Genomic DNA, 55,427 nt, shown 5'->3' with positions numbered 1-55,427 from the left:
ACTGGATCACCGTGCGCCCTGGCATCGCCGCGTTTTCCACCGGTACCATCTCGCTCAGCGGGGCATCGGAGATCACGAAGCCGCCGACATGTTGCGACAGGTGCCGCGGCATGCCGAGCAGCTCTCCGGTGAGCTTCAGCACGCGGCGAATGAGCGGGCTGTCCGGATCGAAGCCCTGTTCGCGCAACCGTTCGTCAGCCTTGCTGTCGCCCCAGCCGCGCGCAAACACGTCGCTGAGCCGGCCGACCTGGTCCGGCGGCAGGCCCAGCGCCCAGGCCACGTCGCGCACAGCGCTGCGGCCGCGGTAGCAGATCACGGTGGCGGCCAGCGCGGCGCGCTCGCGGCCGTACTTGCGGTAGACGTACTGGATGACTTCCTCGCGCCGCTCGTGCTCGAAATCGACGTCGATGTCGGGCGGCTCGTCGCGGTCCTCGCTGATGAAGCGCGCCACCAGCAGGTGGTTGACCTCCGGGTCCACCTCGGTCACGCCCAGCGCGAAACACACCGCGGAATTGGCCGCCGAGCCGCGGCCCTGGCAGAGGATGCCCTGGCCACGCGCGAAGCGGACGATGTCGTGCACGGTAAGGAAGAAGGCCTCGTACTGCTTCGACGCGATCAGCGCCAGTTCTTCCTTCACCAGCCGGCGCACCTTGTCGCTGGCACCCTGCGGCCAGCGCCAGCGCAGGCCCTCCTCCGCCAGCTGGCGCAGCCAGCTCGTCGGCGTGTGGCCTGGTGGCACCAGTTCCGTCGGGTAACGATAGGCAAGTTCGTCCAGCTGGAAGGTGCAGCGTTCGGCGATGCGCACGCTTTCCTGCAACAGGGCTTCGGGATAGATCCCGGCCAGCACGTCGCATCGGCGCAGGTGCCGTTCGCCATTGCGGAAGATCAGCGCCCCGGCCTCGGCGACCGGCACGCGATGGCGGATCGCGGTGAGCGTGTGCTGCAGGGCCAAGCGCCGGCGCACGTGCATGTGCACGTCGCCGCTGGCCACCAGCGGAAGGCCCACGGCACGGCCAAGCGCCTGCAGTTCGCGCAGGCGCGCGGCATCGTCGGGGCCGCGGTGCAGTTCCACCGCCAGCCATGCGCGATCGCCGAACGTCTCGCGCAACCAGCGGCCGTGGGCGATGTCCGGTTGCGGCGCCGGCATCCACAAGGCCAGCGTGCCCGGCAACCCGCCATGCAGGTCCGCGCAGGCAAGCCGGTACCTGCCCTTTTCCGAGGCCCGGCGCCCGCGCGTAATCAGCCGGCAGAGCCCGGCATAGCCCTGCCGATTCCCGCAGAGCAGCACCAGCTTCGGGCCATCCGCGAGCTGGAACTCGGCGCCCACGATCAACTTCAGGCCGGTTTCGTTCGAGGCCTGGTACGCGCGCACGATGCCGGCGAGCGAACACTCGTCGGTGATTGCCAGGGCGCGGTAGCCGCAGGCCCTGGCGCGCTCGAACAGCTCGGCCGCGCTCGAGGCGCCGCGGCCGAAGGAGAAATCGGACAGGCAATGCAGTTCGGCGTAGTCGTTCATGCGAACCAGCCCTGCAACATCCAGCCGTCCTGCTCGCCGGGCGGGCAAAATGCCCACGCCCGCTGGCCGAGCGAGGTCTCGACCACGTAATAGTCGCGGCAGGCTTCGGCACCATCCCACCAGCCGGTTTCCAGCCGCTCGGGGCCGGCGAGGATGCGTGGCGGCGGGCCACGCAGGGGAACCGGATGCGCCAGCAGCCAGGTGGGTCGCGGCGACGGCTCGTCGTGGCCGTGGTCGCCTTCGGCCACGGCCTGGGCGCGTTCGGGGCGCGGGTCGGTGGTGCCGCCCAGCCGGTAGACCGCCCGCTCGCCCAGCCGTGCGCGCAGGCGCTCGCACAGTTGCCCGAGCGGCAGCGCATTCGCCGGCCGCTCGTCGAACAGGTCACGCCCGGCGGGCACGAACGCCGGCAGCTCGCGCGCGAGCAGGCGCAGCGCCAGCACCGGCGCGGGAAGCACGACGTGTTCCAGCCGGCCCCGTGCGAACTCGAACAGCAGCGCGCCATCACGCTCCGGCGCCAGCAGCCCCACCGGCACATCGGTACAGCGCCCTTCGCGATGTTCCAGGCGCAGCAGGAAACGCTGCACGCCTCCATCGCGGCCGGCGAGATAGGCGGCCAGGTCATCGACCATGCGCCGCAGCGGAAAGACCAGCGCGGACCGGTTCTCCACCTCATGCAGCAATTCGATGCGCAGGTCGAAGACGTCCGGCGGGCGATACGACTCCAGGCCGGGCGGGCGCTCGCCGGTCAGGCGTTCCAGCGCCGCCGGCAGCTCCGCGCCGAAGCGCCGGCGCAGGCCATCCCGCGGTAACGCCAGCAACTGGCCCAGGCGGCGAATACCCATGCCCGGCAGCGCGGCGATGGCCGCCGCTGGCAGGCCGCTAGCGGCCAGGGGCACTCCCTGCAGGGCGCGGCGCAGCGCGTCGGCGCCCTGCACCGCCTGGCCATCGGCCACCGTGGCCAGCACCTGCGCGGCATGGGGCGTCGGCGCCGCGGCCAGCCGATGGCGGAACCCCAGTGCGGTGAAATCCGCCCGCAGCATCGCCTCCAGCCGTGGCCACGGCCCGAACAGGCCCATGCTGCGGCTGACCTCCAGCACGATCGCATGCGGCAGCAGGCTGACCTCGGAGCTGTAGCGATAGGCCACGGCAGCCAGGAACCGGTGCCAGCGGTCCGCCGATTCGCGCTCGTACGCCATCGCCTCGAACTGGGACAGCAGCGCCTGGGCGGCGCTCAGTCGCTGCCCGACATGCAGGCCTGCGGCATGGGCAGGTTCATTGGCCGCAACGATCGTGCGGGCGTTGGCCGGCCCGTCGACGAGCACCAACGGACCCGTCACGGGATGGCGTCGCAGGATCCCGTCCATGGCCAGATGCGGCAGGTTGATGCAGGCCCAGAGCATGTCCGGCCACCATCAACCGGCAAGACGCGCCAGCGAAACGGGCCGGGTGGGCACGGCCCCGCCGCGGCATTTGCGCACCCATAACTGCGGCCGCGGCAAGGCTTCCAGTTCCAGCCGCAGCGCGGCCGGTGATGCGTTGGAAAGATGGGAGCGGTCGCGGAACACGAAGGCGAGCGCCTGCCCGCTGGTCGCCGCCACCTGCAGCCGGCGCAAGGCGCGATCGTCGGCCCGCCGCGGCCACGCCAGCACCGCGGCACAGCTTCCCGAGCGCAGGCATTGCTCGGTGGCCCAGAGCACGTCCTTTTCGACGGCATCGATGATGTCCACCCGGCGCATGTCGACGCCCTGCTGCCGCCAGCCGGCGACGCATGGCGCATATGGCGGCGATACGATCACCACGTTGCGCCGGCTTCGGGTCAATCGCGCCAGCGTGGGCAGCACCAGGCGGAGTTCGCCCACGCCATCGACGGGCAGCAGGATCTCCGACAGCGACGCATCGGGCCAGCCGCCTTCAGGCAGCAGGGCATCGAGTGCGCGCCACCCGGTGGGCTGGTTACCGGCCGGAACCCCGGCAGCGTGCCCCCGCCAAACCTGACGCGCATCGAGCAAGGCGGAAAGGGGAACCACGGCGTTCATCAACTGCCCCGCAGCAAGCCGGCGAACAGGCCTTCGATCGCGAAATCCTCGGTGGGATCCACGTCGATCGGACGAAAGCCCGGACTGTTGGGCAGCAGGCGCACCATGTCGCCTTTCCAGTACAGCCGCTTGATCGTGAAACGGTCCCCGCCCACGCGCGCGGCCACCACTTGGCCGTGGCGGGCCACCGGCGTGGCGTGCACCGCCACCAGGTCGCCGTCGAAAATGCCCTCCCCGCGCATCGAATCGCCGACCACTTTCACCAGGTAGTCCGGGCGCAGTCGGAACAGCGCGCGCGAAACACGCAGGCGGCGATCGACCCGCGCCTCCGAAAACAGCGGTTCGCCGGCCGCGATGCGACCGATCAGCGGCAGCTCCAGCGTGTCCGCATCCATCGGATCGGGCTCGCGCACCAGCCGGATACCGCGGGCGCGATGGGGTTCGAGGGTCAGCCGGCCTTTCGCTTCAAGGGAACGCACGTGCTTGAGCACCGCGCTGACGCTGTCGATGCCCAATGCCTCGCCAATTTCCTCGAGAGTGGGCGACTGTCCATCGCGCTCGATCCGCGCACGGATGAAGGCAAGAACGTTCGACTGGCGCTGGGTGATCTGGATGGTCATGGTCCGTATAGTTTCACCTAAACAGGTGAAAATCGAGAGTAAAAGAAAAACCACGCCGTAGCACCCCGATGGATCAACGGCTTGGCGAAGCAATCGCATCCAGTTTCGAAGGTGAGGCGGACTCCAGCGTCACCCGTCGCCATCTCAAGGAATGAGAGGGCGGCCCGCTGCCCTGCCCGCCCCTCGCGCATATGCGCATGCGACAGCCAACCTGCGGCACGCACCTGTTCCGCGAAGCCCGGGATCGCAGGAGAATCAGACGTGCCCTCTTCTTCCGGCGTTTCCCCCGGCTGCCTTGATAAGCGTGCAGGAACAGCCATCTTCCACCTGTATCCGAATCACGACAGGAGGCTCCGCATGCCCCGTTACACCAGGAACCCCGAGGTGTTGTCGCGGCTCAGCACCGAACAGTACCGGGTCACCCAGCAGAGCGGCACGGAGCGTCCCGGCACCGGCGAATACCTGCACAACCAGGAACCAGGCATCTACGTCGATGTCGTGTCGGGCGAGCCGCTGTTCGCCTCGACCGACAAGTTCGAATCGGGCTGCGGCTGGCCCAGCTTCACCCGGCCGATCGAGCCGGCCCACGTCCACGAACGGCGCGACGCCTCGCACGGCATGATCCGCACCGAAGTGCGCTCGGTGCACGGCGACAGCCACCTCGGCCACGTCTTCTCCGACGGCCCGGCCGATCGCGGCGGCTTGCGCTACTGCATCAACTCGGCCTCGCTGCGCTTCGTCCACCGCGACGACATGGCGGCCGAAGGCTATGGCGACTACCTGGACCAGGTAGAGGACGTGCGATGAGTACCGAACGCGCCATCCTGGCCGGCGGCTGTTTCTGGGGCATGCAGGACCTGATCCGCCGCCAGGACGGCGTCGTCTCGACCCGGGTCGGCTACAGCGGCGGCGACGTGCCGAATGCAACTTATCGCAACCATGGCAGCCACGCCGAGGCGATCGAGATCGTGTTCGATCCAGCGCGTATCGGCTATCGCGCGCTGCTGGAATTCTTCTTCCAGATCCACGACCCGTCCACGCCGAACCGGCAGGGCAACGACCGCGGCAGTTCCTATCGCTCGGCGATCTTCTACACGTCCGAGGAGCAGAGGCGGATCGCCGAGGACACCATTGCCGACGTCGACGCCTCGGGCCTGTGGCCCGGCAAGGTGGTGACGGAAGTGGCGCCGGCTGGCGATTTCTGGGAAGCCGAGCCGGAGCACCAGGACTACCTGGAACGCTATCCCGACGGCTACACCTGCCACTTCATCCGGCCGGGCTGGAAACTGCCCCGCCGCCAGAAGGCCGGCTGACCGGGGCATCAGCGCCCGAAGATGATTTCCTTGCCTTCGTGGTCGCGATCCCAGCCGCGCAACTGGTCGCGGATGTGGGCGATGCGCTGGCGGCCGAGCGCATTGCGCTCCTCGTCCAGCACCTGGCCGTCCAGCAGTTCGGCCAACCGTTGCGCCGTGGGCAGCATGGCATCCCACGCGTCCAGCGCAGGCAGCGGTGCCGGCAGAGTCATGAAGAAGCTCACCCCGGGCGTGCGCAAGGCATCCAGCCGTGCCAAGTCGAAATTGCCGGGCTTGAGCATGTTGGCGACACTGAAGATCGGCCCCAGCTCGCGCTTGCCGTCGACCAGGCGGTGGTAGATGCCCATGTCGCCGAATTCCAGGCCGGCTTTCTCGGCAGCGACGACGAGGTCCGGCCCGTGGAAACGCCCGCCGTCGCGGGCCACCACGAACAAGGTGACGATGCGCTCCACCGGCAGCTGGGGTGGGCGGCGGCCAAGGTCGGAGCGCGGCGGTATTCCGGAGGCTGGCGTGGCCACGGACGCCGTCGCCGGCGCGGGAGCTTCCTCTGCGGCGGGCGAGAGGTCCGCCGCGACTACCGGCTCGCCGGAACTGGGTGCGCGCAGAGCATCGATGATCGAGGCGACATGGTCGGCCAGCTTGGGTTGCTGCCTGGGCCTGCCCCTCGGTGCCGCGGCGGGTAGCGGAGCCTTGGCGCGCTCGCCGGACAGGGTGGCGCCCAGCCGTTCGAGTTCCTCGCGCAGCCCCACCTCGAGTTCGCCCTGCTGTGGCCGCGCATCGCCGATGAACGGTTCACCCGCAACCGGCTCGCTGCCCGGTTCGCCCAGGGTAGGTTCGCGGCGCTCGCCAGCGTGCGGGTCCATCACTGTCCTGCGCCTGCCCTGTTCCTTCTTCGGCTGACCGAACAGCCAGATCAGCGCCAGCACGATCACCCCGACGATCAGCATCGGGACGCCGACGGCAGGGTTCCAGGCAAAGGCAATCGTCATCATCGGTTCCTTCAGGCAGCTCCCGCCAGTTTAGCCGCTTCGGCCAGGTCCACCTGCACCAGCCGCGACACGCCGGGCTCGCGCATGGTCACGCCGCACAGCTGGGTGGCCGCTTCCATCGTCGCCTTGTTGTGGCTGATGAAGATGAACTGCACCTTCTCGCTCATCTCGCGCACCATGCTGGAGAAGCGTCCCACGTTCGCCTCGTCCAGCGGCGCGTCCACCTCGTCGAGCAGGCAGAACGGCGCCGGATTGAGGCTGAAGATCGCGAACACCAGCGACACCGCGGTCAGCGCCTTCTCGCCGCCGGACAGCAGGGTGATGTTGGATACGCGCTTGCCCGGCGGCCGCGCCATGATCGACACGCCGGTATTGAGCAGGTCGTCGCCGGTCAGTTCCAGGTAGGCATGGCCGCCGCCGAACAGGCGCGGGAACAGTTCCTGCACGCCGGCGTTGACCTTGTCGAAGGTTTCCTTGAAGCGCTGGCGGGTCTCGCGGTCGATCTTCTTGATCGCGCCTTCCAGCGTCTCCATCGCACTGACCAGATCGGCCAGCTGGTTGTCCAGGTAGGTCTTGCGCTCGCTCTGCTCGGCATGTTCCTGGATCGCGGCGAGGTTCACCGGCTCCAGCCGCGCAATCTTCTGGCCGATGTCGCCGAGCTGCGCGCGCCACTGGCTGGCGTCGATGTCCTCGGCCAGTTCGGCCAGCAGGGTTTCCAGCGCCAGGCCGGACGCGCCGATCGCCTCGGCCAGCTGCTCGGCGCGCAGCTGCAGCGCCTGCGCGGCGAGGCGCTTCTCGGACAGGCCCTCGCGCAGGCTGGCCAGGCCCTGCTCCGCCAGATGCCGCTGCTGCTCCAGCTTGCGGAATTCGACGTCGCAGTCTTCCAGCGCGCGGCGCGCCTCGACCAGTTGCTTGTCGACCAGCAGGCGCTGGTCCAGGTAAGCCTGCCGTTCGGCTTCGAGTTCGGCGATCGGATCGGAGCCGGCGGCGAGCTGTTCGGTGATCTCGTTGCGACGCGCCTCGATCTGGCGCAACTGGGCGTCCATGCGGCCCAGCGCCTGCTCCAGCGAGCTCAGCGAGGATCGCTTCGACTCCAGCGCCAGCGCCAGCGCATGCGACTGCTCGGCGGCCTCGCGTGCGTTCATGCGCGCTTCTTCGCGCGCTTCGAGCAGCGCGCGGCGTTCGTTTTCCAGTTCGCGACGCTGGTCTTCCAGGTCGCCCATCAGGCCAACCGATTCGTCCAGCCGCGCACGCGCCTCGCGGGTCTGGCTCTGCAATTCGTCGAGCTGGCCCGCCAAGTCGTTCAGCTCGCCATTGACCTTTTCGGCGCGGGCGCGGGCGGTTTCCAGCTTGCCGCGGTGACCCTGCAACTGGCCGGCCAGTTCCGACTGGCGGCGATGCGCGTTGTACAGCTCGCGCTGCGCGTCGTCGCGGGCGCGCTCGGCCTCGAACTTGCTGATGCGCAGCGCGTCGAGGCGCTCGCCAGATGCTTCCAGTTGCGCTTCCAGCGCGGCGACCTGTTCGGCCAGCAGGCGCAACTCGCGCTCACGCGCCAGCACGCCGACCTGACTGCCCTGCGCACGGCGCACGCGCGCCCAGCCCGGGCCCAGCCATTCGCCGCTACGCGTGATTACCGACTGGTACGGCGCCAGCGCGGACAACGAGGCCACCTGCCGGTGCGCGTCGTCCAGCGACTCGGCGGTGAGTACGTGGCCGAGGATGGTCAGTGCCGCCGCCGGACCGCGCACGTGCGCGGCCAGCGTGCCGGCGGTATGGGCGCCACCGTCGGCGGCGTCGAGCAGCGCCACGTCGGCGCTCTCCAGCGCCGCGAATTCGGCGGCCAGCGCGTGCGAGCCGTCCACCAGCACGCTGTCGAGGAAACCACTCAAGGCGGTTTCGACGGCGGTTTCCCAGCCGTTTTCGACTTGCAGCGATTCGCCGAGGCGGCGTGACTTGTTCAATCCGAGGCGGGCCAGCCAGCCGCTGGCGGCGTTTTCTTCCTGGCCCAGTGCGGCGTGCTGCAGCGCCTCCAGCGAGGCCTGCCGACCGCGCGCGGCCTGCAGCTGCTGGCGCGCCTCGTTCAGCGCCGACTGCACCTGGCGCTCTTCCTCCAGCACCTTCTCGTGACTGGACTTGTGCTGGTCGAGCAGACCGCCCAGCGTCTCGACGCGCTCGCGCTGGGTTTCGTGTTCCTCGACCAGTTGCTGGCCGGCGGCGTCCAGCGCGGCCACGTCGGTGGCCTTCTGCTCCGCTTCCAGCGCCTCACGCCGACGCGACAGGTCGATCGCCTGGCGATCGAGATAGTTGAGCTTGGTGCGTTCCACCTCGGCCGCGCGGTTGGATTCGCCGGCGTTGCGGGTGTGGCTGTCCCAGCGCTGCTGCCAGTCGGCCAGCTTCGCCTCGGTGCTGCGCTGAACTTCGATGGTGTCGTCCTGCAACTGCTGCAGGGCCTCGAGTTTCGGCTCGCCTTCGGCCAGCGCCAGGCGCAGCACCTCGACCTGCTCGCGGTCGGTGGCGATGTGCGCGGCCAGCTCGGCGTGCTCGCGCTCGGCATCGCCGTGGGCGCGCTGCAGGCGATCGGCGGTTTCCTTGTTGTAGCGAACCTGCTGCTCGACCCGGGCAATCTCGGCGCCGACCTTGTACACCTCGGCCTGTACCGCGTTCAGGTGTTCGCTGGCGTCGGTGTGGCGCTCGCGCACGCTTTCCAGTTGCGCCTCGATCTGGCGCTGGCCGGCCAGCTGCTTCTCGATCTCGATCTCGGCGGCGGAGAGCACTTCGCCTTCGCCGTCGTGCTGGCTCTTCAGGCCGCGGTATTCCAGCGCGCGCAACTCGGCTTCCTTGCGCGTCTGCTCTTCCTTCAAGGCCTTCCAGCGTTCGGCCGCACGGGCCTGGCGGTTCAGGTGTTCGAGCTGCTTGTCCACCTCGTCGCGCACGTCGCGCACGCGGTCGAGGTTTTCGCGGGTGGCCTTGATGCGGCTCTCGGTTTCCTTGCGGCGTTCCTTGTACTTGGAGATGCCGGCGGCCTCTTCCAGGTGCGTGCGCAGTTCTTCCGGGTGCGCCTCGATGATCTGGCTGATCATGCCCTGCTCGATGATCGAGTAGCTGCGCGGGCCGAGGCCGGTGCCGAGGAACAGGTCGGTGATGTCGCGTCGGCGGCAGCGCGCGCCGTTGAGGAAATAGGCGGACTGGCCGTCGCGGGTAACCTGGCGCTTCACCGAGATCTCGGCGTACTGGCCGTACTCGCCCTGGATCGAGCCGTCGGCGTTGTCGAAGATCAGCTCGACCGTGGCCTGCCCCACCGGCTTGCGCGTGTTGGAGCCGGAGAAGATCACGTCGGTCAGCGAATCGCCGCGCAGGCGGCTGGCCGCACTCTCGCCCATCACCCAGCGGATCGCGTCGATGATGTTGGATTTGCCGCAACCGTTCGGGCCGACCACGCCGATCATGTTGCTCGGCAGGTGCAGGGTGGTCGGGTCCACGAAGGACTTGAAACCGGCGAGTTTGATCGTGGTCAGGCGCATGCGGTCATCAATGGGTCATCGGTAGTGCCCGCACAGTCCGGGCGACAAGTCACTGTGCCAAACGCGGGACGGCGCTGCAATGCGTTTCCGCATGAAGTAATAGCTGAAGGATTCAATATAACTTATTGTTTGAAAGCTATTTGTTTTTTGCGTCGATTGACAGTGCGTGGATTCCGTTATCCATCAGCCCGTCCAGCGCCGCATAAACCAGGCGATGGCGGCGGATCGGCAACAGCCCGGCGAACGCGGGGCTGACGATGCGCACGTGGAAATGGCCCCTGCCCTCGCCGGCATGCCCGGCATGCAGGTGGCCTTCGTCGACGATTTCCAGCTCGGTCGGCGCCAGGGCCTGGGTCAGGCGCTGGCGGATTTGTTCGATCATCGCCTCGCTCACACCGGCAAGGCCTTGCGGAACGGCTTGATCTGCACCTCGGCATAGACGCCAGCCGCCACATAGGGGTCGGCATCGGCCCAGGCGCGGGCCTCGGCCAGCGACGGGAACTCGGCCAGGATCAGGCTGCCGCTGAAGCCGGCCGGGCCCGGATCTTCGGACTCGATCGCCGGGAACGCGCCGGCCACGAACAGCCGCCCCTCGTCCAGCAGCGCCTGCAAGCGCGCGATATGCGCCGGACGCACGCCCTTGCGCTTCTCCAGCGAGTCGGCAACGTCCGTTCCGAGGATGGCAAACCACATGATGCAGGCTCCGGGCTTCGGCGAAACCGCAAGTTTAACCCACGCCGCCGCTCAGGCGTTCCGCGCGGCCGCAGCCAGCTGCGCCGTGTCGACGCGCACGAAGACCGAATCGCCCAGCGCGGTCATCACCTCGCCGGCGTAAACCTCGCACAGCACGCGGGTCTTGCGCCCGACCTCGCCCTCGACGCGTGCCTTCAGCGTCAACGGCACGTCCATCGGCGTGGGTTTGAGGAACCTGATGCCGAGACTGCCGGTGACGCAGTCGATGCGCGGCTTGCTGTCCGGCGCGCGATGCTCGGCACGGTAGTGGTAGGCCATCGCGGTCCAATTGGAATGGCAGTCCACCAGCATCGCGATCAGGCCACCGTAGACCAGCCCCGGCCACCCGTGGAAATCGGCGCCCGGCAGATGGGTGCTCACCACGTGCACGCCGTCCTCGTGCCAGTGGCTCTTGATGTGCAGGCCATGCGGATGGGCGCTGCCGCACAGCCGTAGCAAACGCCGTCGGGTGCGGCCAGGTCCTGCAGCGCGGGCGTGTCGACACTCACGCCTCCGGCCGCATGTACGGAAACAGCAGCACGTCGCGGATCGAGGACGAGCCGGTCAGCAGCATCACCAGCCGGTCGATGCCGATGCCGAGCCCGCCAGTGGGCGGCAGGCCCACTTCCAGTGCGCGGATGTAGTCGGCGTCGAAATGCATCGCCTCGTCGTCGCCGGCGTCCTTGGCGTCGACCTGGGCCTGGAAGCGCGCGGCCTGGTCCTCCGGGTCATTCAACTCGGAGAAACCATTGGCGATCTCCTTGCCGCCGACGAACAGCTCGAAGCGGTCGGTGATGCCCTTGTCGGTGTCGCTCTCGCGCGCCAGCGGCGACACCTCCACCGGATGGTCGGTGATGAAGGTGGGCTGGATCAGGGTGTGTTCGACGGTCTTCTCGAAGATTTCCAGCAACAGCTTGCCCCAGCCGTAGTTGTCCTTGACTTGCACGCCGAGCCGCTTGGCGTGCGCGGCCATCGCCGCGCGGTCGCGCAGTTCCTCGCGCTTGATGCCGGGGTTGTGCTCCAGCACAGCATCCTCCATGCGCCAGCGGCGGAAGGTCGGGCCGACGTCGATCGCGGCGCCGTCCCACTCCAGCTGCGTGGTGCCCAGCACGGCCTGAGCGGTATCGCGGATCACCGCTTCGGTGAGGTCCATGATCTCGTGATAGGTGGCGTAGGCCTGGTACAGCTCCAGCATGGTGAATTCGGGGTTGTGCCGGGTCGACACGCCCTCGTTGCGGAAGTTGCGGTTGATCTCGTAGACGCGGTCGAAGCCGCCGACCACCAGGCGCTTGAGATAAAGCTCCGGCGCCACGCGCAGGTACAGGTCCAGATCCAGCGCGTTGTGATGGGTGACGAACGGCTTGGCCGTGGCACCGCCGGGAATCACGTGCATCATCGGCGTCTCCACTTCCATGAAGCGGCGCGACGGCGCTTCCAGCCACTGGCGCATGAAGCCGATGATCTTCGAGCGCAGCATGAAGGTGCGCCGCGCCTCCTCGGTGACGATCAGGTCGACGTAACGCTGGCGATAGCGCTGCTCCACGTCGGCCAGACCATGGAACTTGTCCGGCAGCGGGCGCAGGCTCTTGGTCAGCAGGCGCAGCCGGTCGACCCGGACGGAAAGCTCGCCGGTCTTGGTGCGCATCAGCACGCCTTCGGCGCCCACGATGTCACCCACGTCCCAGCCCTTGAACGCCTCGTAGGCCTCGCCCAACGTGCCCTGGTGGATGAACAGCTGGATGCGCCCGCTGAAATCCTGCAGCTGCACGAAGCTGACCTTGCCCTGCACGCGCTTGAGCACGATGCGCCCGGCCATCTTCACCCGGCGCACCGCAGCCTCGACCGCCTCGGCCGTGTGCACGTCCTTGTCGGCGAACTCGGCCTGCAAATCACCGGCGAAGCTGTCGACCTTGAAGTCGTTCGGGAACGCAATGCCGTGCCCGCGCAGCGCCTTCAGTTTCTCGCGACGCTCGGCAACGAGTCGATTGACGTCCGGCTTGTTCTCGTCGACGGGCTGGGTATCGGTCGCTTCGCTCATGGATGGTTCCGTGGCTGCCGGCGTGCGCCGGGCAGCGAATGTCTCGTGGATGTGCCAGTGATGGGTCAGGGAAAAAGCGGCGTGCCCGCAGGTACTCAACCGTCCTTGCCGAACACCTGCTTCACCGCGTGCTTGGTGGCGTCCCAGCCCTCGCGTGCGCCATGACCGACGGCGATGCCGGCCTTCTTCGCGCCGTGGCCGATGCCGGTGCCGGCCTCCTTCGCGCCATGCCCGATCTTCTTGGCGACATGCTTGGTGGCGTGGCCGACATCCCGGGCGCCATCGGCGACGCCGTGGCCGACCGCCTTGGCATCCTGCTTGATGCCCTGGCCGGCACTGCCTTGCTGCGACTGCGCTGCCGCGCCGAACGCCGCCAGCGCGGCAAAGGTGATCAGGATCGCGCAGATCTTCTGGCTGTTCATGCGGGCACCTCGTCAGTGGGCGGAGCGGAAGGAATCAGGCGTTACGCATCGGCGCGCTTGGCACCGGCTTCGAGGCCGGATTTCAGGCTCGCCTCGATGAACTCGTCGAGGTCGCCGTCCAGCACCTTCTGGGTGTCCGAACGCTCGATGCCGGTGCGCAGATCCTTGATGCGGCTCTGGTCGAGCACGTAGTTGCGGATCTGGCTGCCCCAGCCGATGTCGGACTTGGTCGCTTCCAGCGCATCCTTCTCGGCATTGCGCTTCTGGATCTCCAGTTCGTACAGCTTGGCGGCCAGCATCTTCATCGCGGTGTCGCGGTTCTGGTGCTGGCTGCGGCCGGTCTGGCAGGCCACCACGGTGTTGGTCGGGATATGCGTGATGCGCACCGCCGACTCGGTCTTGTTGACGTGCTGGCCGCCGGCACCGGACGAACGGTAGACGTCGGTCCGCAGGTCGGCCGGGTTGATCTCGATGTCGATGTCGTCGTCGACTTCCGGCGAGACGAATACCGAAGTGAAGCTGGTATGCCGGCGGTTGTCCGAATCGAACGGGCTCTTGCGCACCAGCCGGTGCACGCCGATCTCGGTCTTCAGCCAGCCGTAGGCGTAATCGCCTTCCACGCGGAACGTGGCGGACTTGATGCCGGCCACGTCGCCGCCGCTGACCTCCATCAACTCGGTCTTCCAGCCGCGCGATTCGCACCAGCGCAGGTACATGCGCAGCAGCATCTCGGCCCAGTCCTGCGCCTCGGTGCCGCCGGCGCCGGCCTGGATGTCGACGAACGCGTTCATCGCGTCCATCTTGCCGGAGAACATGCGCTGGAACTCCAGCTTGCCGACCTGTGCCTCGAGCTTGGCCAGGTCGTCGGTCACCGATCGCGCAGTGTCGTCGTCGCCGTCGGCGATCGCCATCTCCAGCAGGTCGCCGGCGTCATTCAGCCCGGCAGTCAGCGTGTCGATGCCGTGGACGATGGTGTGCAGGCGGGCACGCTCGCGGCCCAGTTCCTGCGCGCGTGCCGGGTCGTCCCACACGGTGGGGCTTTCCAGTTCACGGGTTACTTCTTCCAGACGCTCGCTTTTCGCAGCGTAGTCAAAGATACCCCCTAAGCGACTCGACCCGGCCACGAAGGTCGGCGATCTGCGCATGGATGGGATTGGTCTCGATCATGTCGGTATCAGGGTTGGATGCAAGCGCTCTAGGATAACAGACGCCCCCGTGCGGACGCACCGCCGCGCCAGCAGCGACACGACTGATCATGGTGTCGTGGTTCAGGCCAGCGCCTGCTGATGCACGCCCTTGACCGCCCGCCCCGACGGATCGGCTGCATTCGCGAACGCCGGATCCCACGCCAGCGCCGCCGGCGAGGAACAGGCGATCGACTTGCCGCCGGGCACGGTCGCGGCGCAGGCCTCGCCGGGGAAGTGCTGCTCGAAGATGCGCCGGTAGAAGTACGCCTCCTTGGTCGCCGGCGTGTTGAACGGGTAGCGCGCCGCCGCCGCGGCGAACTCGCGATCGCTGATCGCCTGCTCCACGTGCGCCTTCAACCCGTCGATCCAGCCGTAGCCCACGCCATCGCTGAACTGCTCCTTTTGCCGCCACAGGATCGCATCCGGCAGCGCGCCGTCGAACGCCTCGCGCAGCACCGCCTTCTCGATGCGTCCCTGCCCCGCCATCTTGTACTTCGCATCGAGGCTCATCGCCACGTCGATGAACTCCAGGTCGAGGAACGGCACGCGTGCCTCCACGCCCCACGCCATCATCGCCTTGTTCGCGCGCAGGCAGTCGTAGCTGTGCAGCGCGTCGAGCTTGCGCACGGTCTCCTCGTGGAAAGCCTCGGCCGACGGCGCCTTGTGGAAGTACAGGTAGCCGCCGAAGATCTCGTCCGAGCCCTCGCCGGACAGCACCATCTTCACGCCCATCGCCTTGATCCGCCGCGCCAGCAGGTACATCGGCGTGGCGGCGCGGATGGTGGTGACGTCGTAGGTCTCGATGTGGCGAATCACCTCGGGCAAGGCATCCAGGCCTTCCCAGAACGTGTAGACGAAGCCGTGGTGCACGGTGCCCAGCGCGTCGGCGGCGACCTGTGCCGCGGCCAGGTCGGGCGAGCCGTCCAGTCCGATCGCGAACGAATGCAGGCGCGGCCACCAGGCCTCGCTGCGGTCGTCGTCCTCAACCCGCTCGCGCGCGAACTGCGCGGCACAGGCGGCGACCAGCGACGAGTCCAAGCCGCCGGAAAGCAGTACCCCATACGGCACGTCGGTCATCAGCTGGCGATGTACGGCCTGCTCGAACGCCTTGCGCAAGGCCGGAGCAGACACGTCATGGCCACGCGTGGCGGCATAGTCGCGCCATGGCCTGGCGTAGTAGCCACGCAGCCCGCCGCTGGCGCTGTCGTAGACGTGGCCGGGCGGGAACGGCGCCACGTCGGCGCACACGCCGACCAGCGCCTTCATCTCCGACGCCACGCACAGGCGGCCTTGCGCATCGTGGCCCCAGTACAACGGGCACACGCCGATCGGGTCGCGCGCGATCAGGTAGCGCTGCGCTTCGCCGTCCCACAGCGCGAACGCGAAGATGCCGTTGAGCCTGCCCACGAAATCGCTGCCCTGCTCGCGATACAGCGCGTTGATCACCTCGCAGTCCGAGCCGGTGGTGAAGTCGTAGCTGCTGGCCGCGCGCAGTTCGCGGTGGTTGTAGATCTCGCCGTTCACCGCCAGTGCCAGCGCGCCGTCGCGCGAACGCAGCGGCTGCGCGCCGCTGGCCGGGTCGACGATGGCCAGTCGCTCGTGCACCAGGATCACCCCGGCGTCGACGAACACCCCGCTCCAATCCGGCCCGCGATGGCGCTGGCGCTGCGACAGTTCCAGCGCCTGCCGGCGCAGCGCCGCCAGGTCGTCGCCCGGCTGCAGGTCGAACATTCCGAAAATCGAGCACATGGTGGGGGTTCCTCGGTTACTGGTGGTGGGTACCGCTCTTCTTGAAAGTCGGCCATGGATGGCCGGATTTTGCTCTTGCGCGGATGGAGCCGCGCACAAATCAAGCACCGGAAACGACGAAGGCCCGCATCAAGCGGGCCTTCGTCGCGTTTGTTTCGTGGAGACTTGCAGCTACGCGCGGGCCCGCCAACGGTTGGCGTTATTGTTCGCGCGATTATTGTTGTTGCCGGCCAGCGCGAAGCCCCGCGCGGAAGGCGCGGTGAGGTTCAGACGGCTGGCGGCGGCGGGGTGCATGGGCCAACTTGAGCAGATCCGCCGGCGCTTGGCAAGCGCGGGTACGGTCAAGTCGCCGTAGGAGCCCGCCCGCGGGCGATGCTTTTGGGCTTGGGCTCAAGATTCGGGATTCGGGATTCGGGATTCGCAAAAAGCCAGAGCATCGCCCGCGGGCGGGCTCCCACCACAGAGCGAGATCAGGGAGCCGTGATCCAGCGGGTGGCTTCCTCGATGTCCGCACCGTGGAACAGGCGGAATTGCGCCGGGATGGCAAAGCTGAACGCCATCGCGGTACCGCGCAGCCAGACCACGTCGGTGACCAGTGCGACGCGGTCCCAGCCGCTGAAATGGCGCAGGCTCAGCTTGGCGTCATCCCACATCGCGCCCGGGTCGAAGCCGGTGAAGTCATCGGCGGTGACATACAGCAGGCGCAGCTTGCGATTGAGCGCGAACGCCGCCTCGACGTCCGGCACGACGATGTTCTCGTAATCTTCCGCCGTCACCTGGCCATGGGCGCGAAAACCCAGCGTACCGGGCGGCAGTCCTTCGATCAGTGCGATCACGGGCGTTCTCCATGAGCGGGGCGAACGCCAGTCTGGAACGGGCCGCGTGAAAAACGCGCAAGCGGCATCAGGCCGGTTCGATGTGCCGCAGCAGCAGTCGTGGCGTCTCGCGCCCCTGCCAGTCGTTGATGGTCAGCTCGTAGACCGCGCGCAGCCGCGATGGCGGCGGCTGGCCGTGATACGCGTTGAACATCACCGCATCATGCAGGGCGCCGTCGCGCGGGTCGCGCAATTGCAGGCGCAGGTGACTCTCGCCCATCAGCTTCCAGCCGGCGCAATCGAACAGGTTGTCGAACAGCGGTTCGGGGAAGGCCTGGCCCCACGGCCCCGCGGCGCGCAGCTGTCGGGCCAGCCCCAGCGTGGCGGCGCCGGGCGGCAGCTCGCCGTCGGTGTAGAGCACCGCCTGCAGGCGCTCGGGCTCGATCAGCTCGCGCGCGATCGCATCGAAGGCGGCGGCGAAGCGCGGGTAGTCGGCGCTCCTGAGGCTCAGCCCCGCGGCCATCGCGTGGCCGCCGAAGCGTTCGATCAAGCCGGGCTGGCGCGCGTCGATCGCGGCCAGCGCGTCGCGGATGTGGAAACCAGGGATCGAGCGCGCCGAGCCACGCAGGTTTTCGGTGTCGTCCTCACCGGCTGGCGCGAAGGCGATTACCGGGCGGTGCAAGCGCTCCTTCAGCTTGGAGGCGACCAGCCCAACCACGCCGGCATGCCACGACGGCTCGAACAGCGCCACGCCGACGGCGTCGACATGACCCAGGCCAGCCACCATCACCTCGGCCTCGGCCACCATCGAGGCCTGCAGCTCACGCCGCTCGCGGTTGATCGCGTCGAGCTGCTCGGCATGGCGGCGCGCCTGCGCCACGTCGTCGGTGAGCAGGCATTCCACGCCCAGGCGCATGTCTTCCAGCCGCCCCGCCGCGTTCAACCGCGGCCCCACAGCAAACGCCAGGTCGGTGGAACACAGCGTGGCCAGGCTGCGCTTGCCGGCCTCGACCAGCGCGGCGATACCGGCGCAACCGCGGCCGCTGCGCATGCGCTGCAGGCCGGCCTCGACCAGCACGCGGTTGTTGAAATCCAGCGGCACCAGGTCGGCCACGGTGCCCAGCGCCACCAGGTCGAGCAAGCCGGAAAGGTCGGGTTCCGCGCCGGCGAAGACGCCGCGTTCGCGCATCCTCCCACGCAGCGCCAGCAGGAGATAGAACACCACGCCGACACCGGCCAGAGCCTTGCTCGGAAAGCCGTCGCCGGGCAGGTTCGGATTGACCATCGCGTCGCAGGCGGGCAACTGCTCGCCAGGCAGGTGGTGGTCGGTGACGATCACCCGGATGCCGCGCGCCTTGGCTGCGGCCACACCGGCGACGCTGGCCACACCGTTGTCGACGGTGACGATCAGCTGCGGCGTCGGCTGCAGCGAGGCGACGAAGGCGGGACTCAGACCGTAGCCGTGCGCAAAGCGATTGGGGATCGCGTAATCCACGCGCCTGGCACCGAGCAGGCGCAGGCCGCGCACCGCCACCGCAGCGCCGGTGGCGCCGTCGCAGTCGTAATCGCCGGCGATCAGGATGGTCCAGTCGTCGCGGATCGCCTCGACCAGCAGATCGACGGCCGGCGCCATGCCGCCCAGCAATTGTGGTGACAGCATCCGCGCCAGCCGGTGTTCGACCTGGCCGGGCTCCAGTACGCCGCGCGCGGCGTAGATCTGCTGCAGCACCGGGTGCACCGCATCCGCCCAGCCATGCGGCGCGCCCCTGCCCTCGCGTCGGCGCAGCTGCAGTACGCTCAACGCCCCGCCCCACGCCAGAGGCGCCAGCGGTGGCGAGGCTTGTGCAGCCAGCGTTCGCCGCTGGCGAAATGCAGCACGACGGACTGGCGTTCGAGCAGCGGCAGCAGTGCCGGCCACCAGCGCGAGGCGATTTCCTGCGCCGGCAGGTCCTGCAGGTCGATCAGCCAGCCGGTCCCGCCGCCGGCGATCGTCTCGGCTGCGCGCGACTGCTGGGCAATGCCGGCACGGGCGGCCAACGCGCGCAACAGCAGATCGTCGCTGACCACCCCCGCCAGTTCGCTGGTCGACGGTGACGGCAGATGTCCACCACCCCACAGCCACAGGCTGTTGACCGGCGACTGCCCGTGCGCCTGCCGCCGGGCATTCAGCGGATGCTGGTGCAACAGCACCTGGATGTCGTTGAGCAGGACGCGCCAACGGCGCCCTTGCGCGCCCTGTGGCAGGTGCTGCGCCAGGTCCTCGCCCAGCGCCTGCTCAGGCGCGGCGAAATCCGGCAGCGGCAGGTCGGGCGGCAGGCGCAGATGCCAATGGTCCGGCGTGGAAATGTCCAGCTGCATGCCCGCTTCCTCGAACACGGGTCGCAGTAGCGCGGCCAGCACCTGCGCCTCGTCCATGCCCAGGCCCATGCGGCCGCAGGCGAGCAGGCGCACGCCGTTCATGTCCGGCTGTACCCAGGCCGGATCGGCCGACAGCCAGGCATCGCCGCCCGCGTCGCCGGCAAGGAATTCGCGAGTGATTGCCGCGGCGGGCAGGCCTGCGTCGACGCCCGCGAAATGCTCGCCGAGGCCGCCCAGGTAGCCAATGCCGCCGTCCGCCAGGCGATCGGCACGGGGCAGCCATGTGCGCAGCGGATGGCCCGGCTCGACGTGGGCGAGTGCGGGCAGCCACAGTTGCAACGATCGCTCCGGCAGGGACATTTCTCAGGCCTCCAGTTGTTCGACCAGCGCCAGCCACTCGGTTTCCAGCGCCTCCTTCTCATGGCGCAGCTCGGTCTGGCGCTGGCCGAGGCGCATCATTTCGCTGGTCGGGCCGTTGTAGGTGGCGGGATCGGCCAGCCCGGCCTCCAGCGCCGCCAGTTCGGTGTCGATGCCGGCAGTACGCGTCTCGATCTTCTTCACCCGCTGGCGCGCGGCCTTCTCGTTCTCGCGCTGGGCGGCGGCCTGGCGGCGACGCTGCTCGGGCGAAACTTCCGCCATCTTGGCCACCACCGGCTTGGCCGTCTTCTTGCTTGCGGTGCTGCGCGTCTTCAGCCAGCGCGCGTAGTCGTCCAGGTCGCCGTCGAACGGCGCCACCTCGCCGTCGGCGACGCGCCAGAAGCTGTCGCAGACCATGCCGAGCAGATGGCGATCGTGCGAGACCAGCACCAGCGCGCCGTCGAAGTCGGCCAGCGCATCGGCCAGCGCCTCGCGCATGTCCAGGTCGAGGTGGTTGGTCGGCTCGTCGAGCAGCAGCAGGTTCGGCTTGTCCCAGGCGATCAGTGCCAGCGCCAGACGTGCGCGCTCGCCGCCGGAGAAACCGTCCACCGACTCGAACGCGCGGTCGCCAGCGAAATCCCAGGTGCCGAGAAAGTCGCGCATCACCTGGGTTGCCACGCCCGGCGCCTTGTCCAGCAGATGGTCGAGCGGGCTCGACCCTTCGCGCAGGCTTTCTACCGTGTGCTGGGCGAAGTAGCCGATCTTCAGGTCCTTGTGCACCTTGCGCTCGCCGCCGAACGGTTCCAGCTCGCCGACCAGGGTTTTCACCAGGGTGGACTTGCCGGCACCGTTGGGGCCAAGCAGGCCGATCCGCTCGCCCGCCTCAATAGAGAATCGCACGTCCGACAGGACGACGTTGACCGCCTCTCCCCTCCGGGGAGAGGCATGAGGTGAAGGGCTGGGACTTGCGCTGGGGTCCATCGAGGCGCGCTCCGACCCATCTTCACCTCGGCCGTGTCCCCTCACCCCAACCCTCTCCCCGGCGGGGAGAGGGAGCAATTCGTAGCCGGCGGTGATGTCCTCCAGCTGCAGCATCGAATCGGGCAGCCGCCCCGGCGCCGCAAACTGGAAGCTGAAGGGCCGCTCGGCGCGCACCGCTTCGGTGCCGGCCAGCTTTTCCAGCCGCTTCATGCGCGACTGCGCCTGCTTGGCCTTGGTCGCCTTGGCCTTGAAACGGTCGATGAAGGACTGCAGGTGCGCGCGCTCGGCCTGCTCGCGCTCGTGCGAGATCTGCTGCTGGCGCAACTGCTCGGCACGCAGGCGCTCGAACGCGCTGTAGTTGCCGGTGTAGAGCTTGGCCTTGCCGTCGTTGAGGTGCAGCGTGTGGGTGATCACGCCGTCGAGGAATTCGCGGTCGTGCGAGATGATCAGCAAGGTGCCCTGGTAGCGGCGCAACCATTCCTCCAGCCACAGCACGGCGTCGAGGTCGAGGTGGTTGGTCGGCTCATCCAGCAGCAGCAGGTCGGACGGGCACATCAGCGCACGCGCCAGGTTCAGCCGTCCGCGCCAGCCGCCGGAAAATTCCTGCACCGCGCGCTCGTGCGTTTCCGGGGAAAAGCCCAGGCCGTGCAGCAGGCGGCCGGCGCGGGCGCGGCCGTCGTAGCCGTTCAGTTCCTCGATGCGGTGATGCGCCTTCGCCATCGCCTCCATGTCGCCGCGCTCGCCGGCCTCGGCCTCGTCGCGGATCGCGGCGGCCAGCTCCTCGTCGCCACCCAGCACGTAGTCGATCGCCGCATCCGGCAAGGCCGGGGTTTCCTGCGCTACCGAAGCGAGGCGCAGCTTGCCCGACATCTCCAGCTCGCCGACATCGCCCTCCAGCGTGCCCTGCAGTGCGGCGAACAGGCTGGATTTGCCGCAGCCGTTGCGGCCGATCACGCCCAGCCGCCAGCCGCCCTGGATCACTAGGTCGATGTCGGAGAGCAGCAGCCGGCTGCCGCGGCGCAGGGCGAAATGTCGGAAGGAAATCATCAAAAACCTGGATCGGGACCGGGCAGGCGGTCGCCTGCAGCCGCCCATGATAGCGGTGATGGCGCTATTCTCGACGCGTCGACCGGTGTCGCCGCGCGCAGGCGAATGCCGAACCCATCGCAATCGGCGGCCACCGGCATGGCGCCGTACTGGCGCTTCTGCTACAACGACGCCGCATACAGCCTTGTCTGGAGAGGGGAGCCATGGTCAAGTTCACGAGCAGTTTGCCGATCGTCATCATGCTGGCCGCTGCCGTCGGTCTGGCCGTATCGCAGCCAGCCAGCGCGGCGCAGTCGCGCGAACACGGCAACAGCCTGCTGATCCACCGCGTGCAGCAGGAAAAGGACATGAACCTGCCCCGCCGCGGGCTGAGCATGGCGCAGGTCGAGAAGACCTGGGGTGCGCCGCAGCGCAAGCTCTCGCCGCGCGGCGGCGACAGCAAGAAGCACCCGCAGATCAACCGCTGGGAATACGCGAACTTCATCGTATATTTCGAGCACAGCCACGTGATCCACGCGGTGCTCAACACGCCGGCCGGCAACAACACCAACCCGGCAGACGTCAACTGAACTGATTGGCCGAACGACGCGGCCCGTGGCGACACGGGCCGCGTTTTCATGTGCGCGGTTCCCGCGTCGTACAATGCGCGGCCCTTCCCCGCGCGAGACAGCCAGCATGACCGACCACTCCCTGCGCCTGCCGGCGGAATGGGAACCGCAGGCCGCGGTGCTGATCGCCTGGCCGCACGCCGGCACCGACTGGGCCGAACGGCTGGCCGCGGTGGAAACCACCTATGTAGCGCTGGCCGCCGCGGTGACCCGCTTCCAGCCGCTGATCGTGGTGGCCGCGGATGCCGCGCTGCGCGCCCATGTGCAGGCGCAGCTGCGCGGCGCCGGCGTGGACCTGTCGAGAGTCCGCTTCGTCGAGCTGCCCTACGACGACACCTGGCTGCGCGATTCCGGCCCGATCACCCTCGTCGACGGTGGTGGCGGCGGCTTCCAGCTCACCGACTTCCGCTTCACCGGCTGGGGCGGCAAGTTCGGTGCCGAGCAGGACGACGCCCTGGTCGCCGGGCTGGCGCAGGCCGGCGTGTTCGGCCAGGCCGCGCACAAGCGCATCGACTGGGCGCTGGAGGGCGGCGGCATCGAGAGCGACGGCGACGGCAGCATCCTCACCACCTGGCGCTGCCTGGTGCAGCGCCACCCCGAACAGTCGCGCGAGGAAATGAGCGCGATCCTGCGCGGCAGCCTGCACGCCGATCGCGTGCTGTGGCTGGATCACGGCTACCTCGAAGGCGACGACACCGACGCCCACATCGACACCCTCGCGCGCTTCGCGCCGGGCGACCGCATCGTGTTCCAGGCCTGCGACGACACGGCCGATCACCACCACGACGAACTCCAGCGCATGGGCGAGGAACTGGCCGCGCTGCGCACCACGGACGGTCGTCCGTACCGGCTGCATCCGCTGCCGTGGGCACAGCCCATCCTCGACGAAGGCCGCCGGCTCGCCGCCTCCTACGCGAACTATCTGATCGTCAACGGCGCCGTGCTGGTACCGGCCTACGGCGACAGCGCCGACGCCGAGGCTGCGCGCATCGTCGGCGAGGCGCACCCCGGCCGGGTCGTGGTGCAAGTGCCGTGCCGCCCCCTGATCTGGCAGAACGGCAGCCTGCACTGCATCACCATGCAGCTGCCCGCCGGGATCGCCTGAGCCGCATCGGCTAAACTGTGCGGTCTGTTCCGCCTGGCGATGTGCCGAGGATTGACCCGATGATGCGCAAGAGTCTCAAGGTCGCGCTGCTGCAGGAAACCGACCGCGGCAGCCGCGACGCCAACCTCGATACGATCGAAGCCGGCCTGCGTGAAGCCGCCGCGGCCGGCGCCGAACTGGTGCTGCTGCAGGAACTGCACAACGGCCCGTACTTCTGCCAGCACGAGTCGGTGGACCTGTTCGATCTCGCCGAAAGCATTCCCGGCCCGTCCACCGAGCGCATCGGCCGACTGGCCGAGGCGCTCGGGCTGGTGGTGGTCGCCTCGCTGTTCGAGCGCCGCGCCGCCGGGCTGTACCACAACACCGCGGTGGTGTTCGACCGCTCGGCGGCGATCGCCGGCGTCTACCGCAAGATGCACATCCCGGACGATCCGGCGTTCTACGAAAAGTTCTACTTCACCCCGGGCGACCTCGGCTTCGAGCCGATCGACACCTCGGTCGGCCGCCTCGGCGTGCTGGTGTGCTGGGACCAGTGGTACCCGGAAGCGGCGCGCCTGATGGCGCTGGCCGGCGCCGAACTGCTGCTCTACCCCACCGCGATCGGCTGGGAGCCGAACGACGCGCAGGCCGAGAAGGACCGCCAGCGCGACGCCTGGATCATCGTGCAGCGCGGCCACGCCGTGGCCAACGGCCTGCCGCTGCTGTCGTGCAACCGCACCGGCTTCGAGGCCGACCCGTCGGGTACCGGTGCAGGCATCCAGTTCTGGGGTTCCAGCTTCGTCGCCGGGCCGCAGGGCGAGTTGCTGGCCCAGGCCGGCACCGGTGCGCGCGAACTGCTGCTGGCCGAGGTCGACCTGGCGCGCAGCGAACAGGTGCGGCGGATCTGGCCGTTCCTGCGCGACCGCCGCATCGACGCCTACGCCGACCTGCTCAGGCGCTTTCGGGATTAATGCGATCATCCCTGATCGCGAAGATCACACGGGCGGCCATCCCTGGCCGCACTCTTCACTTGCTTCGCGCGGGATGCGTCCCCATGCATGGATCTCTACCCACCATCGGCCTGCTGAACGCATGAGCGCCCCCGAAACCGAAGTCACCGCGCTGCCCGCCGCCCTGCACGGCCAGCCGATCGAGCGCGTGCAGCGCGACGGCGTGGAATACGTGGTGCTGGGCACGGCGCACGTCTCGCGCAGCAGCATGGAGGCGGTCGAGGCCTTGCTGGATCACGAGCACTTCGACGCGGTGGCGGTGGAGCTGTGCGACAGCCGCGCGCAGAGCATGCGCGACCCGGAAGCGTTCAAGCAGATGGACCTGTTCAAGGTGATCCGCCAGGGCAAGGCCGGCATGGTCGCCGCCAGCCTGGTGCTGTCCACGTTCCAGAAGCGCCTGGCCGACCAGTCCGGCATCCAGCCCGGCGCCGAGATGAAGGCCGCGATGGACGGCGCCGAGCGGCGCGGATTGCCACTGTGGCTGATCGACCGCGAAGTCGGCACCACGCTCAAGCGCGCCTGGCGCAGCGTGGGTTTCTGGCAGCGCTTCGGCCTGCTCGGCGGCCTGCTGGCCAGCGTGTTCGAGCGCGAGGAGATCGAACAGGGCGAGATCGAGAAACTGAAGCAGGGCGACCTGCTGGAAAGCGCGTTCAGCGAGTTCGCCAGCAGCTCGAAGCCGCTCTACGACAGCTTGATCGGCGAGCGCGACGCGTTCATGGCCGCGCGCCTGCGCGAGGAAGCCGCACGCCCGACCACCTCGGATCACCGCCGCGTGCTGGTGGTGATCGGTGCCGGCCATCTCAAGGGCCTCTGCAACCTGCTGCGCGAGCAGCAGGACGACCCCGCCGCCAAGGTCGCCGAGCTTGCCGTCTTGCCGTCCAAGGCGCGCTGGCCGAAGTGGGTGGCCGCCGGGCTGGTGCTGCTGGTGTTTGCCGCGATCGCCTGGGCGTTCCACCGCAACGCCTCGCTGGGCACGCAGGCGCTGCTGGCTTGGGTGCTGTTCACCGGCGGCTTCGCCGCGCTCGGCGCGCTGGTCGCCGGCGCGCACCCGTTCAGCATCACTGCCGCGTTCATCGCCGCGCCGATCAAGCCGTTCCGCCCCGGCATCCCCGCCGGCGGCATCAGCGCGATGGCCGAAGCCTGGGCGCGCCGCCCGCGGGTGGTCGACTTCGACACCCTGCGCGACGACATCGTGCACTGGAGCGGCTGGTGGAAGAACCGCGTGGCGCGCACCCTGCTCAACTTCTTCCTGGTCAGCGTGGGCACGATCGTCGGCGAATACAGCGCCGGCATCCACATCTTCAAGAGCCTGTTCTGACCCGGCTACCGAGGCGGCACATGCTACGATGCGCCCGCCCGCGGATCACCGCGGACGCCATGCCCGGATGGCGAAACTGGTAGACGCAAGGGACTTAAAATCCCTCACCCTCGCGGGTATCCCGGTTCGATTCCGGGTCCGGGCACCACCTCTTCGGCGAACTTGCCTCGCCCACAAAAAAAGTGCGGCGGGATCGCCCGCCGCACTTTCGATTGCCTGTACCGGGAAACCTCGAGCGATCAGGCCGCCGCGTCCTTCAGCTTCTTCAGCGGGCGGATCTTGATCTTGGTCGACGCCGGCTTGGCCGCGAACCACTGCTCTTCCTTGGTGAACGGGTTGATGCCCTTGCGCTTCGGCTTGGCCGGCACGCTCACCGCGGTGATCTTCAGCAGGCCCGGCAGCTGGAACGAGCCGGCGCCCTTCTTGTGCACCGAACCGGCTACCGCGCCTTCCAGCGCTGCCAGCACAGCACGCACGTCCTTGGCCACCACACCGCTGGCTTCCGCGATGTGCGCCACCAGGCTGGACTTGTTCAGGACTTCCTTGATCGGCTTGGGTGCGGCGGGTGCGGCCTTGGATGCCGGCTTGCTCTTTGCAGCTGCTTTCTGCGTCTTTGCCATGGGTTTCCCCTCGTGGATATGTGGTGGTTGGTTCGTATGCCTCGCGGCACGCTGAATGTAGGGGAATTCAGCGGTGGCGCCAACGGGTCGAACGGCAAAAACCGCAAAAAAAACGCTGCAACGACACCATCGGCAGCCTGATCGTCTGTCGTAGACGCAAAACGGCCATGCAACCGCGGCAAGCAGACTCGCACCGCGCTGCCCGGCGCGGCCTGGAAAGGCGAAGACCCGGCATTCGGAACGGCACAAAAAAACCCGCCGGGGGGCGGGTTTCCTGCGGCTGTCCGGCAGCCGGTTGCGCAATGGAGGCCAAGGTCGGAATCGAACCGGCGTACGCGGATTTGCAGTCCGCTGCATGACCACTCTGCCACCTGGCCATTGCTTGGTGCATCGCGACCGTGATGATCGCAGGTTGCCTCTAAAAAACAAAACCCCGGTAGGCCGAGGTCTGCTTGAAAACTGGAGCGGGAAACGAGACTCGAACTCGCGACCCCGACCTTGGCAAGGTCGTGCTCTACCAACTGAGCTATTCCCGCATCGGAGCCGCGAATCATAGCAGAACGAAGTCGCTTGTGAATAGCCTCGACCCCTGGTTTTCGGCATGACCGGCGCGAGAGGCACCCATACGACAAAGCCCCGGACAGGCCGGGGCTTTGTCTGCAAACTGGAGCGGGAAACGAGACTCGAACTCGCGACCCCGACCTTGGCAAGGTCGTGCTCTACCAACTGAGCTATTCCCGCATCGGAGCCGCGCATTCTAATACGTGAATGCGGATCGTCAAGTCCGCGTCGCCCGGCTCGGTTCCCTCACTCGGCCGCGCGCTTGCTCGACGCACCATCGGCGCTGAGGCTCGGCCATGCGGCGCGCAGGTAATGCAGGCCGGACCAGATCGTCAGCACGCCGGCGATCACCAGCAGCGCCTCGCCGATGTGGTACAGCCGCAACGCCTCCGCGGCTTTCTCGTGCTGCACGATCAGCACCACCAGCGCGACCATCTGCATCACCGTCTTCAGCTTGCCGATGAAGGCGACCTTGACGGTGGCGCGCATGCCGATCTCGGCCATCCACTCGCGCAGCGCCGACACGCTGATCTCGCGCCCGACGATCACCGCCGCGGTCACCGCCATCAGCACGCCCGGCCAGCCGCCGCGATGCGACTCGACCAGCAGGAACAAGGTCACCGCCACCATCAGCTTGTCGGCCACCGGGTCGAGGAACGCGCCGAAGGCGGAGGTGAGATTCATCCGCCGCGCCAGGTAGCCGTCGAGCCAGTCGGTGACCGCCGCCAGCACGAACACGACCGCCGCCGTGATGTTGTGCCCCGCGAACGGCAGGTAGAACACCACCACCATGACCGGCAACAGCGCAACGCGGAAGAGGGTCAGCCAGGTCGGCAGGTTGATGTGCATGATTCGTCCCGATGATTGCTTGCAGTTTCGCATGACCGCGCGCCACTGCCGAGTGAAGGCGCGCGCCGATGTTCAGCCATGCAGGCTGGCGTAGATGCGCTCGGCCAAACCGCGGTCGATTCCTTTCACCTGCATCAGTTCCTCGACACCGGCGCGCTCCAGTCCCTGCATGCCGCCGAACGCCTTCAGCAAGGCGGTACGCCGGCGTGCGCCGATACCCGGCACGTCTTCCAGCACGCTGTGCTCGCGCGCCTTCTCGCGCCGCTTGCGATGGCCGCTGATGGCGAAGCGGTGGGCCTCGTCACGCACCGCCGCGACCAGGTGCAGCGCGGGCGACGATGACCCCGGATGCAGCTCACGGCCGGAGTCGGCAAGTACCAGCGTTTCCTCGCCAGCGCGTCGGCCCGGTCCCTTCGCCACGCCGACCACCTCGATGCCGTCGACGCCAAGTTCCTTCAGCACCTCCAGTGCCTGCGCCACCTGCCCGCCGCCGCCGTCGATCAGCAGCACGTCCGGACGCGCACCCTCGCCTTCGGCCAGCTTGCGGAAGCGCCGGGTCAGCGCCTGGTGCATCGCCGCGTAATCGTCACCAGGCGTGATGCCGGTGATGTTGAAGCGGCGGTAGTGCGATTTTTCCGGCCCTTCCGGACCGAACACCACGCACGAGGCCACGGTCAGCTCGCCCAACGTGTGGCTGATGTCGAAACATTCGATGCGGCGCGGCGACTCGTCCAGCCCCAGCACCTTCTGCAGGTCGTCGAAGCGTGTGCCGAGGGTCTGTCGACTGGCCAGCCGTGCGGTCAACGAGGCCTGCGCATTGCGCTCGGCCATCTGCAGGAACTGCGCACGCTCGCCGCGCACGCTGGACTTCAACTCGACCTCGCGGCCGGCGTACTGGCCGAGCAGTTCGGCGAGGATGGCCTGGTCGGCCAGTGCCTCGCCCAGGATCAGCTCGCGTGGCACCGGTCGGTCCAGGTAGTACTGCGCAATGAACTGCGCCAGTACGTCGGCCGGCTCGGCATCCAGCGGCAGGCGCGGGAAGAAGTCGCGCGTCCCCAGGCTGATGCCATTGCGGAAGAACAGCACGCTGACGCAGGCCATGCCCGCCTCGATGCGGCAGGCGATCACGTCCATGTCGGCGCTGGCACCCTGCACGTGATTCTGCGCCTGCAGCTGGCGCAGCGCGGCCACCTGGTCACGCAGTTTCGCCGCACGCTCGAACTGCAGCGCCTTGCTGGCCTGCTCCATCGCCTCGGCCAGCTCGTCAATCACCGCATTGCTGCGCCCCTCCAGGAACATCTCGGCGTGGCGCACGTCGTTGCGGTAGTCCTCCACGCTGATCAGCCCCACGCACGGCGCGCTACAGCGGCCGATCTGGTACAGCAGGCAGGGGCGCGTGCGGTTGCGGAAGTAGCTGTCCTCGCACTGGCGCACCTTGAACAATTTCTGCATCAGGTTGAGGCTTTCGCGCACCGCGTAGACGCTGGGGTACGGCCCGAAGTAGCGTCCCGGCAGGTTCTTCGCGCCGCGATGGAAGGCCAGCCGCGGGTAATCCTCGCCGGTGGAAAGGTAGATGTACGGGTAACTCTTGTCGTCGCGCAGCAGGATGTTGTAGCGCGGCTTGAGCGACTTGATCAGCTGCGACTCCAGCAGCAGCGCCTCGCCCTCGGTGCGCGTCACGGTGATCTCGACGCGAGCGATCTGCGCCACCATCGCGGCGATGCGCGGCTCCATCCGCGGCTTCAGGAAATAGCTGCCGACGCGCTTTTTGAGGTTGCCCGCCTTGCCCACGTAGAGCAGTTCGCCGGCCGCGTCGAAATGGCGGTAGACGCCAGGCGAAGTGGTGAGCGTGCGGACGAAGGCCTTGCCGTCGAAGGGGAGCGGTTGCGCGGACTGCATGGGCTCATTCTAGCGGCGATGAGCCCATCATATGGAGGCTCAACGCTGCGCGCGCAACCACTGTTCCGCACGTTCCAGGTCGGCCTCGGTGTCGATGCCGGGCGGAAACGGCTGCGGAGTCAGCCGCACCGCGATCGCGTGGCCATGCTCCAGCACGCGCAGCTGTTCCAGCGATTCAGTCTGCTCCAGCGGCGTGCGCGGCAGGCGGCTGTAACGATCCAGGAAGCCGGCGCGGTAGGCGTAGATGCCGATGTGGCGCAGGAACGGCGAACCGGACGGCAGTGCGTGGCGGTCGATGGCGAACGCGTCGCGCGCCCACGGCAACGGCGCGCGGCTGAAGTACAGCGCGCGGCCATTGGCGGCGCGCACCAGCTTCACCACGTTCGGGTCGAACAGTTCCTCGGCATCGATGATCGGCGTGGCCAGGGTCGCCATCGGCGCGTCGTCGCCGGCCAGCGCCTGTGCCACCGCGCGGATGCCGGCGGCCGGCGCGAACGGCTCGTCGCCCTGCAGGTTCACCACGATGCTGTCGTCGGCCCAGCCGTAGTGGCTGGCGCACTCGGCCAGCCGGTCGCTGCCCGAGGCGTGGTCGCTGCGGGTCATGCAGATGTCCACGCCCTCCTGGCCGGCCAGCGCATCGGCGATGCGCCGGTCGTCCACCGCCACCACCACCTGGCGGGCGCCGGCCTGCAGGGCACGCTGCGCCACCCGCACCACCATCGGCACGCCGTCGATCGCGCGCAGCGGCTTGGCCGGCAGCCGGGTCGAGCCGTAGCGGGCGGGAATCGCGACGATGAACGGGGGCACGGCGTTGGACATGGTGGTTCCGGTCGGTGGAATGAGGTCAGGCCACGGCCTGCAAGGCGAAGCCGCAGTCGTTGGCCAGTTCCAGGAAGCCGGGGAACGAGGTGGCGACATGGCCGCAGTCGTCGATCCGCACTGGCCCGGCGGCGACCAGCCCGGCCACCGCGAAACTCATCGCGATGCGATGGTCGAGATGGCTTGCCACCGTGCCGCCGCCTAGCCGGCCGCCATGGATGATCGCGCCGTCCGGGGTTTCCTCGATCGCCACGCCGAGCGTGCGCAGGCCGGCAGCCATCGTGGCGATCCGGTCGGACTCCTTCACCCGCAGTTCGGCCGCGCCGCGGATCACCGTCGTGCCGACCGCCACCGCGGCGGCGACGAACAGCGCGGGGAACTCGTCGATCATGTCCGGCACCAGCGCCTCGGGCAGTTCGACGCCGTGCAGCGGCGCGTGACGCACCACGAGATCGCCCACCGGCTCGCCGCCGGCTTCGCGCTCGTTTTCGATCATGATGTCCGCACCCATCAGGCGCAGTGCCTGCAGCAGACCGGTGCGGCGCGGATTGAGGCCCACCGCCGGCAGGCGCAGTTGCGAACCCGGCACGATGCTGGCGGCGACCAGGAAGAACGCCGCCGAGGAAAAATCGGCCGGCACCTCGACGTCGGTGGCGCGTAGCGCATGGCCGCCGGAGAGTTTCGCCCGGCCCGGCGCGAACACGATCGGCCAGCCGAACGCGGCCAGCATGCGCTCGGTGTAGTCGCGGGTCGGATGCGGCTCGATGACCTCGGTGTCGCCGGCGGCATACAGGCCGGCCAGCAGCAGCGCGGACTTCACCTGCGCACTGGCCACCGGCAGCTCGTAGCGGATGCCGTGCAATGGCTGGCCACCACGCACCCGCAGCGGCGGCAGGCCGTCGCGCGTGTCGATGTGCGCGCCCATCAGCGCCAGCGGATCCGTCACCCGGCGCATCGGCCGCTTCGACAGCGAGGCATCGCCAACCAGGGTGCTGTCGAACGCCTGCCCGGCCAGCAGGCCGGCCAGCAGGCGCATGCCGGTGCCGGCATTGCCGCAGTCCAGCGCCTGCGCCGTGCCGCGCAGGCCGTGCAGGCCCGTGCCGTGCACCACGCGCTCGCCGGGCGACGGCGTGTCGATGCGCACGCCGAGTTGCGCCAGCACCGCGGCGGTGGCGCGGGTGTCCTCGCCTTCAAGGAAGCCGCGGATGCGCGACTCTCCCTCGGCGATCGCCGCCAGCATCAGCGCGCGGTGCGAGACCGACTTGTCGCCGGGCACGCGCACGCTGCCGAGCAGCGGGCCGCTGGCCCGGCTGCTCCAGTCCAGGCGGCCGCTCAAGGCAACGCCACCGGGTAGGAACCGAGCACGCGGATGGTCGCCGCCGAAGCGCCGATGTCCTGCACTGCGGCCTGCAGCGCGGCGTCGTCGATGTGGCCGGAGACGTCGATGAAGAACGCGTATTGCCACTTGCCGGTATGCGCCGGCCGCGACTCGATCCGGTTCAGGCTGATGCCGTGCCTGGCGAACGGGCTGAGCACGTCGTACAGCGCACCGGGCTTGTCGTTGACCGTGATCAGCAGCGAGGTGCGGTCGTTGCCCGAAGGCGGGAACAGCGAGCGGCCGATCACCAGGAAGCGCGTGGTGTTGTCGGCGCGATCCTCGATGCCCTGCGCCACCGTCTTCAGCCGATAGACCTTGCCTGCGCTTTCGCCGGCGATCGCCGCCACATCGTCGGCATGCAGCGCCAGCCGCGCCGCCTCGGCATTGCTCGACACCGCGATGCACTCGACCTCGGGCAGGTTGATGCGCAACCAGGTCTTGCACTGCTGCAGCGACTGCGCGTGGGCGTAGATGCGGCGCACGTCTTCCAGCCTGCCACTGCGCGAGTGCAGGCACTGGTGCACGCGCAGCTCGATCTCGCCGCAGATGGTGGCTTCGGAGGTGAGGAACATGTCCAGGGTGACCTGGATCATGCCCTGGCCGGAGTTTTCCACCGGCACCACGCCGAAATCGGCATGCCCGGCGGCGACCTCCTGGAACACTTCCTCGATGCTGCCCAGCGGCAGGCCGTAGGCGGCATGGCCGAAGTGCTTGCGCACGGCCTGTTCGCTGAAGGTGCCTTCCGGGCCGAGGAAGCCGATCTTCAATGGGTCTTCCTGCGCCAGGCAGGAGGACATGATCTCGCGGAACAGCCGCACCATCTCGACGTCGGACAGCGGCCCCTGGTTGCGGTCCACCACCATGCGCAGCACGTGGGCCTCGCGTTCGGGGCGGTAATAGTCGATCGCCGAAAGCCCCTCGCCCTTCACCTTCGCCACCGTGCGCGCATGATTGGCGCGTTCGGAAATCAGTTGCTGGATCTGCCGGTCGATGCTGTCGATGCGTTCGCGCATCTCGCTCAACGGGGTCTTCGGGTCGGTCATGCGTTCAGCCGCCTGGATGGATGGAAGTCCAAATGATGAAGCGGCATCTTGCCTGAAAATTCCGCTTTGGTGCGCTCAGCCATGACGCTGCGCAAAGTCGCGCATGAACGCCACCAGCGCCTGGACCGCCTCCGGCGGCACCGCGTTGTACAGTGAAGCGCGCATGCCACCGAGCGCCTTGTGGCCCTTCAGCGCGAGCAGTCCGGCGGCCTCGGACTCCTGCAGGAAGGCGGCGTCCAGCGCACCGTCGTGCAGGGTGAAGCGCACGTTCATGCGCGAGCGCGCGGACGGCTCGATCGGGTTGCGATAGTAGCCGCCGGAGCCGTCGATGGCCTGGTACAGCAGCTCGGCCTTGAGCCGGTTGCGCTCGGCCATCGTACCCAGCCCGCCCTGCGCCTTGAGCCACTGGAAGGTCAAGCCGGCCACGTACCAGCCCCAGGTGTTCGGCGTGTTGAGCATCGAGTCGGCGGCGGCGTGTTCGGCATAGCGGAAGATCCGCGCCATCGGCCGGCCCGCCCGCTGCAGCAGGTCGCGGCGGATGATCAACACGACCAGGCCGGACGGACCGATGTTCTTCTGCGCACCGGCGTAGATCAGCCCGAAGCGGCTCACGTCCAGCGGTTCGGACAGGATGTTCGAGGACAGGTCCGCCACCAGCGGTACCGTGCCGCCGACGTCGGGGATGGCGTGGAACTCGACGCCGTGAATCGTCTCGTTCGGCGTGTAGTGGACGTAGGCGGCGTGCGGATCGAGCCGCCAGCTGTCGCGTGGCGGCAGCCGCAGGTAGCCGTCCGCCTCGCTGCTGGCGGCCACGTTCACCCGCACGTAGGATCCGGCCTCGCTGGCCGCCTTCGCGCTCCAGTGCCCGCTGACGACGTAGTCGGCGCTGTCGCCCGCGCCGGCCAGGTTCATCGGGATCTGCGCGAAGTGCTGGGTGGCGCCGCCCTGCAGGAACAGCACGGCGTAGTCGGCCGGTATGCCCATCAACTCGCGCAGGTCGGCCTCGGCCTGGGCGGCCATCGCGATGAAACGCTTGCCGCGGTGGGATTGCTCCATCACCGAGGCGCCGCTGCCGTTCCAGTCCAGCATCTCGCGCTGGGCGCGTTCGAGTACCGCCAGCGGCAGCGCCGCCGGGCCGGCGCTGAAATTCCAGACTCTGCTCACGTGCGCCTGCGTCCTGTCGAGGATGTTCCGCGCATTATGGCGCGGCGCAGCATGAAGCCGTCAACTGTCAGAAGCGAATCAGCAGGACCAGCGCGATGCCCAGCGCCAGCACGGCAGCGGTGACGATCAGCCACCACACTTCCCCGCTCGGCCCGGCCGACTCTTCCGGCAGCTGCGGCGGCAATGCTTCAGCCATCACGATCTCCGGCTCCATGCCCGGCCCGTCGACCACGAAGCGGTGCATCGCCACGCCGATCTGGTCGCCGGGCTGCAGCGCCAGCTTCTGCACCATCACGCCGTTGACCCTGAGCGGGTGGCGCTCGCACGAGCGGGTGGTCTCCAGCCACAGCTGGCCGCCCTCCCAGGAGATCCGCAGCGCCACGACGCCACCTTGCGGCAACTCCAGCGGGCAGTCGCCGTGCGGTCCGAACGTGAGGCTGTGCCGCAATGGCAGTACCCGGCCCGACAGCGGGCCGGCCACGGCACGCAGGGCCACCGTGCAGCAGTCCTGCTCGGGCACGTCCAGCGGCGGGCGCCGGGCGGGATCTTCATCGTCACGCAACAGCAGGCGGCAGTCGCCCACGCTGACCACATCGCCGGCGCGCAGCAAGGCGCGTTCGCGCACTGGCCGCGCGTTGACGTAGATGCGGTCGGCCGACGGCAGCACCTGCAGCACCCAGCCGCGACGATCCTGCTGGATACGCAGATGCTGCGGCGCCGCCTGGCTGGCTGCCAGCACGAGGTCGTTGTCGGGCGCGCTACCGATGCGCAACTGCATCTGCGCCCAATGAAAATCCTCACGAGCCGCATGGGGGAATTCGATACGCATGGATCAACCGGTCGATGGACCGCGGAACTCTAGCATGCACCTGCATGGCATCAGGAATCCGCCCCCTGCCTCCAGGGCGCCTGGTCCCGCCATCGACCGGGTGACTTGCCGCGGCGGAACAGGCTCTAAGATGGTGCCTTTAGCCAGGAAGCCGCGATGCCCAAGATCGATATCCGCCGCCCGCACCAGCTGCCAATTGCCGAAGCCCGTGCCGTAGTCGACCAGGTGGCCACACGGATGCGCGAGAAATTCGGCATGAATGGACGCTGGCAGGGCGACACCCTGCTGTTTTCCCGGCCCGGCGTCAGCGGTTCGATCGCCGTGGGCGGCGACGCGATCCAGGTCAAGGCCGAGCTGGGGCTGCTGCTGGCGCCGCTGAAGGGCATGATCGAACAGGAGATCCGGCGCAAGCTGGACGAGCATTTCGCCTGATCTGCCTCGATCCTGGCCGACGTTGATGATTCTTTAACCATGCACTCATCCGTGGCATAATCGATGGCTTACGCAGCCATGACGGCTGTGCGTGAACCCCGGAACACATGGCCAAAGACGACGTCATCGAAATGGAAGGCACGGTCCAGGAGACCCTGCCGAATACCATGTTTCGTGTGCAACTGGAGAACGGGCACGTGATCATCGCCCACATTTCCGGTCGCATGCGCAAGCACTACATCCGCATCCTTACCGGCGACAAGGTCAAGATCGAAATGACCCCGTACGACCTGAGCAAGGGCCGCATCACGTACCGCATGAAGTAATCGCGGTGGCGTTGCAGGTTGCCGCGCCCGCGGGACGGCGGCACCGGACATGACAAAGGCGGCGCCATGCGCCGCCTTTGCTTTGGCCCCGCATCCGGCTTACCCGGCCACGCCTACCCGACCACGGCCGGCAGCTTCTCGGCCGCCTTGCAGTCGACCTTCAGTTCGCCGTCCGCCACGCTCAGGCGAACCACGCCACCTTCGGCCAGCTTGCCGAACAGCAACTCGTCGGCCAGCGCACGCTTCACCTTTTCCTGGATCACCCGCGCCATCGGGCGCGCGCCCATCTGCGGGTCGAAACCATGCTCGGCCAGCCAGCGGCGGGCATCGGCGTCCACGTCCAGGCTTACCCGCTTGTCGGTCAGCTGGCTTTCCAGCTCGATCAGGAACTTGTCCACCACGCGCAGGATGTGCTCGAAGTCGAGCGCGGCGAACTGGATGATCGCATCCAGCCGGTTGCGGAACTCCGGCGTGAAGATGCGGCGGATCACTTCCATCGCATCCGACTCGTGCTTCTGCTCGACGAAGCCCATGCTGCGCCGCGCCGCGATCGCCGCGCCCGCGTTGGTGGTCATCACCACCACCACGTTCTTGAAGTTCGCCTCGCGGCCGTTGGTGTCGGTCAGCACGCCGCGGTCCATCACCTGCAGCAGGATGTTGAACACGTCCGGGTGCGCCTTCTCGATCTCGTCCAGCAGCAGCACCGCGTGCGGATGCTTGGTCACCGCCTCGGTCAGCAGGCCGCCCTGGTCGAAGCCGACGTAGCCCGGAGGCGCACCGACCAGCCGCGACACCGAATGCCCTTCCATGTACTCGGACATGTCGAAGCGGATCATCTCGATGCCGAGCTGCATCGCCAGCTGCTTGGTCACCTCGGTCTTGCCCACGCCGGTCGGGCCGGCGAGCAGGAAGCAGCCGATCGGCTTGGAGGGATCGGCCAGGCCCGAACGGGCCATCTTGATCGATGCGGCCAGCGCCTCGATCGCCGGGTCCTGGCCGAACACCACCATCTTCAGGTTGCGCTCGAGGTTGCGCAGCACGTCGCGATCCGAAGCCGACACCTGCTTGGCCGGGATCCGCGCCATCTTCGCCACGATGTACTCGACCTCACTCACGTCGACCGTACCGGTACGCTGGTCTTCCGGCAGCAACCGCTGGCGCGCGCCGGCCTCGTCGATCACGTCGATCGCCTTGTCCGGCAGCAGCCGGTCGGGGATGTGCTTGACCGACAGGTCCACCGCCGCCTTCAGCGCCTCGTTGGTGTACGCCACGTGGTGATGCTCCTCGAAGCGCGAGCGCAGGCCCTTGAGGATCTCGATGCTATCGGCCACGGTCGGCTCGACCACGTCGATCTTCTGGAAGCGGCGCGCCAGCGCGCGGTCCTTCTCGAACACGCCGCGGTATTCCTGGAACGTGGTCGAACCGATGCAGCGCAGCTCGCCGGAGGCCAGCATCGGCTTGATCAGGTTGGAGGCGTCCATGGTGCCGCCCGAGGCCGAGCCGGCACCGATGATGGTGTGGATCTCGTCGATGAACAGGATCGCGCCGGGCTGCTTCTTCAGCTGCGCGATCACGCCCTTCAGGCGCTTCTCGAAGTCACCGCGGTACTTGGTACCGGCGACCAGTGCACCCAGGTCGAGCGACCAGATCGTGGCGTCCTCCAGCACCTCGGGCACCTCGCCGTCGACGATGCGCTTGGCCAGGCCCTCGGCCAGCGCGGTCTTGCCCACGCCGGCCTCGCCCACGTACAGCGGGTTGTTCTTGCGCCGGCGGCACAGCACCTGGATGGTGCGCTCGATCTCGTCGGTGCGGCCGATCAGCGGGTCGATCTTGCCTTCCAGCGCCAGCTCGTTGAGGTTGCTGGCGAACTCGTGCAGCGGGTTGCCCTTCGGCTCGCCGCCCTCCTCGCCCTCGCGCTCGCCACCGGACACGCCCGCGGCCGGCTCGTCGCCGATCTTGGCGATGCCGTGCGAGATGTAGTTGACCACGTCGAGCCGGGTGATCTCCTGCTGGTGCATGAAATACACCGCGTGTGAATCCTTCTCGCCGAAGATCGCCACCAGCACGTTCGCACCGGTGACCTCCTTCCGGCCGGAGGATTGCACGTGATACACCGCGCGCTGCAGCACGCGCTGGAAGCCCAGCGTGGGCTGCGTGTCGCGCTCGTCGCCGGACGGCAGCACCGGCACGGTCTCGTTGATGATGCGTTCCAGGTCGGCCGACAGCCGCGGCAGGTCCGCGCCGCAGGCGCGCAAGGCACCGAGCGCCGACTGGTTTTCGGTCAGCGCCAGCAGCAGGTGCTCCACCGTCATGAATTCATGGCGCTGCTCGCGGGCCCGCTTGTAGCAATGGCCGATGGTGACTTCCAGATCCTTGCTGAACATTCGGATCGTCTCCGCTTTGCGTGGTGAGCGGCCTTCAGCGCCGCAACGAGCACAAAATGGGGTCGCTCAAAGCTTTTCCATAGTGCACAGCAACGGGTGCTGATGGGAACGTGAATATTCGTTGACGTGGGTTACCTTGGTTTCGGCCACTTCGCGGGTAAATACACCACACACGCCGCGTCCGCGCGTGTGGACGTGCAGCATCACCTGCACCGCCTGCTCCTGATCCAGGTTGAAGAAGGTACGCAGCACCTCGACCACGAAGTCCATCGGGGTGAAGTCGTCGTTCAGCAGCAGCACCTGGAACAGCGGGGGGCGCGCCACCTCGGGCTTCGCGGTTTCCAGCGCCAGACCGCGGCCGCTGTCGTGCTCATGTTCGGGTTCGTGGGCCATGGTTGCTTGGGTGTGATCTCTGGTTCGAAGTATACGCCGCGGTGCCGATGCCGCCCCTGCGGCGGTGCGACAACGGAGGTGATGGCACAATGGCCGCTTTTCCAGTCCCCGCCCACCATGGCTGATTCCAGCACCCCCGCCGAGATCTGGCGCCCGCACGTCACCGTCGCCTGCGTGGTGGCCGACGGCGAGCGCTACCTGATGGTCGAGGAAGCGGTTCATGGCCAGCTGGCCTGGAACCAGCCGGCCGGCCACCTGGAAGACGGCGAAACTTTTGCCGATGCAGCCCTGCGCGAGACGCTGGAGGAAACCGGCTGGACGGTCGAGCTGCAGCACCTGATCGGCGTGCACCAGTGGCGCAGCACCGAGCACGGCGACGCCGTGATCCGCTTCAGCTTCGCCGCCCGCGCAGTGAGCCACGACCCGCAGCGTCCGCTGGACGCCGATATTCGCCGCGCCACATGGCTGACCCGCGCCGAAATCGCCGCGCTGGGCGAGCGCCTGCGCAGCCCGATGATCCTGCACAGCATCGACCTGTGGCTGGCTGGCCGGCGGCTGCCGCTGGATGCCCTGGGTCATCTGCCGGAAGGCGGCGCGCCATGAAGGTGATGCTGGGCATCTCCGGCGGCGTCGACTCCTCGGTCGCCGCGCTGCTGCTGCAGCAGGCCGGCTACGAGGTCGAAGGCCTGTTCATGCAGAACTGGGAGGAGGACGACCGCGCTGGCCCCTGCACCGCCGACGCCGACCGCAAGGATGCCGTGGCCGTATGCGGCCGGCTCGGCATCCCGTTCCACGCGCGCAACTTCGCCGCCGAATACTGGGACGGCGTGTTCGCGCATTTCCTCGCCGAATACCGCGCCGGGCGCACGCCGAACCCCGACGTGCTGTGCAACCGCGAGATCAAATTCAAGACCTTCCTCGACGAGGCCCGCACGCTCGGCGCCGAGAAGATCGCCACCGGCCACTACGCCCGCATCGACTGCAAGGACGGCCACTACCGGCTGCTGCGCGCGGTGGACGCGGCCAAGGACCAGAGCTACTTCCTGCACGCGCTGGGCCAGCAGCAACTGGCCGCCACGCTGTTCCCGCTGGGCGGGATCGAGAAGTCGCGCGTGCGCGAGATCGCCCGTGCGGCGACGCTGCCGACCCACGCGAAGAAGGACTCCACCGGCATCTGCTTCATCGGCGAGCGCGATTTCCGCGGCTTCCTGGCGCAGTACATCCCGGCTTGCCCGGGCGAGATGCGCACCCCCGACGGCGAGCTGATCGGCGAACACCAGGGCGCGATGTACTACACCCTGGGCCAGCGCAACGGACTGGGCATCGGCGGCCGCCACGGGGCCAGCGGCGAAGCCTGGTACGTGGTCGGCAAGGACGTGACGGCCAACGTGCTGTACGTCGCCCAGGGCGGCGAGAACCACTGGCTGTACTCGCGCCGGCTGCGCTCGGAGCCGCCCAGCTGGATCGCCGGCGCCGCGCCCGCCACCCGCTTCCGCTGCACCGCGCGCACCCGCTATCGCCAGGCCGACCAGGCCTGCGCGGTCGTCGTGACCGACGACGGACTTGAGGTACGCTTCGACGAACCCCAGCGCGCTGTCACTCCCGGGCAGTCGGTGGTCCTCTACGATGGCGAGGTCTGCCTCGGCGGCGCGGTGATCGCCGCCACCGACGCGCCTTACGGCGGCCTGCTGCCCGCATCCACCCCCTTCCCCATGTCCCCCGCAGGAGAACCGCAAGCTCGTGTTTGAAACTTTTTCCATGACCGAAGAACGCGTGCTCGCCCTCGCCGGCCTGTTCCAGGCCTGCGCGCTCGCCCAGCAGCTGGCCAACGAGGGGCGCTGCGACGAGGCCGCGATGGAAGCCAGCGTGGCCAGCGTATTCCGCATCGACGCACCTTCGGTGGTCGGCGTGTACGGCAACATCTCGAACGTGCGACTGGGCCTGCGCACCCTGATCGGACAGCTGGACGAAAGCACTCCGGACATGTCAGTGACGCGCATGACGGTGACCGTGATGCGGCTGGAGCGCAGCCTGTCGGCGCGCGCGGATCTGCTGGAGAAACTGCAGCAAGGGATCGTCGCCGCACAGCGGCAGGTCGAGCATTTCGGGCAGGGCTCCAGCCAGGTCAGCAGCCGGCTGGCCGAAGTCTATGCGTCCACCCTGTCGATCCTGAAGCCGCGCGTGATGGTCAGCGGCAACCCGCAGCAGTTGCAGCAAACCGCTGTGGTGGAAAAGGTGCGCACCAACCTGCTCGCCGCGGTGCGCTCGGCAGTGCTGTGGCGGCAACTCGGCGGGCGCCAGTGGCAGCTGCTGCTGTACCGGCGCCAATGCAGCATGCTGGCCCGCGGCCTGCTGACCGGGGCCACGCTGGACAACCGCTGACGACAGCCTTTCCGCTCCACGAAAAAGCAAACGGCGGGCTGATGCCCGCCGTTTTCCTTCCCTGGGTGGAACTCCCTTGCGATAGACCGTCCGTCACTCAACCCGTGCAGGCAGCATGCCGCCCGCACATGTCACCGGCATGGCATCAGAATGACACTTCGCCGAACACGCCGATCTCGTTGGTCTTGGTGTTCTGCACGTGCGGCGGCACCGGAGTGGCAACCGACTTGTCGGCTTTCTCGTGCTTCCACACACCGGCCAGCTTGAAGCCCTTGGTCACCTGGAATTCGACGCCAGCGTTGTAGTAGACATCCTTGTTGGCGCTGTCCAGCGTCTTGCTGAGCTTGGCGTTGTCGTAGCGGGCAAACAGGTTCACGCCATCGGCCACGGCCACGCTGCCCCAGAGCGAGTAGCCATCGGCTTTGTCTGTCGTCGTGGTGAGTACGTTGTTCCAGTTCTTCGCCGTGAAGTACTCGGCGCCGAGGCGGAACGCATCGCTGGCATAGGCCAGCATGAAATCGCCACGCTGGGCGGTATTCGGTGCGTTGATGTTCTCGGTCTCCTGGCCGCGATGGCCGCTGTAGCCACCCACCGCCACGATCATGTTGTCGAACGGCACGAAGCCAACGCGGCCCTCGAAATCCACGCCCTTGCTGCGGCCCGGGTTCTTGTAGCCGTTGCCGTTGACGACCGAGACCGCGTAGTTGAGCGACTTGCTGGCGCCGATGTCGCCGCCCAGGTGCAGGCCCCAGTCGGCCGAGTTGCCGTACTTCAGGCGGTCGGTCAGGGTGTTCTCGACGTAGCGGAAGCCGTAGTACTTCTCGGCAAACGGGATCCACGGCATGTCGGCCGAACCGATGCGGAACACCGCGGCCTGGTCGAACTTGCCCTGTACATAGGCTTTCTTGACGAACAGATTGGTCTGACCGTCGTTGCTGACATAGTTGAAATCGGTGGTCAGGTTGGCCGACCAGATATCGTTGAACTTGTGGTCGACGCCGAGGTAGAAGCGCTTCACATCCAGACCGAAGCCGGACTTGTCGCTCTTGCCCTTGTCGCTGTTCTTGTCGTCGATGCTGGTGAAGTCGAAGAACATCTTGCCCGACAGCGTGGTGTTGTTGATCGCCTTCTCCAGCGCGGCCAGCTTCTTGTCGCCGGTCGCCGTCACATTGGTGGCCTTCTCCACCGCCTGGCCGGTGCTGACGTTAATCTCGGACTGGGCGTCGGTGCGCTGTTCCAGTTCGTCCACCTTGGCCTGCAGCGCGGCCAGTTGCGCCTTCAGCTGCTCGACTTCGCTGCTGCTGGCCGGGGCCGTCCTGCTCTGCGCCGGTGCCGCGGCAGCGGCAACGCTGGTCAGGCCAAGGCCGGCGGCAATCGCCACCACAATCAATTTGGAACGCATGTGATTCTCCGCAAGTGGGTGGAAAGCATCTCGATCGCCCCGTCGATCCGATGGCTGGCTAGCGATTGGTTAACAATTCTGCCGGGGGATTTTTACGGTTGGGTGCAGATTTGATGACACATTGAAGACAACGCCACGGCGCCGCCGGAAAGTGTCGCATCCCGCGCCGCATGGCGCGGCTGATATGCTTCGCCGATGGATATTCTCAGCAGCAGCAACAGCACCGCACCGCGTATGGCCGAGCGGTTTCGCGGCTTCCTGCCGGTGGTGGTCGACGTGGAAACCGGCGGCTTCGATGCCGAGCACGACGCCCTGCTGGAGATCGCCGCGGTGCCGCTGGCCATGGACGAAGGCGGCTACCTGCAGCTGCAGCCCACCGTCTCCACGCACGTGGAGCCGTTCCCCGGCGCCAACCTTGACCCGCGTTCGCTGGAGATCACCGGCATCGACCCGGACAACCCGCTGCGCGGCGCGCTGGCCGAGCGCCAGGCGCTGGACCACATCTTTCACGTGGTGCGCGAAGCGGTGCGCCGGACCGGCTGCCAGCGGGCGATCCTGGTCGGCCACAACGCCGCGTTCGACCTGGGCTTCCTGAACCAGGCGGTGCGTCGCTGCGGCCACAAGCGCAACCCGTTCCACCCGTTCAGCTGCTTCGATACGGTCAGCCTCGGCGGGCTCGCCTACGGCCAGACCGTGCTGAGCAAGGCGGTGCTGGCCGCCGGCCACGCCTTCGACAGCCGCGAGGCACATTCGGCGGTGTACGACGCCGAGCGCACCGCCGAACTGTTCTGCAGCGTGATCAACCGCTGGCGTCAGCTGGAGCTGTTCGAGCAGGCCCACAGCGGGCTCGTCGACGCGGCCTGAGCGCTGCCTCGAGGCGGCAGCGCCCGCCGGCTTCCGCATCCGGACGCGACCGGGCGGCAGCCCGGCCCGCCCGGCACGACGCAGCCATGTGACAGTTTGTCATACGCCTGCAACATTCATTTCATCCAATGGCAACACGAAAAGCCTGAAATGGCGAGGTCGCATCCGACTTCCCTCCAAGGAGCTACCGTGTTGACCATCAACAAATCCCCGCTTCGCTTCGCCGCCGTCGCCACGCTTGCCGTGGCCTCGACCTTCGGTGCAGCCGCGCACGCCACCGACATCACCGGCGCCGGCTCCAGTTTCGTCTACCCGGTCATGTCCAAGTGGTCGGCGGCGTACGCCGAGAAAACCGGCAACCACCTGAACTACCAGTCGGTCGGCTCCGGTGCCGGCATCGCGCAGATCAAGGAGGGCACCATCGACTTCGGCGCCTCCGACGCGCCGATGAAGGCCGAGGACCTGCAGAAGTTCGGCCTGGGTCAGTTCCCGGTCGTGGTCGGCGGCATCGTGCCGGTGGTCAACATCACCGGCGTGCGGGCGGACCAGATCAAGCTGGACGGCGCCACCCTCGCCGACATCTTCCTGGGCAAGATCACCAACTGGAACGACCCGAAGATCGCCGCGCTGAACGCCGGCCTCAGCCTGCCGGCCGGCAAGATCACCGTCGTGCATCGCTCGGACGGTTCGGGCACCTCGTTCAACTTCACCAACTACCTGTCCAAGGTCAACCCGGAATGGGCCAGCAAGGTGAAGTTCGGCACCGCCGTGGAATGGCCGACCGGCGTGGGCGGCAAGGGCAACGAGGGCGTCTCGCAGTACGTGCGCCAGATCAAGGGCTCGATCGGCTACGTCGAATACGCCTACGCGGTGAAGAACAAGCTCGCCTGGATCGACCTGAAGAATGCCAGCGGCAACTTCATGAAGCCGACCGCCGATGCCTTCGCCGCCGCCGCCGCCACGGCCGACTGGGCCAGCGCCAAGGACTTCAACCTGATCATGACCAACGCGCCGGGCGAGCAGGCGTGGCCGATCACCGCCACCACCTGGGTGATCATGTACAAGTCGCCGAAGAACGCCGGCAACAGCAAGGTCGCCTTCGACTTCTTCAAGACCGCGCTGGAGCACGGCCAGCAAGCCGCCATCGAACTGGATTACGTGCCGCTGCCGGCCTCGCTGGTCAGCCAGATCGAAGCGTACTGGGCGTCCGAGTTCAAGCATTGATGCAGTAAAAGGAAATCCCCCGCCGATCCTGTCGGCGGGGGATTTCGAGTTTCCACCCGCACCACGGGATCCTCATGCCAGCGACCGACACGGCCCTCCCGGCCAGCGACATCCTGGAACAGCGCAGCCGCCGCGACGCGCGCCACGAGCGTCTGTTCCGCTGGCTGCTGAAGGGTTGCGCGCTGATCGTGCTGGCCTCCCTGCTGGGCGCCGCCGGGGCCACGCTGTGGGGCGGCCGCGACGCCTTCGGCACGTTCGGCTGGCACTTCCTGGTCAGCGCGGAGTGGGACCCCGGCAACGACGTCTACGGCGCCATGGTGCCGGTCTACGGCACGGTGATCACCTCGTTCATCGCCCTGCTGATTGCGGTGCCGATCAGCTTCGGCATCGCCGTCTATCTTTCCGAAGTCGCGCCGGCCTGGTTGCGCACGCCGGTCGCCTCGGCGATCGAACTGCTGGCCGGCATCCCCTCGATCATCTACGGCATGTGGGGCTTGTTCATCTTCGCCCCGCTCTTCGCCGATCACATCAAGCCGTGGCTGACCAGCAACCTCGGCAACAAGCCCGACGACGGCAAGCTGTCGTGGGTGGCCGAACACGTGCCGTTCGTCGGCAAGCTGTTCGGCAGCGACTACCCGTTCGGCGCCAGCATCCTGGTCGCCGGCATCGTGCTGGCGATCATGATCATCCCGTTCATCTCCTCGGTGATGCGCGAGGTGTTCCAGACCGTGCCGACCCGGCTGAAGGAGTCGGCCTATGCGCTGGGCTCCAGCACCTGGGAGGTGTCGTGGGACATCGTGCTGCCGTATACCCGCTCGGCGGTGATCGGCGGCATCTTCCTCGGCCTCGGCCGCGCGCTGGGCGAAACCATGGCGGTGACCTTCGTGCTGGGCAACGCGATGCACCTGTCGGCCTCGCTGCTCGATCCCGGCGCCTCGATCGCCTCGACCATCGCGAACCAGTTCAGCGAGGCGGTCGGCCTGCAGAAATCCGCGCTGATGGCACTGGCCTTCCTGCTGTTCGTGGTCACCTTCATCGTGCTGCTGATCGCGCGGCTGATGCTGCGCCGGCTGGCCAGCAAGGAGGGCCGCTGATGAGCGCGCTGTACCTGCGCCGGCGCCTCACCAACGCACTGGCGATGACGCTGAGCATGCTGGCCACCCTGGTCGGCCTGGCCTTTCTGGCCTGGATCCTGTGGGAGACCCTGCGCCAGGGCATCGGTGCGCTGGACCTGAAGCTGTTCACCAAGGTCACCGCCTACGGCGAGGACGGCGGCCTGCTGAACTCGATGGTCGGCAGCCTGATCATCAACTTCATCGGCATCGGCATCGCCACCCCGATCGGCGTGCTGGCCGGCACCTGGCTGGCCGAATACGCCGACCGCACGCGGCTGGGCGAATCGATCCGCTTCCTCAACGACATCCTGCTGTCGGCGCCGTCGATCGTGATGGGCCTTTTCGTCTACACCATCATCGTGCTGCCGAGTACCGCCCTCACCCACGGTTCGACCACGTTCTCCGGTTTCGCCGGCGGCGTGGCGCTGGCGCTGATCGCGCTGCCGGTGATCGTGCGCACCACCGACGAAATGCTGCGGCTGGTGCCGTCCACGCTGCGCGAGGCGGCGCTGTCGCTGGGCGTGCCGCAGTGGAAGCTGACCCTGCAGATCCTGATCCGCGCCGCGCGCTCTGGCATCATCACCGGCGTGCTGCTCGCGCTGGCGCGGATCAGCGGCGAGACCGCGCCGCTGCTGTTCACCGCGTTCGGCAACAACTACATGGCGTTCAACCCGATGGACAAGATGTCCAGCCTGCCGCAAATCATCTACCAGTACGCCAACGACCCGGGCGACGCGATGCATGCCCTGGCCTGGGCCGGCGCATTCGTGGTCACCATGTTCGTACTGCTGCTCAGCCTGGCCTCGCGCCTGATCCTTTCCCGCAACAAGGTGTCCCATGACTGATTCCGCGCTCGCCACGAACCCGACGCCGGGGGCGGCAGCAGCGGCGGTAGCCGTCGCGCCCAAGCTCGTCGTGCGCGACCTGCATTTCTACTACGACGGCTTCCAGGCGCTGAAAGGCATCAGCATGGACATCCCGGAAAAGCAGGTCACCGCGATCATCGGTCCGTCCGGCTGCGGCAAGTCGACCCTCTTGCGCATCTTCAACCGCATCTACGCGATCTACCCGAAGCTGGAGGCGAAAGGCTCGATCGAACTGGACGGCGACAACATTCTGGATCCCGGCTATTCGCTGAACCGCCTGCGCAGCAAGGTCGGCATGGTGTTCCAGAAGCCGGTACCGTTCCCGATGACGATCTTCGAGAACGTCGCCTACGGCATCCGCCACCACGAGAAGCTGTCGAAGGCGGACATGGAAGGCCGCGTGGAGCAGGCCCTGCGCAGCGCCGCGCTGTGGGACGAGGTGAAGGACAAGCTCAGGCAGAACGCGCTCGGCCTGTCTGGCGGCCAGCAGCAGCGCCTGTGCATCGCCCGCGCGATCGCGCTGCGGCCGGAAGTGCTGCTGCTGGACGAACCGACCTCGGCGCTCGACCCGATCGCCACCAGTCGCATCGAGCAATTGGTGGAAGAGCTGAAAAGCCAGTTCACCATCGTCATCGTTACCCACAACATGCAGCAGGCGGCGCGCGTCTCCGACCTCACCGCCTTCATGTACCTGGGCGAGCTGATCGAGTTCGACCAGACCGAAAGGATCTTCACCAAGCCGGGCAAGAAGCAGACCGAGGATTACATCACCGGGCGCTTCGGCTGATCACACAGGACCCCACCATGAACACCGGCACCGACCACATCATCAAGAGTTACGACAGCGAGCTGGCCCGGCTCACCGGCGAGATCGTGCGCATGGGCGAGCTGTCGGTGACGCAGCTGGAAGCGGCCATCGACGTGCTCGAACGCCGCGACGAGCGCGCCGCCCAGCGCGTGGTCGGCAACGACGACGCGATCGACCAGCTGGAGCAGGAAATCGGCCACGACGTGGTGCGCCTGCTGGCGCTGCGCGCGCCGATGGCCAGCGACCTGCGCAACGTGTATGCCGCGCTGCGCATCGCCTCGGACATCGAGCGCATCGGCGACTATGCCGCCAACGTGGCGAAACGCTCGATCCCGCTGTCGATGGTGGCGCCGGTGGCGCCGGTCGGCGGCCTGCACCAGCTGGCCACGCTCGCCGCCGGCGAAGTGCGCGAGGTGCTGGCGGCCTACCGCGACCGCGACGCCGAGCGCGCCTACCAGGTGTGGAAGGACGACGTGGTACTGGACGAAGCCTATACCGGCTACTTCCGCCAGCTGCTCACCTACATGATGGAAGACCCGCGCAACATCACACCGTGCACCCACCTCTTGTTCATGGCCAAGAACATCGAGCGCATCGGCGACCACGCCACCAACATCGCCGAGAACGTGTGGTTCCAGGTCACCGGCGAGCCGCTGGACAAGCAGCGCAGCAAGCGCGACCTCACCTCCAGTCCGGAAACCACCAAGCTCGGCGAATGACCCGCCCGGCCGACACGGAAACCTGTCGGCTGGGGGCCGGCGCCTAGGCGGCGGTGAGCTTGAGGCCGACGATGCCTGTCAGGATCAGCGCCACGCACAGCAGCCGTGGCCAGGTGGCCGGATCGCCGAACAGCACGATGCCCAGCGCCACCGCACCGACCGCACCGATGCCGGTCCAGATCGCATACGCGGTGCCGATCGGCAGCGTTTTCACCGCCAGCGCCAGCAACACGATGCTGACCGCCATCGCCGCCAGCGTGCCGGCGCTGGGCCACAGCCGGGTAAAACCTTCGGTGTACTTGAGGCCGATGGCCCAGACCACTTCGAACAAGCCGGCCAGCAGCAGATAGATCCACGCCATGATGACGCTCCCCGGTGTACTGCAGGGCCGTCCCCGCGATGGAAAAGCGCGCGGGGTCGTCCCCGCGCCGGCGAGCAGTTACGACCGCTCGCGCGTCTCGCGGCGACGCTGGATGCCGCGCACGATGCCGTAGCTGCCGATCAGCAGCCAGGCCACCTGCATGATGAACGCCGCCAAGTTGAAATTGCCGAAGCCCAGCGACAGCATCACGCCGACCGCACCCAGCACGTTCATCAGCTGATAGACCGGCCCGCTGCCTTGCAGCTTGCGCTCCTGCAGCAGGAAGAACGCCAGCAGCACCAGCGCCACGCCGAGGTAACCGGCCCAGTCGTACCAGAAGAAGCTCATCGCTTCGCGCTCCGCTGGCGCAAGGCCTCGAACAGCACCACGCCGGTGGCGACCGAGACGTTGAGGCTTTCCATCGTGCCCGGCATCGGGATCTTCGCCACGAAATCGCAGAGCTCGCGGGTGAGCCGGCGGATGCCCTCGCCTTCGCTGCCCAGCACCAGCGCCACCGGTCCGTTGAAGTCGACGCCGTAGACGGTGGTGTCAGTGTCGCCGGCCAGGCCGGTGATCCACACGCCGGCATCCTTCAGCTCGCGCAGCGTGCGCGCCAGGTTGGTCACCGCGATCAGCGGCACCCGGTCGGCACCGCCGGCCGAGGCGCGGCGCACCACCGGAGTCAGCCCGACCGCACGGTCCTTCGGCACGATCACTGCGGTGACTTTCGCCGCCGCCGCGCTGCGCAGGCAGGCGCCGAGGTTGTGCGGATCGGTGAGGCCGTCGAGCACCAGCACCAGGGTGTCGCTGCCGTCGCGCTCCAGCAGAGCAGCCAGGTCGCTCTCATGCGCCGCCGGCGCCGCCTCGAAACGCGCCACCACGCCCTGGTGGCGCGCCTCGCCGGCCAGCTTGTCCAGCTCGTCGCGCGGGCGATGCTGCACCGGAATCTTCAGTTTCTTCGCGCGCTCCGCCAGATCCAGCACGCGGGCGTTGCGCTGGCCGTGCTCAACCAGCACTTCGCGCACGCGTTCGGCGTCGTTGCTCAACGCACCTTCGACCGGGTTGATCCCGACGATCCAGCTCTCGCTCATGGCTTGCCTTTCGGTTTCGGTTTGCGGCCGCCGTGTTTCTTCGGCGCCGGCGACGTAGCCGCCGGGGCCGGTCCGCGCCTGGCCGAGCCCTCCTTGCGCGGGCGGCGGTCGGACGACGACTCGACCCTGCGACCCTGATGCTGGCCTCCGGCATGCTGGCGCGCTGCCGCCGGCTGTGCGCGCGGTGGCGGATTATCGCTCACCGCCGCCTTGCGCGGGGCCGGCGCCGGTGCGGCGACCTCGACCTCCTTGCGGCCGAATGCGCGGCCGATCGCCTTGGCGGCGCGGCCAAACATGCCCGGCGCCTTGGTCGTGGCGGCAGCCTTCTTCGGCAGCGAATACCGTTCGCCCGCGGCAGCATAGTCATACGCCTTGCCGCTACCCGTCGGGGCCGGGGCCGACGTGCGCGGCGAGACCAGCCGGAAGTCGATCTTGCGATCCTCCAGGCTGGCGCGCAGCACCTGGATGCGCACGTGGTCGCCGAGGCGGAACTGCGCGCCGGTGCGCTCGCCCTTGAGCAGTTTACGGGTGGCGTCGAAGTGGTAGTAGTCGTTCATCAGCTGGCTGATGTGCACCAGACCGGACACCTTCGACTCGTCCAGCTCCACGAACAGGCCGAACGAGGTGACGCCGGTGACCACACCGTCGAACTCGCTGCCGATGTGCTTTTCCATCCACGCGCACTTGAAGCGCTCGTCCACGTCGCGCTCGGCTTCCTCGGCACGGCGCTCGCGCTGCGAGCAGTGGACCGCCATCGCCGCCATCTCGGCGGGCGTGTAAGCGTAGTCGGCGGGCTTGCGGCCGGTCAGTGCGTGGCGGATCGCACGATGCACCAGCAAGTCCGGATAGCGGCGGATCGGCGAAGTGAAATGCGCGTATGCCTGCAGCGACAGGCCGAAGTGGCCGCGGTTGTCGGGCTGGTAGGCGGCCATGCTCTGCGAACGCAGCAACACGCTCTGGATCAGTTCGCGCTCGGGGCGGTCGTGCACCATGCGCAGGATCTCGGAGAAATCCCCCGGCGTCACCTCGTCCACCGGCGGCATGCGCAGCTTGAACTCGCGCAGGAACTGCTGCAGGTCCTCGTACTTCTCCGCCGGCGGCGGCTCGTGCGCGCGGAACAGCGCGGGAATTTTCTTCTTCTCCAGGAACAGCGCCGCCTGCACGTTGGCGGCGATCATGCATTCCTCGATCAGCTTGTGCGCGTCGTTGCGCTCGGTGGCGCCCATCGACTCGACACCGCCGGTCTGGTCGAGGCGGAACTTCACCTCCGGCGTCTCGAAGTCGATCGCGCCGCGGCGCCTGCGCTGGCCGGCCATCGCCTTGTACAGCGCGTGCAGGTGCTCCAGCTGCGGCAGCACGTCGGCCACCTCGTGGCGCGCATCCTGCTCGCGCAGGCCCACCGCCTGCCACACCTTGTCGTAGGTCAGCCGCGCATGCGACAGCATCACCGCGTCGTAGAACCTCGACTTGACGACGCTGCCTTCGGCGTCGACCTGCATGTCGCAGACCATGCACAGCCGCTCGACCTTCGGGTTCAGCGAGCAGATGCCGTTGGACAGCGTCTCCGGCAGCATGGGCACCACGAAGCCGGGGAAATAGGTCGAGGTGCTGCGCTCGAACGCCTCGCGATCCAGCGCGTTGCCGACCTGCACGTAATGCGAGACGTCGGCGATCGCCACGATCAGACGCCAGCCGCCGCCACGCCGCGGCTCGGCATACACCGCGTCGTCGAAGTCGCGCGCGTCGGCGCCGTCGATCGTCACCAGCGGCAGCTTGCGCAGGTCGGTGCGGCCCTCGCGCTCGGCGGCGGTCACCGTCGATTCCACCTGTGCCGCGTCGCGCAGCACCTCGGCCGGCCAGTCGTGCGGCAGGTCGTGGCTGGCGATCGCCATCTCCACCACCAGCGACGGCTGCAGGCGTTCGCCCAGCACCGCGCGGATCTCGCCGATCGGACCGCGCTGCAGGGTCGGCGGGTCGGTGATTTCGGCCACCACGATCTGGCCGGAACGCGCGCCCAGCTCGCGGCCGGGCTTGATCATCACGTCCTGGTTCAGGCGGCGGTCGTCGGGCGTCACCAGGGTCACGCCGTCGTCGATCACCACCCGGCCCACCAGCCGCGGCGACCGGCGCTGCAGCACTTCGGCGATCGCGCCCTGCCGGCGTCCGCGGCGATCGATGCCGACCACGCTGGCCAGCACGCGGTCGCCGTGCATCACCGCGCGCATCTGCTGCGGCGACAGGTACAGGTCGTCGCCGCCCTCGTCCGGGCGCAGGAAGCCGTAGCCCTCGGCATTGGCCAGCACCACGCCGGCGATCAGGTCGAGTTTCTGCGTCGGCGCGTAGCCGCCGCGCCGGCCCAGCAGCAGCTGGCCGTCGCGCACCATCGCGGCAAGCCGCTTGCGCAGCGCCTCGAGGTCGGTTTCATCGTGGATATCGAGCGCCTCGGCGATGCGCGCCTCGGTCAGCAGTTCGCCGCGTTCTTCAAGCAGGGCGAGGATCGCCTCGCGGCTGGGAATCGGGCGCGCATAACGCTGCGCCTCGCGATCGGCATGGGGATCGCGCACGGCGCCTGCGGCAGCCTTGTTGCGCTTGTCGGGTGCAGCGGCGGCTCGCGGCGCCCGCTTGGCGGGCTTCTTTGCGGAACGCGAGTCCTGGGAATTGCCGGAATGGGGGGGAGTTTTTCTGGTCACTCAAGGTCCTTGTGATGTTTGCGCCGCGGAGAATGCCACGTCGCAGTGAATGGATGTGAAAAAGTGTTGACAAGCCGCCGGCAGATGCCTAAATTACGCGGCTCACGCAGCTCACCGAGCGACGTGACACCTGCCCAGGTGGCGGAATTGGTAGACGCACTAGCTTCAGGTGCTAGCGGGGGCAACTCCGTGGAGGTTCGAGTCCTCTCCTGGGCACCAATTGTAAACGAAGGCCGCCTCTCCAGGCGGCTTTCGTCTTTTCAGGGTTCAGGAAAAGATGAAAACAACGCGTCGATCTTCTCGACGCCAGTCGATGATCGGCGCGCTACTTGCGCACGCAAGCACGTTTAGTCCGCGCGGGTCGCCTCGCGGACGCGGCGTATCAACCTGGTCACGTGCGGATCGGGCTTGCCTGAGGCGCTCCATACCGCATACACGTCGTTGGGACATTTTCTGACGGTCTGCCGAGTCTCGATATCCTTGACGTGCGTAGGGCCGAGACAGGAGCTGGGCACGATCGCCACCCCATGGCCGGCTGCGACCCAGCGTACTACCTCCTCTATCTCTTCCATGTGCGCCACGCTGCGATAAGGCGGCGGCGGCTGATCGAGGCAACGCTGATACCAGCGGGCGATGAGGTAGTCGCATTCCTCATAGGTCACGAACGCACTTTCGTCCCACGGTGCCGGCGTGCGCGAGCGGACATGGCCCCGCGCGCGGATCATCACGTATTCCTCGCGATGGACTACCCGATAGGCAAGCCCGGCCATGACCGGCTTGAAATGGACGAAGCCCAGGTTCACCGCGCCTCCCAGCAGGCGATGAAAGACGTCGATGGCCACAGGAAAACTGAGCTCGACTTGCACGCCCCCAGCGGCGAGCGCCAGCAGATGTGGCACCAGGATGTTGCGCCCGAACACGCTGACCGCCGCGATACGCAACCGCGGTGCGTCCGGCTGCGCCTGCTGGAGTTCGGCCCGCAGCTGACGGTACTCGGAGAAATGCCTGTCGCAGAAATCGCGCATGCGCCGCCCGGCCAGCGTCAGCACCAGGCGTCGGCCCTGGCGCTCAAACAGGGCAACCCCGAGCGACTGCTCCAACTGTCCCAGCTGATAACTCAGCGTGGATTGACTGAGATGCAACGCCATCGCGGCGGCCGACATGGTCTGCGCCTGGCAAATGGCGTGGAATACCCGCAGATAGCGGTCGTCCATCGCTGCCTCCAATCGAATTTTTCGAAATCAATGTAACAAATATTGAATTGGACCCGATGCCGTGGGGATCGCATGCTTTTGCCACCCACTGGAGAACGCCCATGTTCAAGCTGCTCGGCCTCCTGGCTATGACCTTGATCCAGCCCCTCGATGCCACAGTCACCGATCACTCCCATATCCGGGCGATGGCTACCACGTATGTGCAGGCGCTGGAAAGCGCCCGGCCGGAATCGCTGAAGCAGGTCTTCCACGGCTCGGCGAACCTGTTCTGGGTGGACGCCAACGGACGGCTGCAATCACTGACCCAGCCGGAATGGCGCCACGCCATCGAGCAGCAGGGAGCGCAGCACGCCTTCTCGAGCGCCATCGAAGACCTGCAGGTGGATCACGATGTGGCCATGGTCAAGCTGCGCAGCGACCTCCCCGACCGTGTCTTCACCGACTACCTGCTGCTCTTGCACGCGGAAGGTCGTTGGCGCGTCGTCAACAAGACTTTTTCGATCGCCATGAAGGGCGACCATCCGCCGGCCATTTCAGCGGACGACCTCGCCGAGATCCGCACCGTACTGCAACGCAAGATCGACGCTAGCGTCGACAGCGACGGCGGACTGTTGACCATCACCCATCATCCGCGTGCGGTCTATTACACCCTGGTCGACGGGCAGATGAGCGCCGACTCCATCGCCGAAGCCATTGGCCGCTACGAGGCACGACGCCCAACCCACCCCAGGGGGCCGAACTGGCGCATCGTGTCGGTGGACCAGGCTGGCACCGCGGCGATGGCGAAACTTGATGCCACGCTGGGCGAGGCGCGCTACGTCGATTTCATCAATTTGCTGAAGATCGATGGACGCTGGCAGATCATTAGTGCGGTCTGGGCCGATGGCTGAGGCGGGAGGTGGCGGGAATCAGGCGCCCGGCGTCACTGCGCAGCCGACGCTGCCGGCCCCTTCAACTCAACCATGTTGCCCTGCGGGTCGTACAGGTAGATCGACGGGCCCTCGCCTTTCGCGCCGTAGCGCGAGCCCAGCTCGCCGATGCGCACGCCATGTGCCTTCAGGTGCGCCAGAATCGCTGCCTCGTCGTAGTCCTCCACGCGCAGGCACAGGTGATCCATGTTGTGGCCTTCCCTGCCCGGCGCGGCGCCGCCGTGGCGGCCGAGCTTGCCGTCGATGGCCACCAGGTCGATCAGCGAGGTACCGGCACGCAGCTGCACCAGGCCGATCTCGTCCTGCCGGCGTTCTTCATGACAGCCGAGCACATCGCAGTAGAAGCGTTGCATGGCTGCGACGTCGATGGCACGCAGCACCACGTGGTCGATTTCACCGATACGGATCATGGGGCGCGGGCAGGTTGGGGGTAGGTACCCGAGCATAGCGCGGGCCGGCGACCGAGGCTCCCTGAACCCTGCCCCGCGGGCTGCAACACGCCCCGGATCCCCCTGTATAATCGCCGCGGTAAACGCATGGTGGGAGAAGCGGGCGGCCCTTGACCGGGCACGTGCCGCTGCCGAAGACGCAACGCCCGTAATCGCTCAGGCTCCCATACCATCATGTGCGAACACTCTGGAGAGACCGGTTGAATCCGGCGCCGAAGGGGCACGAAGCGCAGCCATCGCGCTTCCAAACTCTCAGGCAAAAGGACAGAGGGGCGCCCCACGTGCGGCACGGCACGTTGTCTTCGGATGCCCAGTCATGAGCCACAACCCCACTCCTTCCCTGCGCGACCTCGAACACCACGGCGCGTTCATCGAGCGCCACATCGGTCCGGACGACGCCGAGATCGCGCAGATGCTGCGCGTGATCGGCCACGATTCGCTGGAGTCGATGACCGACGCGATCGTCCCCGGCACGATCAAGTCCGCCGCCCCGCTGGCGTTGCCGGAGGCGATCACCGAAGAGGACGCGCTGGCAAAAATCCGCGCGATTGCGGACAAGAACAAAGTGTTCCGCAGCTTCATCGGCCAAGGCTACTACGGCACCCACACGCCGAACGTCATCCTGCGCAACATCCTGGAAAACCCGGCCTGGTACACCGCCTACACGCCGTACCAGGCGGAGATCTCGCAGGGCCGCATGGAGGCGCTGATCAACTTCCAGACCATGTGCGCCGACCTCACCGGGATGGAGATCGCCAACGCCTCGCTGCTGGACGAAGCCACCGCCGCGGCCGAGGCGATGACCCTGGCCAAGCGCTCGTGCAAGTCGAAGTCGAACGTGTTCTTCGTGTCCAGCGGCGTGCACCCGCAGACGCTGGAAGTGGTGCGCACGCGCGCCGAGCCGCTGGGCATCGA

General features: G+C 67.7%; 53 protein-coding genes, 5 tRNA genes and 1 riboswitch (2 of these 59 only partly in view). Of the genes, 21 read left to right on the top strand and 37 right to left on the bottom strand.

Going from position 1 to position 55,427, the window contains the following annotated elements:
* The 4 genes in view from RHOOR92_RS0110260 to lexA are tightly spaced (at most 12 nt apart) and all read right to left on the bottom strand, a layout consistent with a single transcriptional unit that may run on beyond the window.
* Window positions 1–1,516, bottom strand: partial view of an error-prone DNA polymerase gene (locus tag RHOOR92_RS0110260; protein ID WP_027490183.1) — the 5' portion only. The gene continues 1,565 nt to the left of window position 1, outside the view; the window shows 1,516 of its 3,081 coding nt (coding positions 1–1,516); it begins with the start codon at window positions 1,514–1,516; the stop codon falls past the left edge of the window.
* Entirely contained in the window at window positions 1,513–2,916 is a 1,404-nt protein-coding gene (locus RHOOR92_RS0110255; protein WP_027490182.1) for a DNA polymerase Y family protein, read from the bottom strand. Before RHOOR92_RS0110255 ends, RHOOR92_RS0110260 begins: the two co-directional genes overlap by 4 nt.
* 12 nt (window positions 2,917–2,928) lie before the next feature.
* The gene (imuA, locus tag RHOOR92_RS0110250) at window positions 2,929–3,552 is read right to left on the bottom strand and encodes a translesion DNA synthesis-associated protein ImuA (RefSeq protein WP_027490181.1); all 624 of its coding nucleotides are present in this window, start codon (window positions 3,550–3,552) and stop codon (window positions 2,929–2,931) included.
* Window positions 3,552–4,172: a transcriptional repressor LexA gene (gene lexA, locus RHOOR92_RS0110245; RefSeq protein WP_027490180.1), complete on the bottom strand. Its 621-nt coding sequence runs from the start codon at window positions 4,170–4,172 to the stop codon at window positions 3,552–3,554. Before lexA ends, imuA begins: the two co-directional genes overlap by 1 nt.
* 357 nt (window positions 4,173–4,529) lie before the next feature.
* Here lexA and msrB point away from each other — a divergent pair, with 357 nt between their 5' ends.
* Both msrB and msrA read left to right on the top strand, forming a co-directional pair.
* Window positions 4,530–4,979, top strand: a complete 450-nt coding sequence (gene msrB, locus RHOOR92_RS0110240; protein ID WP_015447561.1) for a peptide-methionine (R)-S-oxide reductase MsrB — start codon at window positions 4,530–4,532, stop codon at window positions 4,977–4,979.
* Window positions 4,976–5,485 carry a peptide-methionine (S)-S-oxide reductase MsrA gene (gene msrA, locus RHOOR92_RS0110235; RefSeq protein ID WP_027490179.1) on the top strand — a complete coding sequence of 170 codons (510 nt, stop codon included), beginning with the start codon at window positions 4,976–4,978 and terminating at the stop codon, window positions 5,483–5,485. Before msrB ends, msrA begins: the two co-directional genes overlap by 4 nt.
* A gap of 8 nt (window positions 5,486–5,493) precedes the next feature.
* Here msrA and zipA read toward each other — a convergent pair whose 3' ends face one another.
* The 13 genes from zipA to RHOOR92_RS0110165 all read right to left on the bottom strand — a co-directional run bounded on the left by zipA (window position 5,494) and on the right by RHOOR92_RS0110165 (window position 21,681).
* Window positions 5,494–6,474 (bottom strand): cell division protein ZipA, encoded by a 981-nt coding sequence (gene zipA / locus RHOOR92_RS0110230; RefSeq protein WP_007508438.1) that lies wholly within the window; start codon window positions 6,472–6,474, stop codon window positions 5,494–5,496.
* A gap of 11 nt (window positions 6,475–6,485) precedes the next feature.
* The gene (gene smc, locus RHOOR92_RS0110225; protein ID WP_027490178.1) at window positions 6,486–9,995 is read right to left on the bottom strand and encodes a chromosome segregation protein SMC; all 3,510 of its coding nucleotides are present in this window, start codon (window positions 9,993–9,995) and stop codon (window positions 6,486–6,488) included.
* Between the two features lie 136 nt (window positions 9,996–10,131).
* Window positions 10,132–10,377, bottom strand: a complete 246-nt coding sequence (locus RHOOR92_RS0110220) for a BolA family protein (protein ID WP_015447559.1) — start codon at window positions 10,375–10,377, stop codon at window positions 10,132–10,134.
* Between the two features lie 8 nt (window positions 10,378–10,385).
* On the bottom strand, window positions 10,386–10,688 hold the full coding sequence (locus tag RHOOR92_RS0110215; protein ID WP_007508445.1) for a YciI family protein: 303 nt from the start codon (window positions 10,686–10,688) through the stop codon (window positions 10,386–10,388).
* Between the two features lie 51 nt (window positions 10,689–10,739).
* A complete protein-coding gene (locus tag RHOOR92_RS18665) occupies window positions 10,740–11,186 on the bottom strand; it encodes a hotdog domain-containing protein (RefSeq protein ID WP_231378363.1) in 447 nt (148 codons plus the stop codon).
* Between the two features lie 46 nt (window positions 11,187–11,232).
* Window positions 11,233–12,765: a lysine--tRNA ligase gene (gene lysS / locus RHOOR92_RS0110205; protein WP_027490177.1), complete on the bottom strand. Its 1,533-nt coding sequence runs from the start codon at window positions 12,763–12,765 to the stop codon at window positions 11,233–11,235.
* A gap of 95 nt (window positions 12,766–12,860) precedes the next feature.
* Window positions 12,861–13,187 (bottom strand): hypothetical protein, encoded by a 327-nt coding sequence (locus RHOOR92_RS0110200; RefSeq protein ID WP_015447556.1) that lies wholly within the window; start codon window positions 13,185–13,187, stop codon window positions 12,861–12,863.
* 41 nt (window positions 13,188–13,228) lie between these two features.
* Window positions 13,229–14,354 (bottom strand): peptide chain release factor 2 gene (gene prfB, locus RHOOR92_RS0110195; protein ID WP_099047132.1). Its coding sequence is split into 2 segments (ribosomal slippage): window positions 13,229–14,278 and window positions 14,280–14,354, totalling 1,125 coding nucleotides; the frame shifts between segments, so codons are not numbered across the junction.
* Window positions 14,355–14,455: 101 nt separating this feature from the next.
* Entirely contained in the window at window positions 14,456–16,123 is a 1,668-nt protein-coding gene (gene asnB / locus RHOOR92_RS0110190) for an asparagine synthase B (protein WP_027490176.1), read from the bottom strand.
* Between the two features lie 470 nt (window positions 16,124–16,593).
* Window positions 16,594–16,959 (bottom strand): STAS/SEC14 domain-containing protein, encoded by a 366-nt coding sequence (locus RHOOR92_RS0110180; RefSeq protein ID WP_015447553.1) that lies wholly within the window; start codon window positions 16,957–16,959, stop codon window positions 16,594–16,596.
* 67 nt (window positions 16,960–17,026) lie between these two features.
* Complete coding sequence (gene recJ, locus RHOOR92_RS0110175; RefSeq protein ID WP_027490175.1) at window positions 17,027–18,739, bottom strand: single-stranded-DNA-specific exonuclease RecJ; 1,713 nt, start codon at window positions 18,737–18,739, stop codon at window positions 17,027–17,029.
* Window positions 18,736–19,656, bottom strand: a complete 921-nt coding sequence (locus RHOOR92_RS0110170) for a phosphoglycerate mutase (protein ID WP_015447530.1) — start codon at window positions 19,654–19,656, stop codon at window positions 18,736–18,738. Before RHOOR92_RS0110170 ends, recJ begins: the two co-directional genes overlap by 4 nt.
* A gap of 3 nt (window positions 19,657–19,659) precedes the next feature.
* Window positions 19,660–21,681: an ATP-binding cassette domain-containing protein gene (locus RHOOR92_RS0110165; RefSeq protein ID WP_027490174.1), complete on the bottom strand. Its 2,022-nt coding sequence runs from the start codon at window positions 21,679–21,681 to the stop codon at window positions 19,660–19,662.
* 203 nt (window positions 21,682–21,884) lie between these two features.
* Between RHOOR92_RS0110165 and RHOOR92_RS0110160 the strand changes: the two genes are divergently transcribed.
* From RHOOR92_RS0110160 to RHOOR92_RS0110140, 5 genes are all read left to right on the top strand, one after another.
* Window positions 21,885–22,250: a hypothetical protein gene (locus tag RHOOR92_RS0110160; protein ID WP_015447528.1), complete on the top strand. Its 366-nt coding sequence runs from the start codon at window positions 21,885–21,887 to the stop codon at window positions 22,248–22,250.
* Between the two features lie 106 nt (window positions 22,251–22,356).
* Complete coding sequence (locus RHOOR92_RS0110155) at window positions 22,357–23,394, top strand: agmatine deiminase family protein (RefSeq protein ID WP_027490173.1); 1,038 nt, start codon at window positions 22,357–22,359, stop codon at window positions 23,392–23,394.
* A 59-nt stretch (window positions 23,395–23,453) separates the two neighbouring features.
* Entirely contained in the window at window positions 23,454–24,344 is an 891-nt protein-coding gene (locus tag RHOOR92_RS0110150) for a carbon-nitrogen hydrolase (RefSeq protein ID WP_027490172.1), read from the top strand.
* Window positions 24,345–24,465: 121 nt separating this feature from the next.
* Window positions 24,466–25,701, top strand: a complete 1,236-nt coding sequence (locus RHOOR92_RS0110145) for a TraB/GumN family protein (RefSeq protein WP_007508562.1) — start codon at window positions 24,466–24,468, stop codon at window positions 25,699–25,701.
* Between the two features lie 61 nt (window positions 25,702–25,762).
* Window positions 25,763–25,849, top strand: a tRNA-Leu gene (locus RHOOR92_RS0110140).
* Between the two features lie 91 nt (window positions 25,850–25,940).
* Here the strand turns inward: RHOOR92_RS0110140 and RHOOR92_RS0110135 are convergent.
* The 11 genes from RHOOR92_RS0110135 to RHOOR92_RS0110085 all read right to left on the bottom strand — a co-directional run bounded on the left by RHOOR92_RS0110135 (window position 25,941) and on the right by RHOOR92_RS0110085 (window position 34,863).
* Window positions 25,941–26,321, bottom strand: coding sequence for an HU family DNA-binding protein (locus tag RHOOR92_RS0110135; RefSeq protein WP_007508565.1), 381 nt, complete (start codon window positions 26,319–26,321; stop codon window positions 25,941–25,943).
* A gap of 303 nt (window positions 26,322–26,624) precedes the next feature.
* Window positions 26,625–26,698: transfer RNA gene (locus RHOOR92_RS0110130), tRNA-Cys, on the bottom strand.
* Between the two features lie 83 nt (window positions 26,699–26,781).
* Window positions 26,782–26,857 (bottom strand) — tRNA-Gly (locus tag RHOOR92_RS0110125).
* Window positions 26,858–26,986: 129 nt separating this feature from the next.
* A tRNA-Gly gene (locus RHOOR92_RS0110120) sits at window positions 26,987–27,062 on the bottom strand.
* Between the two features lie 66 nt (window positions 27,063–27,128).
* Window positions 27,129–27,731, bottom strand: a complete 603-nt coding sequence (gene pgsA / locus RHOOR92_RS0110115) for a CDP-diacylglycerol--glycerol-3-phosphate 3-phosphatidyltransferase (RefSeq protein ID WP_007508567.1) — start codon at window positions 27,729–27,731, stop codon at window positions 27,129–27,131.
* Between the two features lie 72 nt (window positions 27,732–27,803).
* The gene (gene uvrC / locus RHOOR92_RS0110110; RefSeq protein ID WP_027490171.1) at window positions 27,804–29,630 is read right to left on the bottom strand and encodes an excinuclease ABC subunit UvrC; all 1,827 of its coding nucleotides are present in this window, start codon (window positions 29,628–29,630) and stop codon (window positions 27,804–27,806) included.
* A 39-nt stretch (window positions 29,631–29,669) separates the two neighbouring features.
* Window positions 29,670–30,449, bottom strand: a complete 780-nt coding sequence (gene kdsB, locus RHOOR92_RS0110105; protein ID WP_007508571.1) for a 3-deoxy-manno-octulosonate cytidylyltransferase — start codon at window positions 30,447–30,449, stop codon at window positions 29,670–29,672.
* Window positions 30,450–30,474: 25 nt separating this feature from the next.
* On the bottom strand, window positions 30,475–31,785 hold the full coding sequence (gene aroA / locus RHOOR92_RS0110100; protein ID WP_007508573.1) for a 3-phosphoshikimate 1-carboxyvinyltransferase: 1,311 nt from the start codon (window positions 31,783–31,785) through the stop codon (window positions 30,475–30,477).
* Window positions 31,782–32,870 carry a prephenate dehydratase gene (gene pheA, locus RHOOR92_RS0110095; protein WP_007508574.1) on the bottom strand — a complete coding sequence of 363 codons (1,089 nt, stop codon included), beginning with the start codon at window positions 32,868–32,870 and terminating at the stop codon, window positions 31,782–31,784. Before pheA ends, aroA begins: the two co-directional genes overlap by 4 nt.
* Window positions 32,871–32,945: 75 nt before the next feature.
* Complete coding sequence (gene serC, locus RHOOR92_RS0110090; RefSeq protein WP_007508577.1) at window positions 32,946–34,034, bottom strand: 3-phosphoserine/phosphohydroxythreonine transaminase; 1,089 nt, start codon at window positions 34,032–34,034, stop codon at window positions 32,946–32,948.
* 67 nt (window positions 34,035–34,101) lie between these two features.
* Window positions 34,102–34,863: an FHA domain-containing protein gene (locus tag RHOOR92_RS0110085; protein WP_015447511.1), complete on the bottom strand. Its 762-nt coding sequence runs from the start codon at window positions 34,861–34,863 to the stop codon at window positions 34,102–34,104.
* Between the two features lie 156 nt (window positions 34,864–35,019).
* Here RHOOR92_RS0110085 and RHOOR92_RS0110080 point away from each other — a divergent pair, with 156 nt between their 5' ends.
* Window positions 35,020–35,295 (top strand): polyhydroxyalkanoic acid system family protein, encoded by a 276-nt coding sequence (locus RHOOR92_RS0110080; protein ID WP_007508581.1) that lies wholly within the window; start codon window positions 35,020–35,022, stop codon window positions 35,293–35,295.
* Window positions 35,296–35,402: 107 nt separating this feature from the next.
* Window positions 35,403–35,621: a translation initiation factor IF-1 gene (gene infA / locus RHOOR92_RS0110075; protein ID WP_007508585.1), complete on the top strand. Its 219-nt coding sequence runs from the start codon at window positions 35,403–35,405 to the stop codon at window positions 35,619–35,621.
* A gap of 113 nt (window positions 35,622–35,734) precedes the next feature.
* Here the strand turns inward: infA and clpA are convergent, their stop codons facing one another.
* A complete protein-coding gene (gene clpA, locus RHOOR92_RS0110070) occupies window positions 35,735–38,005 on the bottom strand; it encodes an ATP-dependent Clp protease ATP-binding subunit ClpA (RefSeq protein ID WP_027490170.1) in 2,271 nt (756 codons plus the stop codon).
* Between the two features lie 66 nt (window positions 38,006–38,071).
* Window positions 38,072–38,398 (bottom strand): ATP-dependent Clp protease adapter ClpS, encoded by a 327-nt coding sequence (clpS, locus tag RHOOR92_RS0110065; RefSeq protein ID WP_027483968.1) that lies wholly within the window; start codon window positions 38,396–38,398, stop codon window positions 38,072–38,074.
* Between the two features lie 117 nt (window positions 38,399–38,515).
* On the opposite strand from clpS, the gene RHOOR92_RS0110060 reads away from it, so the two are divergent.
* Genes RHOOR92_RS0110060 through hflD form a run of 3 tightly spaced genes read left to right on the top strand, consistent with a single transcriptional unit; the run spans window position 38,516 to window position 40,780 of the window.
* Window positions 38,516–39,001 (top strand): NUDIX hydrolase, encoded by a 486-nt coding sequence (locus tag RHOOR92_RS0110060; RefSeq protein ID WP_037115253.1) that lies wholly within the window; start codon window positions 38,516–38,518, stop codon window positions 38,999–39,001.
* A complete protein-coding gene (gene mnmA, locus RHOOR92_RS0110055; protein ID WP_027483970.1) occupies window positions 38,998–40,146 on the top strand; it encodes a tRNA 2-thiouridine(34) synthase MnmA in 1,149 nt (382 codons plus the stop codon). The genes RHOOR92_RS0110060 and mnmA overlap by 4 nt, the downstream gene beginning before the upstream one ends.
* 10 nt (window positions 40,147–40,156) lie before the next feature.
* Window positions 40,157–40,780 (top strand): high frequency lysogenization protein HflD, encoded by a 624-nt coding sequence (hflD, locus tag RHOOR92_RS0110050; RefSeq protein ID WP_007508597.1) that lies wholly within the window; start codon window positions 40,157–40,159, stop codon window positions 40,778–40,780.
* Between the two features lie 145 nt (window positions 40,781–40,925).
* Here the strand turns inward: hflD and RHOOR92_RS0110045 are convergent, their stop codons facing one another.
* On the bottom strand, window positions 40,926–42,182 hold the full coding sequence (locus RHOOR92_RS0110045) for a porin (protein ID WP_007508599.1): 1,257 nt from the start codon (window positions 42,180–42,182) through the stop codon (window positions 40,926–40,928).
* Window positions 42,183–42,377: 195 nt separating this feature from the next.
* On the opposite strand from RHOOR92_RS0110045, the gene rnt reads away from it, so the two are divergent.
* The 6 genes from rnt to phoU all read left to right on the top strand — a co-directional run bounded on the left by rnt (window position 42,378) and on the right by phoU (window position 47,778).
* Window positions 42,378–43,046: a ribonuclease T gene (gene rnt / locus RHOOR92_RS0110040; RefSeq protein WP_007508602.1), complete on the top strand. Its 669-nt coding sequence runs from the start codon at window positions 42,378–42,380 to the stop codon at window positions 43,044–43,046.
* Window positions 43,047–43,238: 192 nt separating this feature from the next.
* A complete protein-coding gene (pstS, locus tag RHOOR92_RS0110035; protein WP_007508603.1) occupies window positions 43,239–44,270 on the top strand; it encodes a phosphate ABC transporter substrate-binding protein PstS in 1,032 nt (343 codons plus the stop codon).
* A 74-nt stretch (window positions 44,271–44,344) separates the two neighbouring features.
* Window positions 44,345–45,364 carry a phosphate ABC transporter permease subunit PstC gene (gene pstC / locus RHOOR92_RS0110030; protein WP_007508604.1) on the top strand — a complete coding sequence of 340 codons (1,020 nt, stop codon included), beginning with the start codon at window positions 44,345–44,347 and terminating at the stop codon, window positions 45,362–45,364.
* A complete protein-coding gene (gene pstA, locus RHOOR92_RS0110025; RefSeq protein WP_007508606.1) occupies window positions 45,364–46,230 on the top strand; it encodes a phosphate ABC transporter permease PstA in 867 nt (288 codons plus the stop codon). Before pstC ends, pstA begins: the two co-directional genes overlap by 1 nt.
* Window positions 46,223–47,038, top strand: coding sequence for a phosphate ABC transporter ATP-binding protein PstB (gene pstB, locus RHOOR92_RS0110020; protein ID WP_007508609.1), 816 nt, complete (start codon window positions 46,223–46,225; stop codon window positions 47,036–47,038). The genes pstA and pstB overlap by 8 nt, the downstream gene beginning before the upstream one ends.
* 17 nt (window positions 47,039–47,055) lie before the next feature.
* Window positions 47,056–47,778, top strand: coding sequence for a phosphate signaling complex protein PhoU (gene phoU / locus RHOOR92_RS0110015; RefSeq protein ID WP_007508611.1), 723 nt, complete (start codon window positions 47,056–47,058; stop codon window positions 47,776–47,778).
* Between the two features lie 43 nt (window positions 47,779–47,821).
* On the opposite strand, the gene sugE is transcribed toward phoU, so the two are convergent.
* The 4 genes from sugE to rnr all read right to left on the bottom strand — a co-directional run bounded on the left by sugE (window position 47,822) and on the right by rnr (window position 51,794).
* Window positions 47,822–48,139 carry a quaternary ammonium compound efflux SMR transporter SugE gene (gene sugE / locus RHOOR92_RS0110010; protein ID WP_007508613.1) on the bottom strand — a complete coding sequence of 106 codons (318 nt, stop codon included), beginning with the start codon at window positions 48,137–48,139 and terminating at the stop codon, window positions 47,822–47,824.
* A gap of 78 nt (window positions 48,140–48,217) precedes the next feature.
* Complete coding sequence (locus RHOOR92_RS0110005; protein WP_007508616.1) at window positions 48,218–48,487, bottom strand: hypothetical protein; 270 nt, start codon at window positions 48,485–48,487, stop codon at window positions 48,218–48,220.
* A complete protein-coding gene (gene rlmB, locus RHOOR92_RS0110000; RefSeq protein ID WP_007508618.1) occupies window positions 48,484–49,230 on the bottom strand; it encodes a 23S rRNA (guanosine(2251)-2'-O)-methyltransferase RlmB in 747 nt (248 codons plus the stop codon). The genes RHOOR92_RS0110005 and rlmB overlap by 4 nt, the downstream gene beginning before the upstream one ends.
* Window positions 49,227–51,794, bottom strand: coding sequence for a ribonuclease R (gene rnr / locus RHOOR92_RS0109995; RefSeq protein ID WP_007508620.1), 2,568 nt, complete (start codon window positions 51,792–51,794; stop codon window positions 49,227–49,229). Before rnr ends, rlmB begins: the two co-directional genes overlap by 4 nt.
* Before the next feature lie 258 nt (window positions 51,795–52,052).
* Here rnr and RHOOR92_RS0109990 point away from each other — a divergent pair.
* Window positions 52,053–52,139: transfer RNA gene (locus RHOOR92_RS0109990), tRNA-Leu, on the top strand.
* Between the two features lie 128 nt (window positions 52,140–52,267).
* Here the strand turns inward: RHOOR92_RS0109990 and RHOOR92_RS0109985 are convergent.
* Window positions 52,268–53,134, bottom strand: coding sequence for a LysR family transcriptional regulator (locus tag RHOOR92_RS0109985; protein ID WP_007508622.1), 867 nt, complete (start codon window positions 53,132–53,134; stop codon window positions 52,268–52,270).
* 101 nt (window positions 53,135–53,235) lie between these two features.
* Between RHOOR92_RS0109985 and RHOOR92_RS0109980 the strand changes: the two genes are divergently transcribed.
* A complete protein-coding gene (locus RHOOR92_RS0109980) occupies window positions 53,236–54,024 on the top strand; it encodes a nuclear transport factor 2 family protein (RefSeq protein ID WP_027490169.1) in 789 nt (262 codons plus the stop codon).
* A 32-nt stretch (window positions 54,025–54,056) separates the two neighbouring features.
* Here RHOOR92_RS0109980 and RHOOR92_RS0109975 read toward each other — a convergent pair whose 3' ends face one another.
* Entirely contained in the window at window positions 54,057–54,473 is a 417-nt protein-coding gene (locus RHOOR92_RS0109975; protein WP_027490168.1) for a VOC family protein, read from the bottom strand.
* A 216-nt stretch (window positions 54,474–54,689) separates the two neighbouring features.
* A riboswitch (glycine riboswitch) is annotated at window positions 54,690–54,790 on the top strand.
* A 38-nt stretch (window positions 54,791–54,828) separates the two neighbouring features.
* On the opposite strand from RHOOR92_RS0109975, the gene gcvP reads away from it, so the two are divergent.
* Window positions 54,829–55,427, top strand: the 5' end (the start) of a protein-coding gene (gcvP, locus tag RHOOR92_RS0109970) for an aminomethyl-transferring glycine dehydrogenase (protein ID WP_027490167.1). 2,272 nt of this gene lie beyond the right edge of the window; the window shows 599 of its 2,871 coding nt (coding positions 1–599); its start codon is at window positions 54,829–54,831; its stop codon lies beyond the right edge, outside the window.

Origin of the sequence: Rhodanobacter sp. OR92, from assembly GCF_000427545.1 — a bacterium.
Taxonomy (GTDB): Bacteria; Pseudomonadota; Gammaproteobacteria; order Xanthomonadales; family Rhodanobacteraceae; genus Rhodanobacter; species Rhodanobacter denitrificans.
This window is presented reverse-complemented; position numbering and strand designations above follow the sequence as displayed.

Excerpts from the sequence above, each read along its gene's own strand:
- pstB (WP_007508609.1), top strand. The coding sequence starts at position 46,223 with ATGACTGATTCCGCGCTCGCCACGAACCCGACGCCGGGGGCGGCAGCA.
- pheA (WP_007508574.1), bottom strand. The coding sequence starts at position 32,870 with ATGACCGACCCGAAGACCCCGTTGAGCGAGATGCGCGAACGCATCGAC.
- RHOOR92_RS0110165 (WP_027490174.1), bottom strand. The coding sequence starts at position 21,681 with ATGATTTCCTTCCGACATTTCGCCCTGCGCCGCGGCAGCCGGCTGCTG.
- phoU (WP_007508611.1), top strand. The coding sequence starts at position 47,056 with ATGAACACCGGCACCGACCACATCATCAAGAGTTACGACAGCGAGCTG.
- zipA (WP_007508438.1), bottom strand. The coding sequence starts at position 6,474 with ATGACGATTGCCTTTGCCTGGAACCCTGCCGTCGGCGTCCCGATGCTG.
- RHOOR92_RS0110080 (WP_007508581.1), top strand. The coding sequence starts at position 35,020 with ATGCCCAAGATCGATATCCGCCGCCCGCACCAGCTGCCAATTGCCGAA.
- mnmA (WP_027483970.1), top strand. The coding sequence starts at position 38,998 with ATGAAGGTGATGCTGGGCATCTCCGGCGGCGTCGACTCCTCGGTCGCC.
- RHOOR92_RS0110200 (WP_015447556.1), bottom strand. The coding sequence starts at position 13,187 with ATGAACAGCCAGAAGATCTGCGCGATCCTGATCACCTTTGCCGCGCTG.
- msrB (WP_015447561.1), top strand. The coding sequence starts at position 4,530 with ATGCCCCGTTACACCAGGAACCCCGAGGTGTTGTCGCGGCTCAGCACC.
- lexA (WP_027490180.1), bottom strand. The coding sequence starts at position 4,172 with ATGACCATCCAGATCACCCAGCGCCAGTCGAACGTTCTTGCCTTCATC.
- pgsA (WP_007508567.1), bottom strand. The coding sequence starts at position 27,731 with ATGCACATCAACCTGCCGACCTGGCTGACCCTCTTCCGCGTTGCGCTG.
- RHOOR92_RS0110150 (WP_027490172.1), top strand. The coding sequence starts at position 23,454 with ATGATGCGCAAGAGTCTCAAGGTCGCGCTGCTGCAGGAAACCGACCGC.
- RHOOR92_RS0110255 (WP_027490182.1), bottom strand. The coding sequence starts at position 2,916 with ATGCTCTGGGCCTGCATCAACCTGCCGCATCTGGCCATGGACGGGATC.
- hflD (WP_007508597.1), top strand. The coding sequence starts at position 40,157 with ATGACCGAAGAACGCGTGCTCGCCCTCGCCGGCCTGTTCCAGGCCTGC.
- clpS (WP_027483968.1), bottom strand. The coding sequence starts at position 38,398 with ATGGCCCACGAACCCGAACATGAGCACGACAGCGGCCGCGGTCTGGCG.
- imuA (WP_027490181.1), bottom strand. The coding sequence starts at position 3,552 with ATGAACGCCGTGGTTCCCCTTTCCGCCTTGCTCGATGCGCGTCAGGTT.
- RHOOR92_RS0109975 (WP_027490168.1), bottom strand. The coding sequence starts at position 54,473 with ATGATCCGTATCGGTGAAATCGACCACGTGGTGCTGCGTGCCATCGAC.
- RHOOR92_RS0110145 (WP_007508562.1), top strand. The coding sequence starts at position 24,466 with ATGAGCGCCCCCGAAACCGAAGTCACCGCGCTGCCCGCCGCCCTGCAC.
- RHOOR92_RS0110045 (WP_007508599.1), bottom strand. The coding sequence starts at position 42,182 with ATGCGTTCCAAATTGATTGTGGTGGCGATTGCCGCCGGCCTTGGCCTG.
- RHOOR92_RS0110220 (WP_015447559.1), bottom strand. The coding sequence starts at position 10,377 with ATGATCGAACAAATCCGCCAGCGCCTGACCCAGGCCCTGGCGCCGACC.
- msrA (WP_027490179.1), top strand. The coding sequence starts at position 4,976 with ATGAGTACCGAACGCGCCATCCTGGCCGGCGGCTGTTTCTGGGGCATG.
- pstC (WP_007508604.1), top strand. The coding sequence starts at position 44,345 with ATGCCAGCGACCGACACGGCCCTCCCGGCCAGCGACATCCTGGAACAG.
- pstA (WP_007508606.1), top strand. The coding sequence starts at position 45,364 with ATGAGCGCGCTGTACCTGCGCCGGCGCCTCACCAACGCACTGGCGATG.
- lysS (WP_027490177.1), bottom strand. The coding sequence starts at position 12,765 with ATGAGCGAAGCGACCGATACCCAGCCCGTCGACGAGAACAAGCCGGAC.
- infA (WP_007508585.1), top strand. The coding sequence starts at position 35,403 with ATGGCCAAAGACGACGTCATCGAAATGGAAGGCACGGTCCAGGAGACC.
- RHOOR92_RS0110005 (WP_007508616.1), bottom strand. The coding sequence starts at position 48,487 with ATGAGCTTCTTCTGGTACGACTGGGCCGGTTACCTCGGCGTGGCGCTG.
- RHOOR92_RS0110135 (WP_007508565.1), bottom strand. The coding sequence starts at position 26,321 with ATGGCAAAGACGCAGAAAGCAGCTGCAAAGAGCAAGCCGGCATCCAAG.
- RHOOR92_RS0110215 (WP_007508445.1), bottom strand. The coding sequence starts at position 10,688 with ATGTGGTTTGCCATCCTCGGAACGGACGTTGCCGACTCGCTGGAGAAG.
- RHOOR92_RS0110085 (WP_015447511.1), bottom strand. The coding sequence starts at position 34,863 with ATGCGTATCGAATTCCCCCATGCGGCTCGTGAGGATTTTCATTGGGCG.
- rnt (WP_007508602.1), top strand. The coding sequence starts at position 42,378 with ATGGATATTCTCAGCAGCAGCAACAGCACCGCACCGCGTATGGCCGAG.
- rlmB (WP_007508618.1), bottom strand. The coding sequence starts at position 49,230 with ATGAGCGAGAGCTGGATCGTCGGGATCAACCCGGTCGAAGGTGCGTTG.
- RHOOR92_RS0110170 (WP_015447530.1), bottom strand. The coding sequence starts at position 19,656 with ATGTCCCTGCCGGAGCGATCGTTGCAACTGTGGCTGCCCGCACTCGCC.
- RHOOR92_RS0109985 (WP_007508622.1), bottom strand. The coding sequence starts at position 53,134 with ATGGACGACCGCTATCTGCGGGTATTCCACGCCATTTGCCAGGCGCAG.
- kdsB (WP_007508571.1), bottom strand. The coding sequence starts at position 30,449 with ATGTCCAACGCCGTGCCCCCGTTCATCGTCGCGATTCCCGCCCGCTAC.
- smc (WP_027490178.1), bottom strand. The coding sequence starts at position 9,995 with ATGCGCCTGACCACGATCAAACTCGCCGGTTTCAAGTCCTTCGTGGAC.
- RHOOR92_RS0110155 (WP_027490173.1), top strand. The coding sequence starts at position 22,357 with ATGACCGACCACTCCCTGCGCCTGCCGGCGGAATGGGAACCGCAGGCC.
- RHOOR92_RS0110060 (WP_037115253.1), top strand. The coding sequence starts at position 38,516 with ATGGCTGATTCCAGCACCCCCGCCGAGATCTGGCGCCCGCACGTCACC.
- asnB (WP_027490176.1), bottom strand. The coding sequence starts at position 16,123 with ATGTGCTCGATTTTCGGAATGTTCGACCTGCAGCCGGGCGACGACCTG.
- RHOOR92_RS0110160 (WP_015447528.1), top strand. The coding sequence starts at position 21,885 with ATGGTCAAGTTCACGAGCAGTTTGCCGATCGTCATCATGCTGGCCGCT.
- sugE (WP_007508613.1), bottom strand. The coding sequence starts at position 48,139 with ATGGCGTGGATCTATCTGCTGCTGGCCGGCTTGTTCGAAGTGGTCTGG.
- uvrC (WP_027490171.1), bottom strand. The coding sequence starts at position 29,630 with ATGCAGTCCGCGCAACCGCTCCCCTTCGACGGCAAGGCCTTCGTCCGC.
- clpA (WP_027490170.1), bottom strand. The coding sequence starts at position 38,005 with ATGTTCAGCAAGGATCTGGAAGTCACCATCGGCCATTGCTACAAGCGG.
- RHOOR92_RS0109980 (WP_027490169.1), top strand. The coding sequence starts at position 53,236 with ATGTTCAAGCTGCTCGGCCTCCTGGCTATGACCTTGATCCAGCCCCTC.